Raw genomic sequence first — 47,858 nt, forward strand, 5'->3', positions numbered from 1 at the left:
GCAGGACGAGCGCGGCCGGGAGCAGCCCCAGCGCGAGCCAGAACCCGGCGGCGGGAAGCAGCCACGCGAGGGCGGCGACCGTCCCGGCGCCGACGGTCAGCGCGACGAGCGGCGGGGCGAACCCGCGCAGGTACAGATGCTGGACGGCTTCGACGTCGGCGACGAACCCGCTGAGCAGGTCGCCCGACCGGGCGCCCGGCAGACCGCCGGGGACGAGCGGCTCCAGCCGCCGGAACCACCGCACCCGCAGCTCCCGCAGCAGCCGCAGGGACGCGTCGTGCGAGACCAGGCGCTCGGCGTACCGGAACGCGGCCCGCGCCAGGCTGAACGCGCGCACCGCCGTGATCGCCACGGCCAGCGCGACGACCTGCGGGCGGAGCGCGGCCCGGGAGATGAGGTAACCGGAGGTCGCCATCAGGGCGACGCCCGACCCCAAGGCGAGGGCGCCGCACAGCGCGGCCCCGGCGAACCGGTGCGCGACCGGCCGCGCGGCCGCCACCGACTCCGCCAGCGGCCCCCGGCTCATGTGAGGGCCTCCGCGCGGGAGACGGGCAGGTCGATCACGTGGTCGGCGCTTGCGGCGAGCCGCGGGTCGTGGGTGGCGACCACGACCGTCCGGCCGCTCAGGGCCAGTACGGCGTCGGTCACCTGCCGGGCGGTGGCCCGGTCGAGGTGGGCGGTGGGCTCGTCCAGCAGGAGGAGCGGCGCGGGACGGGCCAGTGCCCGCGCCAGGGCGACGCGCCGCACCTCTCCGGCGGAGAGCCCGTCGCCCGCTTCGCCCACCGTGCGGTGCACCAGCGACCCGGCTCCGGCGAGTTCGGCCGCGGCGACCGGGCCCATCCCGCCCGGCCCGGCCGGGGCGATCTCCTCCAGTACCGGCCCGGGGCGCAGGCGCGGGCGCTGCGGAAGCCAGGCGATCAGGCGCCGCCATTCGTCCGGGTCGAAGCCGGCGAGGTCCGCGCCGTCCACGGTGATGAGCCCGGACGCCGGCTCGACGAAGCGCATGAGCAGCGCGAGCAGGGTGCTCTTGCCCGCGCCGCTCTCTCCGACGAGCGCGGTGAACCCGCCGGGGCGGATCTCCAGCGAGAGCCCGGACAGCACGGGCGGGCCGTCGTACGCGGCGGTGACGTCCTCCAGCCGGACGGTCCCGAACACGGCCGGGCGGGGGCGCGCCGGGGGCGGCACGGCGGGAGGCAGCGCGAGCAGCGCGGACAGCCGCCGCGACGCGGTCAGGCCGTCCGCGCCGGCGTGGAAGTCGGCCGCGAGCGCGCGCAGCGGCCCGTACAGCTCCGGCGCGAGGACGAGGACGGCGAGGCCCGCCTCCAGGCCGATGCCGCCGGTCGTCAGCCGGAGGCCGACGCCGACCGCGACCAGCGCAGTGCCGAGGGTGGCGGCCAGCTCCAGGACGAACGCCGACAGGAAGGCCGTGCGCAGGACGCGCATCGTCTCCCGCCGGTAGCGGTCGCCGGTAGCGGCGATCGCGGTCGCCTGGGCACGGCCCCGGCGGTGCGCGCGCAGGGTCGTCAGCCCGCTCACCACGTCCAGGAAGTGCCCGCTCATCAGGGCGAGGGCCCGCCACCGCTCCCGGGTCCGTGCCCTGGTCGACGCGCCGATCAACGCCCCGAACAGCGGCACGAGCGGCAGGGTGGCGGCCATGACCAGTGCCGACGGGGCGTCCCGGAAGGCGGTCCACGCGAGGATCGCGGGCGGCGCGAGCGCGGCGGTCGCCAGCGACGGCAGGACCCGGGCGACGTAGACCTCCAGCGCCTCGACGCCGTCCGTGGTGACGGTCACCGCCTCGCCGGACGGCACGCTCCCCGGGCGCGCCCGGACGATCCGGCGCAGCACCCGCCCGCGCAGCTCGCCGACCATCCGGGACGCGGCCGTGCGGGCGCCGGTCTCCGCCGCCCAGCCGAGAGCGGCGCGCGCCGCGCCCACCCCCGCGAAGCCGAGCAGGGCGGGCAGGACGTCCCGGGCGTCGCGGCCCCCGAGGAAACCGGCGACGACGAGGTGGGAGAACAGCGCGGCCTGCGCGACGGTGAGCGCCGCCGAGCACGCGGCTGCCGCCCCCGCCGCCGCCAGGAACCGGCGGACGCCGGGGACGTCCCGGGGCAGCCAGGGATCGAGCGCCCGCATCCGCGCCCTACTCCCCGCCCTCGGCGGGCGCGCCCCCCGACGACGACCCGGGCCCCTTCGCCCCCCGCGTGATCATGTGCAGCGGGGTCGGCGGGCGCGCGAAGTCCTCCCGCGAGAGCCGCGCCCGGAAGACCCACAGCGCCCAGACCTGGTAGACGAGCACGACGGGCACGAACACGCCGGCGATGATCGTCATCGCCACCAGCGAGTAGTGGTTGGACGCGGTGCCGTAGATCGTCAGGCTGGGCGAACCGGCCGTGGACGACACCATGACCCGCGGGTACAGCCGGGCGAACAGGGCGGCGACCAGCAGCACGGTCGCGGCGGACGTCCCGGCGAACGCGGCCAGCGGGCGCCTCACCAGGGCCAGCGGCCCGGACGCGGCGGCCGCGACCAGGCCCAGCCCGAGCAGCGCGTAGACCGGTACGGGATAGGGCGCCGACGACGACGCCTGCACCGCCGTCCACACCGTGAACCCGATCAGCAGCACCGCCGCGACCGGGTAGAGCGCCAGCGCGAAGCCGCGCGCCCGCTCCTCGAGGCCGCCGTGGGTGCGGACGGCGAGGAACAGCGCGCCGTGCAGCGCGAACGCCGCCACGAGCGCGCACCCGGCCAGCACCGGGTAGCCGCCGAACAGCACGCCCTGCCCGCCGGTGACCTCGCCGCGCGGGTCCATCGGCACGCCGCGCGTGATCGAGGCGAACACGACGCCGAGCAGGAACGGGATGGCCAGGCTGGAGACCGGCATCGCGACGTCCCAGCGCCGGCGCCAGGCAGGCGCGTCATGCTTGTTGCGGTACTCGATCGCGACGCCGCGCACGATGAGCGCGACGAGGATCCCGAAGAACACCAGGTAGAAGCCGGAGAACATGCTCGCGTACCAGCCGGGGAACGCCGCGAAGGTCGCGCCGCCCGCCACGATGATCCACACCTCGTAGCTGTCCCACACGGGCAGGATCGTGGCGAGCAGCGCGTGCCGCTCCGGGTCGTCGCGGCCGAGGAACGGGTAGAGCATCCCGACGCCGAAGTCGAAGCCGTCCAGCAGGAAGAACCCCATCCAGAGCACCGCGATCAGCACGAACCACAGCGTCTGGAGATCGAGATGCCCTGCGGTCTCCATGGTGAGTGCACCCTCCGGATGGCAGGTCAGTGGAGCATGGGCGGGAGCGCGTCCTCGCGGGTCACCTCCGGGGCGGGGCGTTCCGGGCCGGCGCGGACCGCCCGGACCATCAGCCAGCCCATGATCGCGGCGAGCACCCCGTAGAGGGCGGCGAAGCCGGCCAGCGTGGCGATCACGTGGCCGGTGCCGACCGTCGGGGAGATCGCGTCGTGCGTCCTCAGCAGCCCGTGGACGATCCACGGCTGGCGTCCCATCTCGGTGACCAGCCAGCCGGCCGTGTTGGCGAGGAACGGCAGCGCGAGGAACGCGTAGGCCGTCCACGCGAACCAGCGGGGCGACGCCCACCCGCGCCGATGGATGATCCACAGCCACGCGGCGCTGTACAGCAGCACGAGGAACCCGACGGTGAGCATCACCCGCCACGACCAGTAGACGCTGCCGATGACCGGCGTGTAGTCGCCGGGGCCGTACCGCCGCTCGTACTCGCGCTGGATGTCGTTGATCCCGCGGATCTCCCCGTTCCAGTCGTTGGTGGACAGCACCGACAGGCCGTGCGGGATGACGATGTCGACGTTGGTGCGATCGGGGTGCTTCTCCCAGGGCCCGATCGCCAGCAGGGACAGCGGCGCCGGCGCCTGCGTCTCGTACAGGGCCTCGGCCGCGGCCATCTTCATCGGCTGGTACCTGACCAGGAGCTGCGCCTGGAAGTGCCCCACGCCGATCACCACGACGGACGCCACCGCCGTCACCCAGAGCGCCCCGTGCGCGGCGGCCCGGAACAGCGTCACGTCCGGGTCGTCCGGCCCGGCGTCCTCCCGCCGGGCCTTGCGGAGCCGGTACGCGGCCACGGCGACGACCAGGAGCCCGGCCGTCACCAGCGAGGCGGCGATCGTGTGGAAGAAGTGGGTGATCTGCAGCGGCTGGAGGAGGACGTCGCCGAGCGACGTCATCTCGGCGCGCCCGCCCTTCATCGCGTAGCCGACAGGGTGCTGCATCCAGCTGTTCGCGGCCAGGATGAAGTACGCGGACGACGACGTGCCCGCCACCACGAGCCAGATCATCGCGAGGTGGACGCGCGGGGACAGCCGGTTCCAGCCGAACAGCCACAGCCCGATGAAGGTGGACTCCAGGAAGAACGCCACCAGGCCCTCGATCGCCAGCGGCGCCCCGAACACCGATCCGACGAACCTGGAGTAGACCGACCAGTTCATGCCGAACTGGAACTCCTGCACGATCCCGGTGACGACCCCCAGCGCGAAGTTGATCAGGAAGAGCTTCCCGAAGAACCGCGTCATCCGCAGGTGGTGCTCCCGGCCGGTGCGGTACCAGGCGGTCTGCATGCCCGCGATGAACCAGGCCAGGCCGATGGTGAGCGGCACGAACAGGAAGTGGTACACGATGGTGACCGCGAACTGCCACCGGTCGAGCACCGCTGTCGTCTCCACCCCGCTTCCTTCCCATCGTCGGAGATCTCGGCGGCGGAGCGCCGTCGGGAGGCGGCCCCCGGCGGGCGCGCACTGGGCAGGTTTCCCGGCCGTCCGGCCGGAGAAAGGCAGTCCGCGGTCAATCGTTGATCAAGTTGTCGCGTCGAGGCGCCGGGCCCGGAGCCTGCGGGTGCGCAGCGCGGCCTCGATGGCGAACCGGGTGCCGGGGTCGGCGAGCTCGTCGCCGAGAAGGTGTTCGAGCACGCGCATCCGGTACCGGACGGTCTGCACGTGCACACCGAGCTCCTCGCTGATCCGCGTCGCGGGCGCGCGGGTCCGCAGCCAGACGGCGAGCGTGTCGACGAGCGGCAGCCTGCGCCGCTCGCTGAGCGGGGCGAGGGGCGCCAGGCCGCGGCGCGTGATCTGCTCCATCAGCGCGCCGTCGGCCAGCAGCCACAGGCTCATCAGATGGTCCTCGCACAGGGTGAGGGTGCCGTCGTGCAGGACGTCCTTCAGGTCGAGGAGGCGCCTGGCCCAGCGGAGCGAGTCGGCGGCGCGGGCGCGCGGGACGGTCAGGCCCACCGCGGCGCGCTCCCCGGCCAGCGCCGCTTCGAGCATCGCCCGCCGGTCGCCGGTGAGCGGGCCGGGGACGAGGAGGTAGGGCGCCGGTTCCGCCGGGTCGAGCAGGACGTCGGCGTCCAGCAGGGGGCAGACGGGCAGCGTCCCGGAGGGCAGGGCGACGAGCGTGACCTCGTCCGGGAGCGGCCAGTCGGCGGCCGGGTCGGGCTCGACCGTCGACGCGGAGCCGGCGAGCGCGCGCAGGAGGGCCAGCCGGGCGTCGTCGCGCGCCTGGCACGCTTCCGCCTTGGCCCGCTCGTAGCCCTCCCGGGACAGGGCCGCCGCGTCGTCCATGTAGGCGATCACGGCCTCGGCGAGGGCCGAGACCGCCAGGACGGACGCGACCCGGTCGTCCAGCATCGCCCGGATCCGGGACCAGGCCACCTGCATCGCGGCACGGTAGGCCGACTGGAGCACCGTGAGCGGGCGCCCCTCCATCACCTCGAACGCGCCCATCTTGCGGCACAGCTCGTCGCGGCGGTCGAGCGGCTGCGCCGGGTCGGCCAGCCAGTCCAGGAAGCCCAGCACGTTGCGTTCGACGGCCATGCGGATGACGTGGTTGTACGCGCTTCCGGGCGGCCGGGCGTAGGCGGGGATCGCGGCACGGATCCTCTCCACGATCTCGTCGACCAGGCCCGGGACGACGGTCGTCCGGACGTCCGGCGACAGCGCCGCGACGAGCTCGCGCAGCTCGGCGGACTCCTGCGGCGACAAGCCGCCCGGAGAGAACGGCCTCGGCATCGCGCACGCTCCGTGGGGTGGGTGACGGGGGTGTCAGGAGGCGGGGTTCAGGAGGCAGGGCGGCCCGGCGGGGTCCGCCGGCGGGCCTTCAGGACCGCCTCCAGGACGAAGCGCGTCTCGGGGTCGTCGAGCCGGCCGCCGACCTCCTTCCTGATCTGGCGGAGCCGGTACCGGACGGTCTGGGGGTGCAGGTGCAGCCGGCGTCCGACGTCCGCCGCCGTGCTCCACTGCTCCAGCCAGACCCGCAGCGTCTCGGTGAGCGCGCGCCGCTTGCCCTCGGGCAGGCCGGCCAGGCCGCCGAGCCGGCGCCGCGCGATCTCCTCCACGAGGGGCGGGTCGCACGTCAGCCACAGGTCCAGCAGGTGGTCCTCGGCGCGGATCAGCGGCGCGGGGTCGATCACGCCGTCCTCGGCGAGGGCGAGCACGCCGCGCGCCCAGCGCAGCGCGTCGGGGATCTCGCCGAGCGGCACGGTCAGGCCGACCACGGCCGGCCCGCGGTCGAGCGCCGCGCCGAGGAGGGCGCGCCGGGCCTCGTCCACCCCGCCGGGCACGAGCAGCCAGGGCGCGGTCCCGCCGAGAGCCGACAGGACGTCGCGGCGCGCGGCGGCGGGCCGCCACCGCGTACCGCGGCGGACCACGACCGGCGTCGCGGTCTCCGGCACGTTCCAGCCGAGCTTCGCGGCGAGGTGCTCGATCGCCTCGCGGGAGGCGACCGGGCGCGTGGAAAGGCCCCGCATCAGCAGCCTGCGCGAATGGACGAGGTCGACCGGCGCCTTCAGTCCCTGGTCCAGATAAGCCTCGACTATCGGGTCGATTATCTGGTCCATGAAGGCCATTTGGAATTCCGCGACGCGGGCCAGGTCGGCGCCCGACACCTTGTTGCGGACGCACACCTCGGTGATCCGGTGCCAGGAGGTGTCGAAGGCGATGTGGATCGCGGCGTGCAGGGTCTCCAGGCTCCGGTTGCCCGTGACCTCCCTGCGGCCGAACGAGTGCAGCAGTTCCAGCAGCCCGTCCAGCGGCTCCGCGGGATCGGCGAAGCGCGCCACGTAGGTGCGCATGGCCTCCCGCACGACCCGTTCCGGGCTGGGCGGTCCGCCGTCGGCGACCGCGAAGTCGGGGACGGTGGCGCGGACGGCCGTGTAGATCTCCTCGGCCAGTCCGGGGAGCCCGGACCGCAGGACCTCCACGAGTTCGGGAGGCGCCGGCTCGGGTCGCACGAGCGCGCCCTCCCGCCCGAGCGCCGAAGCGGGCTGCCCCACCGGAAGCGACATGCCGTTCAAAATACCCATGGGCCCCTAGTCGGAAAAGGCCCCGGAACGGCGGCGTGAAAGGTCATAGGGTCACTCACAGGCATTTGTTGCGGAAAGTCAACGGCGTCGCCAGTATCGGTGAGGCTCCATGGCGTATTCCGGTCCGACCGCTTCGAGGTCCCCGGTGCCTCCTCATCGGCGCACAAACTCCGCGAAGCGATTTACTCATCCGTTGACAGACCTTGCCGGAATCGGCGTCGACCCCGCGTGCGAACCTTGTCCGCCGTGAAAATCTCCGCTTACCGTACCGGCTAGTAGGTGAATGGTGAGCTCACACCCACCCACGCAGGAAGGCCCGTGCCTCTCCCCAGGCACCCGGTCCCACCCCCAGGAAAGGTCATTCCCGTGCGCAAGATCACCTCTGCGGCCCTCGCCGCCACGAGCGCCTCCGCCCTCGCCCTGTTCCTCGCCGCCCCGGCCCACGCGGCCAACCTCACCGCGACCGTGACGAACGGCGGCTCGGTGACCGCCACGAACTCCGGCAACCTCGTCATCACCGACACCAGCACCGGCATCGCGGTGACCTGCACCACGTCCACCGGCTCCGGCAGCATCCCGAACGGGACCAAGAGCGGCGCCTCGCCGCTCCAGGTCGGAACGATCAGCGCGATCTCGTTCACCAACTGCAACGGCGGCGGGTTCTCCTTCACCGTGACGCCGAAGGCCCTTCCCTGGAAGGTGAACGTCACCGGCGCCACGTCGGGCGGCGTCACCCCGGGCAGCCTGAGCGGCATCTCCGCGCACGCCTCGGCGGCGGGCGGGCTCTGCCAGCTGGACATCGCCGGCACGGCCTCCGGCACCTACACCAACAGCACCGGCAAGCTGACGGCCACCGGCAGCGGGCTCACGGTCAGCAACGTCACCTCGGGCTGCCTCGGCATCGCGCACAACGGGGACTCCGCCTCGCTGAACGGCGCCTACATCGTCAAGAACAGCGGCGGCACCTTCCCGCAGATCAACGTCACCTCCCCGTGACGCCCTGATCCGCGCACGACCGCGGGGGTCGCCCACCCCCTAGGCCTCCGCACCGCACAGGCGAGCCGGAAACGCGTCGGCGTTTCCGGCTCGCCGCCTGTCCGGGGGGGACGCCTCCGAGCGCGGGCGTGGCCCGCGCCCGGCGGTGCGGCCGGGAACGTTCCGGTGGACCGGTTGGCCGGTAGCGGCCCGTTCCGACGATCTTGCTTGACTCTGGACACTCCAGCGTTTCTATTGGCCCCCGTGGTCGTTCACGATCACCGTGGTCCCTCGCGGCCACCGTGCTCCTTCGCGACCACCGCTACTCCTGTCGGCTTTCGGGGATGAGGAACCATGGGAGGCGATGGCATGCGCCATCGACGTACACGGGCGGGATCGCTCGCCCTCACCGCGGTGCTGGGCCTGAGCCCGCTCGCGGCGGTGCCGCCGGCGTCGGCCGACGGCCAGGTGACCGAGGTGGCGCTGCCGGTGCCCGACGTCGCGCCGGTCGGGCTCGCCGCCGGACCGTCCGGCACCCTCTGGTACGCCGCGAACGCCGGCGGCATCGGCCGCGTCGGCGCCGACGGCAAGGTCACCGAGTTCACGATCAGTGAGAACTCGCAGCACCAGGCCGGCGTCCCCGACGCGATGACGGCCGCGAGCGACGGCGCGCTCTGGTTCACCGACATGTCCTACAGCGTCCCGCGGGTGGGGCGCGTGAACCCGGCGAACGGCGCCGCGACGCTGTTCGAGCTGCCGGTGACGGGCGACGTGAACTTCGCCAACGCCCAGGTCAACGGCGTCGCGCCGGGCCCGGACGGATCGGTGTGGATCACCGGTGGGTACTCCGGCACGATCGGCCGGGTCGACCCGTCCGGGAACGTCACGGCGTACGCCACGGGCCTGTCCCCGTACGCGGTCACCGTGGGCCCGGACCAGGCGGTGTGGTTCACCGACACCAGCGGCCGGATCGGCCGGCTCGACCCCGCCACCGGCCAGGTCACCCCCTACGACACGCCGTTCACCTTCCAGGGCTACCCGGGCATGGGCGACATCGTGTCCGGCCCGGACGGCAAGCTGTGGTTCACGCAGCCCGGCGTCAGCCGGATCGGCAGCCTCGACCCGGCCACCGGCGAGGTCGCCGAGTACGCCACGCCCCGCCCCGACTCCGACCCGACCGGCATCGTCGCGCGGGACGGCAAGCTGTGGTTCACCGAGGCCGCCGCCAGCAACATCGGCAGCCTCGACCCCGCCACCGGCGAGATCGCCGAGTACCCGCTGCCGGCGACCCTCTCGGCGCCGACCCGCATCGTCAACGGCCCCGGCGGCCACCTGTGGTTCACCGAGCCGGGCCGCGGCCTGATCGGGCACTTCGACCCGGCCGCCCCGCCGTCCGGCACGTCCCACCCGGCGCTTCCGGCCGCGGCCCCGGGCAGCAGCCCCACCCCCGCCGCGCGCTTCCAGAACCAGTGCGCGGTGGAGTCCCTCTGCCAGACGCAGGTCACCACCGGCGGCGACGTCAAGATCGGCACCTTCCGGCAGAGCCTGCCGAGCGGCGCCATCCGCATCACCGGCTCCCTCGGGGCGCCCGACGAGACCGGCGACTTCGTCCTCGACCCGCCCGTGGTCGGCGAGCAGCTCATCTCCAAGCAGGTGGAGGTGCCGGGCGGCCTCATCGCGCAGCTGCCGCTGATCGGCCCGATCCTCGGCAAGTCGCCCGCCGCGATGTGGGACGTCAACCGCCTCACGATCAGCCAGACGCTGGCCGGCAAGGTGCACGCCTACCTCACCGACACCGGGCTCGGCGTCCGCGTGCCGCTCAACGTCCACCTGAACAACCAGCTGCTCGGCACGACCTGCGTCATCGGCCCGATCACCGCGAGCCTGCCGACCACCTTCCTGGCCGGCTCCCCGAACGGCGACCCGCACCTCGGCTTCGTCCCGGCGGCCGTCTCCCTGGAGGCGCCGATCGAGGTCCCCGCCGCGAAGGGCTGCGGCCCGTTCGGCATGCTCGACGGCGTCATCAACCAGCTCATGGGGCTGCCGTCGCCCGCCTCGCAGAACTCCATGAAGCTGACCGGCGTCCTCAACCTGGGCAACGGGATCAACGCGAGCAACACCCCGCAGAGCCTGGCGTCCGGCCCGGTCGCCGCCAAGCTCAAGCAGATCCTCAAGTCCGGCAAGACCCCGCGCAAGACGGCCAAGGCCCCGACCCCGGCCCCGAAGAAGGCCACCTACAGGATGAAGGCCCGCCGCTAGCGGCGGAGCACCGGGCGGAGGCGCCTCCGAAGGCCCGTCCTTCGGAGGCGCCTCCACACCGTCCACACCCTGTGGACAGAAAACCCGGCGCCGTCATCGCCGCCTGACGCGATCGCCCCACGGACTGGCGTTGGGCGGCGCGCTTCAGGGCGCGGTCGCGAGCTCCTTGGAGTTGGGACGGGACGGATGGCTGCGCGCGAGCGGTCCGGCGGCCATCGCCCGGACGAGCGTGTCGGTCACCCGCGTGACGAAGGCGCGGCCCGCCTCGTCGACGCCGTGGCCGCAGGCGCGTCCCCGCATCGCGCACACCCAGCGCATGGTGCCGGTGGCGAAGACCCCGGCCCCGCTGCGGGTCGTGTAGTAGGACGCGTGCGCGACGGCGCTCCCGGTCCCGCAGCTGATCGGGGACCGTCCGACGATCTCCAGTGTCGGCGGCGTCGGGCCGCCGGGGGCGATCGCGTCGGCCTCGGGGCCGACCATGCCGGGGAACCGGGTTCCCGCACGCACGCCGGTGCCGCGGAACAGCCAGAAATCGGGCCGGTAGACGGTGAACGCGCCTTCCGCCGGAAAGCACATGTACTGGATGCCGATGATGTCGCTCTCCGGGCGCGGCTTCGGCGGGAGCCGCCAGTCCTGCGTCGACTCGGCCGGGTTCGTCCGGGCGACGGGGTCGGCGGAGGAGTCCTTGTAGCAGACCACCAGCCGGTCGGCCCCCAGTGCCGTCGCCTCGAACCGGATGTGCCGGTTCACCGCGTTGGCGCCGAGGAACGCGATGTTGACGCCGTGGTCGCGAGCCTCCGTGGCGCGCTGGCGCATGGCCGACGACCAGTACTCGTCGTGCCCCAGCGTGAGCAGGCCGCGCGCCTTGCTCAGCAGAGCGGGATCGCTGTGCAGGTCGTTGTCGGTCGCGTACGCCAGCGGCACGCCCGCCTTCTCGGCCAGGGCGATCGCGGGCTGCTCGTAGGTCAGGAACTTGCCCGCGCCGGTCTTGTCGTAGGGGCGGTCGAAGCTGACCGCGTAGGACCGGTCGTCGTACCCGGACGGCCCCTCGTACAGGTCGTGGCCGCCCCACATGTTGTACGCCTGCCAGGTGGTGGTCGCGTTCAGCACCACGACCCGTCCGGCGGTGTCCGGCGAGCGGACGGTCACCGGCACGTACCGCTGGGCGCCCGACACGGCGGTCAGCCTGATCAGGTAGCTGCCCGCGGGCCAGCCGGACGTGGCGACCGTCATCGACGGCCGCCACGGCGCCGAGACGGTGCGCGTCTTCCGGTCGATCCGGGCCGCCGCCTGCCGCACCCCGGCGACCTGCCCCGACCGCCACACGCGGCGCGCGTTCGCGCCCCCGTACCAGCCCATCCGGAACGCCTCCGCGCTGAACCCGGAGGTCGTGGTCGAGACGAACAGCCGGAACGACTGGCCCGGCAGCACGCTCACGCGATCGGCGTACCCCTCGATCTCGTGCTCGGCCCCCCTGCGGCGGACCTGCCAGTCCGTCGTGCCGGGCTTGGCGTTCTCGGGCGTCTCCACGGTCGCCGCGCCCGCCTTGCCCGGCCGGTCGGCGGACGAGCGGCGGGACGTCGAGCACGCGCCGACCAGAACGAGCGCCGAGACCAGCGCCAGCACGACCGGACCCCGGAGTACGCGCGGAGACACGCGTCCGTCTAAGGGACGTCCCTCTTCTGCTTCCGTCACGGCGGACCACCCTCCCCTGAACTCCCCTGCGGGCAACCCGTCCACCGCCACGTACCAGAGATCGTCTTCCCGCCCCGCGCCCGCATAACCGCCGGCCCTGAACGAGTCCGGGGGACGCACCTGTTACATGACAGTTCGCGCCATTATGTCGCCGAGCCGGTCGCCCAGGAGGCCGGATACGGCGCCGACCCGGGCCGCCGCCCCCGCGCGCCGGTGCGGCTCGCCCAGGCGACCGGAGTCACCGTGGCCATGGGATGTGGCGGCTCCGCGGCCGTGGCGCCCGAGCGCCGTCCCCCTGGCCGACGGCCGCGGCCTTCTGCCGCGGGCCCTCATTCAGGGTCCGCGGCGCCGTACCGGACGGCCGCCCGCCTCTCGAAGGCGACCAGGCCGAGGAGCAGCCCGCTCACCAGGCCGAGTGCGGCGAGCGCGGGCAGGAGCCGGGCGGCGGGGATCAGCAGGAAGAACGCCGCGGCGACGACCAGCGGCGCCGCCGGAACGGAACGGACGGTGAGCCTGGCGAAGGCGGCCCGCCCCAGGAGGAACACGGCGGCCCCCGCGTACAAGGCGGTCACGACGGGCCACTCCAGGGCCCGACCGTGGTCGGCGGCGTCGCCGGACAACTCTGCCAGGACTTCGTGGGCGCCGAGGGCGATGTAGAGGGCGCCGGCGATGAGCGGGAAGTGGACCATGGTGTAGGCGTCGCGGGCGATCTGAGCACGGCGCAGGCCGGACGCGCGTTCCAGGACGCCCTCGGCGGCGTCCGCCAGGCCGCGGAAGTACAGCAGCCACAGGCACACGACGGCGACGAACCCGACCAGCGCCGCCAGGAGCACCATGGCACCGGCGATCGAGTCGCCCGCCCCCGCGCCGGCGGAGATCAGGGACTCGCCCAGCGCGATGATCAGCACCATGCGGTGCCGTTCGGCGAAGTGGCCGGCGCTGCGGACCGTCCAGCCGCCGAGGCCGGAGGCGATCCGGCCCCCACCGAAGTCGACGGCGAACGCGGCGGCCCACAGCACGGTCTGCCAGGTCCCGCCGAGCACCGCCCCCGCGATGAGGGCGGACAGGGAGATCGTCTGGGGGACCGCGTCGAGGAGCAGTTGGTCGCGCAGCCCGCGGTCGCCCGCCACCGACGACAGGTACAGCCCGAAGTAGACCACCCGGACGACGCAGAAGGCGCCCGCCAGGACGAGCGGGGCGTCGACCCCCGCGGCGTGGCGGCCGAAGGCGTCCGGCATGACCAGGGCCGCGACGAACAGGGCCGCCATCACCGCCAGCATCCCGGTCCGGACCACGCCGCGATCGGCGCGCACCCGGTTGCCCAGCCAGGCGTACGCCGCCCAGGACCACCAGAGCAGCAGGAGGAGGATCAGCCCGCGCACCAGGGACAGGGCGGACGGGGAGTGCGCCATGAACGAGACGACCCGGGTGATCGCGAACACGAAGACGAGGTCGAAGAAGATCTCGAAGGAGGTCGCCCGGTGGGTTTCGGGCGTGATCGCCGGGCGCTGCCACGGGAGGTCTGCCACCGGCACAGGTTACCCGCCTGGCGATCAACGTCGCCGCTGGTCAGCGGGCGCCGGAGCGTGTCGCCCCCGGTCCGGCGGCGTCGGGCTCGAGCGGCCCCTGCCGCCGGTCGCCGGCACCGGCTTCCGGTTCGACCCTCGTGAACCTGCCCCCTGCCGCGTGGCGGGTCGGCGCGGCCGGCCGCCTGGAGCAGGCCCGCCTGCACGCCGAAACCGCGCTCGGCGCGGGCCTGCCCGGCATCTCGCCGCGCCTCGCGCTGATCACCTACGGCGCGCTCGCGATGACCGCGTCCGGCGAGAAGGAGGCGGAGGACATGTACGCGCGGGCGGAGTCCGCTCCGGCGGCGGCGGGCTTCCCGTTCGAGCCGGCCCGCGTCCGCCTCGCCCGCGGCGTCCGGCTGAGGCACGTCCAGGGGCCGAGACGGGCGGCCCTGCGCGACGCCCTGGCGAGGGCCGGCGACAGCTGACCCCTAACGACTCACATCGGGTCTCACCATCAAATGACGGGTGTGGCCGCTCTCCCTTCGGGCGAGAGTCGATGACGACGCACGGAATCGGCACGGAGGGGCAACATGATCAACAGACGCGCGTCCGGCAAGGGATCGGCCAGGTCGCGGGCGGGGCCGCCGCCTCCCCGGCCGGCCTGCCGGACGCCGCGGCCTTCGCCCAGGCCGTCACCGGCGCACACCGCCTCTGACCGCGAACCGCACCCGACCGAACGGAGGAACCACTCATGGCAAGGACATGGCTGATCACCGGAGCGTCGCGAGGACTCGGACGCCACCTCACCGAGGCGGTCCTGGACGCCGGTGACCAGGTCGTCGCGACCGCCCGGCGTCCGCAGCAGTTGGACGACCTGGCGGCCAGGCACGACCAACGGATCCGGGCGGTCGCGCTGGACGTCACCGACCCCGCCGCGGCCGCCCGTGCCGTGGAGGAGGCCACCGTCGCCTTCGGCCGTCTCGACGTCGTCGTCAACAACGCCGGCTACGCCAACAGCGCGCCCATTGAGGAGATGGCCGAGGACGACTTCCGCGCCCAGATCGAGACCGACTTCTTCGGCGTCGTGAACGTGACGCGGGCCGCGCTGCCCGTCCTGCGCGCCCAGCGCTCGGGGACCTTCGTGCAGGTCTCCTCCATCGGCGGACGCGTGGGCGGCACCCCCGGGATGGGCGCCTACCAGGCCGCGAAGTTCGCCGTCGAAGGGTTCTCCGAGGTGCTCGCGGCCGAGGTGGCGCCGTTCGGCGTGAAGGTCCTCATCGTCGAGCCGGGCGCGTTCCGCACCGACTGGCAGGGCTCGTCCATGGAACTCCACCCGGTCGGCCCCGACTACGAGGAGACGGTCGGCGCCATCAACAGCTACCGGCAGGCCAACGACGGCACCCAGCAAGGCGACCCGGCCCGCGCCGCCAAGGCCGTCATCGACGTGGTCGCCGCCGACGATCCGCCCCGCCGCCTCATCCTCGGTGGCGACGCCCTCGCCCTGGCCCGCAGGTCCGCCGAGGCCCGCGCCGCCGAGGCCGAGCAGTGGGCCGCCGTGACGCGCTCGACCGACTTCCCCTCGGACGAGCCCTAGCCGCGGGCGATGTAGAGATTCATGCCGGTGAAGTCGAGGGTGACGGTGTACGGCTTGAAGAAGGGGTGGAAGAACGCCCCCAGCGAGTCGAACCCGGCGCGAGGGGGTCTACCGGAGGGATTCGCCAAGCAGTAGACCTCCCTGGCGACGGCGTCGCCAAGGCGGATCTCGTCCGGGTAGCAGGGATAGGTGACGACCGGGTGGCTGTGCGCGAAAGTCTCCAGCGGGCGGTCGTAGTCGGTACGGATCCGCAGACGCTTGGCCGTCTCCTCGGGCATGGCCACGGCGCTCTCGCTGGTTCCACCGATCGACAGTCCCACCAATCGCGATCCGGAACCGCCGATGCTGCCCCTGCTGTACAGGCCGTGCTCATCGGCCAGCCACAGCGGCAGGGGCCTGGCGCCCGCCCGCGCGGCGTCGCGCCGTACCCGGCGGACGGCTTCGGGAGTGGGACGGCGCAGGATCAGCGACCGGCCCGCGTAGTCGAAGGTGGTCAGCAGGTGGTAGAAGACCCACGTGCCGATGATGCCGTCGCTGGGCCCCCCGGGCGAAGCCTGGTCCGTCTCCGACCACTCCACGGGGATGTTGCGCAATTCGACGTCGCCCAGCCTGAAGGATTCCAGCACCCCGAAGTACTGCCACGCGGTGCCGTCCAGGTAGTCGATCTGCTGCTCGGCCACGGCGGTCAGCCCGGCCTCCCTCGCCACCTCCGCGGACATGCCCAGCCATGGGGCGCCGGTGTAGAGCATGAAGCGCTTGGGCGGTCCGCCGTTGACCGACCCCTCGACCTGTGGTGACGGGTCCATCTGCTGCCACGGCAGCCGGGCGGCGTCGCCGTGGACCTGGTACGGCTCGCCCTGAACCGCCCCGAACCACGTGGCGAAGACGTCCTTGCCGGCCGCTCGCCAGTGCGGCACGGACTGGGAGAGTTTGTCCTGACGGATGTAGCAATCGCCCAGAAGTCGATTGGTCTCCTTGTCGCTGGGCGCCAGTCTCAGAGCCATGGCGAGATAGTGCTCAGCGTCGGAGAACTGGTTGGTCAGTAGCGCTACCTGGCCGCGCCGACGGGCCGCGTGCACGTTGGCGGGGTCTCTTTTCAGGATCGCCTCGTAGGCGCGGCCGGCCTGTTCGAACTTCCCGGCCTTGAACAGCGCGTCCGCGTCACCACCGTCGGCGTGGGCCGCGACCGCGACGCCCGCCGGCGTCGCGGTCGCGGATGCGCCGGCCACCACGGCGGCGCCTCGCAGCAGCGAACGTCGATCCCACTTCCCGTCATCAGCCACGGCTTTCTCCTTTCGTGGCCCCTTCCGCCGCGATGTCGGACGGCGATGCCTGCCGCGATCGCTCAAAGGGAAAGGAGCATCGCGCACGGCCTCCCTCGTTCGGGGACCTTGCTCGGCGATCAGATTGGGCAGGCTCGAACGCTACGACTCGGCACCTATCGTCGGCGTATCGAAAACGCCCCCGGGTATGGGGAGGCGTGCCCAGGGCGTGATCGCTACGGTGCCTCGCCGTGCCGGGGCGGATGAGCGGCGTACGGCCGGTTCACCGGTCCTCCTCCGCCCCGAGAGCCGCCTTCACCAGGACGACGGCGTTGACGGGGCTGTCGGCCTCGCACATCCAGATACCGTCCTGGACGAACCACCAGCGATCGCCGTCGTTCGCGCGGCGCCGGCACTCGACCTCCACGCCGGACGCCTCCGGCTCCTTCGCCACGCGCAGGCGTAGAGCGCCGACGTTCTCGACCGCGAGCTTGTGGCCTCGCAGCAGATTCCCGAGCGTGGTCGTGAACTCCGCGCCCTTCGAGCCCTCGCCGACGCCGTCTGGAACCGATGGAGTCATGCCGCCGCCGCTTTCGATCCCGCGTTGCGGGATCACGCTCCGGGCGCCCGGCGGGAGCCGTCCGGGGAACGTCGGTTGTTCTTCATGATCGGCCTCTTCTGGTGCGGGGGGCTGGTTTTTCCTGTTGATATGGCGATGTGCGCAGAACGGGTGCCATGTCCGGCTCGCCGTGATCGCGGATTATCGCGTTTCACTCCCGTGCTGACTCCGAGTAGAGCACCATGAAAGCAAGGTCTGCAAGCGGTCGGATCGATTCTCCTGGCGAGAATTTTCGCAGGTCAGAGACCTGTTGCGGACCGGGCGAGGGGATGCTTTCATTCCGGGTGAAAGGCGGCCCCGAGATGCGAGAGGGAGGTGATGTGAGTGTCGGAGGCGACCACGGGTTCGACCGTCCCCCGGCGGCAACTCGGCCGGTATCTCCGAGAACTTCGGATAAATGCGCGCTTAACCGTACAAGCTGCGGCGAAAGCGCTTGAATGGTCCGAAGCAAAGATGTGGAGGATCGAGACCGGCCAAACGTCCCTGCGATCTCACGACGTGGAGACCATGTGCCGCGTGTACGGCGCAACCGAGGAACTGAAGACCGCCCTGATGGGCTTGGCCAAGGAGACCAAGGGAAAGGGATGGTGGCACGCCTACGGCGACGTGATCCCTGAGGGATTCGATCTCTTCATCGGCCTGGAGGAGGCTGCGAGCAGCCGAGAGGAGTACTCGCCGGAGCTGGTCCCGGGCCTCTTCCAGACCCCCGACTACCTCTACGCGCTCTTCAAGAAGAACCGACCAGATCTGCAAGCCGAAGAGGTCGAACGACGGGTCCGGCTGCGAATGCAACGGCAGGCGCTGGTCACGCGCGTCACGGCCCCGCCTGACCTGAAGGTCGTCCTGAGCGAGGCGGTGGTCCGCCGGGTCATCGGCGGGCCCGCGGTCATGGCGGCCCAGCTCGACCGGCTGGCACAACTGAACGACTGCCCCAACGTGGCCATCCGCCTCGTGCCGTTCGCGGCGGGCTCGCACCGCGGCCTCGACACGGGGGCGTTCATCATCCTGCGGTTCCCGACCAAGGAGGACGGGCGCGATCACGAACCGCCGACGGTGTTTGTACAAGGCTTCACCGGCGCTCTATATCTGGATAAACCCCGCGAGATCGACCGCTACGCCGGGGCGTTCACGGTCATCTGGGACAACGCTCTGCCCCAGGAGGACAGTTCGGCGTTGTTCCGGCAGGTAGCAAGGGAGATGAACGGACGATGAGCACCGACGTCGCCGCTGCGGCCATCTGGCGCAAGAGCAGCCGCAGCAACACCGAACAAGAGTGCGTGGAGGTCGCGATGCTTCCGACCTCCATCGGTATCCGGGACAGCAAGAACCCCGAAGGCGGTCACCTCCCCCTCGACCACACCACGTTCACCGGTCTCCTCGCTCGGGTGAAGGCCGGGACGTTCGACCTCTAGGCATGAGAAAGGGCCCCGGTGGAGACAAGCCGCCGGGGCCCTTCTTGCGATCGGCGGGAGAAGGCGACCGTCCACTCCAGAACATTCACCGCAACAGAAGAAGCGGGTCTTCCTCAGCGGCCCCTCCGCCCCGCTCCAACGTGCTGTAATCGTCCAATGACTTACGGTGTTCTTCAAATCTCGGGGTGCCGGCGCCCCGTCCTCACATTCGCGCTGATCCTTGCGGCGGGGATGGCTGCGGGCTGTGGCGACGGGGGCAAGAAGCCCGGCATCCGCGTACCGAAGACGGACAGCTTCGCAGTGCCGCAACCCCTTACCTCCGCCCCGCCTGTCGGTGCCCCGCGCATGGAACGGCTCATGCACGAGATGGAAAAGGCCACCGTCAGAGCCGGGGGCGTGGCCGCAGAGACCAAGGCCCGTTGCGACACCAACATGGGCCGAATCGGCACGCGCCCGGAAACCTTCGCGTGCACGGTGTCCTACAGAGGCAAGAACGCCGAGTTCCGCACCAGTGTCTCCATCGTGTCGAAGCGGCTGACGGCCAAGCCCGGGGAGGACTTCCCGAGCGGTACCGAATACCGGTACAGGCTGTCGGCCGTCGCGACGAAGCTCGTACTCACCCGGGAAGGCGTCCACCGTCAGTGGGGCTACCACCCGTCCGGCGGCGACGACGAGTACCGCTGCGACGCCGACATCCCTGAGGTGGCCGTCATGCCCCCGGGGCCTACGCCCTACCGCTGCTACAGCCTCTACCGCCCGGGCTTCAAAACCAGAGTCGCCTCCTACCGCGTGGTCCTATCCGCAGAAGACGGGGAACACCCCGACGGAAGCCTCTCCTTCAAGCCGGCCAATTCCCAATCCTCCGCCTGAAAACCCAACGCCGCGGCAGGCCGTGCCGCCCGTCAGGACGTCGTGGGCGTCGCGCTCATGCGCGACCTGGTCCCTGCCCCGCCCGTGCGCATTGATCATTGACGCTATGCCGCACCTCGCATGCGCCCACTGCACCCGAAGGCTCACCACCGAGATCGAACTGACCGAAGCCGCCCGCGGAGACGTTCCCGGGCAGCCCTATCTTCCGCGAGGTGCTTACGTCTCCAGTTGGGAAGGCGGTTTCGTGGTCAACTGCGACGACATCGTCGGAGCGGTCCGTCACCCCGACCAAGCGCGTTCGGCCGGCTGTTGCGGGCCCACCGGACTCGACGGACCGAACCTCGTCTGCTCAGGATGCGGACGGGAGGTCGGGACCGAAGAGTCGGACTGCTGGAAGCCCCACCTGGTCGTCACTCGACCTGGCGCCACGAGCCTGATCGTGAGCGCGCACGAGCGATCCGCGTAGTTCAACGAATGCGCCAGAGCGCCGGTCAGATGAACGGCCTGATCCAGGTCTCGAAGCGTGCCCCGAATTCGTCTCGGGCCGCTTTGATCAGGTCGTTGGGGTCGTTCACCGGGTCCAGGCCGAAGTGCTGCTTCAGCCATGCGACATAAGCCGCGTGCGCCTCGGGGGCGCCGTCGCGTTCGCGGTGGTAGCCCTCGTACTCGGCGAAGTAGGCGTCGCCCCAGTCGACGGACAGCGGCCGGTCGCTCGCGAGCTGGTGGAACAGGTCCCGAAGGTCGCGTGCGGTGAGATGGATCCCCCCTTCGTCGCCGAACGCCGCGATGGGCAAGGCGGCGAGGTCCGCGCGGTCGTCCACCCGCCACAAGGCATAGAACGAGCCCGAGCCGGTGGCGGCCGCGAACGGGAGGAACGCCTCGACGAACTCTGGGGCGTCCGACCACGAATCGTGCTGCGGCTCTCCGAATTCGAGCATCTCGAAACCGTCCGAGATGAACTCTCCGCCGAGGCTCTTCTCAAGTTCGCTGAGCAGGTTCAGCTCCGGCACGGGGGAGTAGGCACTGTCCATCGGGCGTCCGATCGGCTGGAAGCGAAAGGCGAGATCGTCCGCGAGAACATACCTGCTCCCGCCCATTGGCCGCACCAGCGCATCAGCACGAGTCGTCATAGCGCGCGGCGATGGCGGCGGCGCGGTCGCGCAGCGAGGTGCGCAACCACTGCGGGGCGAGAACCTCCGCGTTGTCGGCGACCTGCCACAGCGCCCAGACGGCGTGCCTCGAATCCTGGAAGGTCACCTCCAGCCGCAGCCAGCCGTCCGCGTCGTCCTCCTCGGCGAGGACGGCCAGCGCGGTGCCGACCAGATCCTTGCGCCGCGCCGGGTGAACCCGTGCGAGGACGGCGACCTGGTCGCCGCCCGTCCGGAACCGCGTGCTGCGCTCCTGCCACGCCCGGTCCAGATCGACCCGTTCCCTCCGCTCTGCGGGTTCGTCCAGTTCCTCGGCGGCCCCGATCCGCGACAGCCGGTACGTCCGGTCCTCGCCGGACCTCGTGGCCAGCAGGTAGCCCAGGCCGCGGACGGTGACGAGGCCGACCGGGTCCACCGTGCGCCACTTCGGGCTCTGATCCACCGCCGCGTAGTGGATGCGCAGCTTGTGCCCGGCGAACACCGCGCGCCTGACCTCGGCCACCACCGCCTCAGGCACTTCCTCGGCGACCAGCCGCCGCGCGAGAAGGTCGGCGTCGGGTTCGATGAGCAGCCGCTGGGCCGCGTCGGCCGCGGTGTCCCGATAGCTCTCGGGCAGCGCGTCCACCACCTTGAGCATGGCCGATGCGAGCGCCGAGCCGAGGCCGAACGCCTCCGCCCCGCGCCGCGATCCGGCGACCAGCAGAGCGAGCGCCTCCTCATGGTTCAGCCCGGTGAGCTCGGTCCGAAAACCGGGCAGCAACGCGAAACCGCCGTGCCGACCGCGTTCGGCGTAGACCGGGACCCCCGCCGCGGACAACGCCTCGATGTCGCGCAGCACCGTACGCGTCGACACCTCCAACTCCTGGGCCAGTGCCGTCGCAGACAGCCGACCATGCTGACGCAGCAACAACACCAGCGAGACCAACCGGTCAGCACGCACACCAAGAACCTACTCAAATACATGACACAGGATGTCGTGATTCGTTGGAAGGCTCTTCCCAACGCCAGAGGGCGGCCATCGAGCCGTCCGATGATGCACTTCCAACGAATCGAATGGAGCTAAAAGGCAATGGAGCGTACGACGGTCAACCCGTGGACGTGGTCGGTGGACCTGGGCTACAACCAGGGCGAGGTCGTCTCCGGACACACCCGAACCCTGTACTGCTCAGGCCAGACCGCGATGAGCGGCGAGGGCAAGCCCCAGCATGCCGGCGACATGGCGGCCCAGCTCGCACTGAGCATCGACAACCTGGAGGCCGTACTCGCCGAGGCCGGCATGTCGCTGGCGAACCTCGTCCGCCTCAACGTCTACACCACCGACGTCGACCTCCTCTTCCAGCACTACGGCATCCTGGCCTCCCGCTTGGCCGCCGCCAACGCAGCCACGAGCACCACAATGCTGGGCGTAACCCGCCTAGCAATCCCCACCCTGACAGTAGAACTAGAAGCCACCGCCGCAGCCTGACCCACCCCCCGGCTGCTCGTGCCATCCCACCCCGGCACGAGCAGCACACGACGGGCGAACTGCCGTACCCCACCTCGCCGAACCCAGGTCCGTCAGAGTCCTGGAGTGCCGCAGCCATCGATGCCCGGCTGTGGTTTTCGGAAATGTTGGAGCGCCGGTCGGGAAGGGCGGCCCCCAGGTCAGCGTGGAAGCGGGCCCACGCGGTCGGCCTTCCTCCGGCGCTCCTGGATGATCCATCGCTTGCCTTCGGCTGCGACGCCCTCCAGGACATGAAGGGTGTGACTGAGACCTGCGGAGTCCAGGGTCATCTCCGAGACCACGCCGGGGGTCTCGTCCACCAGCAGCTCTTCCGTTCCGGAGGCCAGCACGTCGACCGCGATTCGCTCTCCGTTGACGAGCGCGAGCTCGAACTTGCGCTCATCGCGCTCCGCTTGGTGCACCTGCATTGCCGCGACCGACTCGTAGCGGTAGTTGGTGCGTACATAGCCGCGGAAGGTGCCCTGCTCGAAGTCGAGGTCGGCCCTGAATTGGCGGATCCCATCAGCTGTGAGGAGGAAAAGCGTGAGGCGGTAGCGTGTGTAACGCCATGGTCCGTGCTTCACGCGTGCGCGTCGATTCGGCGTGCCGGGCGCTTCGATGAAGGCATGGGCGATCAGGTCGCTTACGGAGAGTCCATAGTGGCGTAGCGCTTCGCCCAGCAGGACTTTTCGGTCGCAGTCCAGCCATGCGGCCATCTCCACATCCGTGGGCTTGCAGGCTAGCTTGTCCTTCCAGCGCCGGAAAGCGGCATTGCATGCGGCACGCATCTGCGCGACCTCGGCCTCGTCGGCGGCGTGCCGTCTGCGTTCGAGAGCGATGCGCAGCCAGGCGCGGGCGGCCACGATTCCCGCAGCGATTGCGAAAGCCGTCGACCGCGTCGCCGCGACGGGAGCGACCTGTGTCGCCGTCACTATCGCCTGGCAGGCTCCGATGACGCATGCGGCAAGCCCGATCAGTGTCACGGCCCTTATGGACGGGGGTATCGCGAGTTCCCGGCGGTAGTCCCACAGCGTGTCGTTCTCCCACCGCTTCCTGACATCGCCCACCCGGAACCGGATAAGCCAGGCGATGCGTTCGGCTCCGGCCCGCTGCTCCCGGTAGGCATAGACGATCTCGTCCCGGATTTTCCGACGAATTCCTGCCGTACCGTCCAGCCAAGCTGAGCGGTTCGCGTTGCGCGGAACGTACGTGGCGAAGTAGTGGTCGAAACGCTGGTCGACTTTGCTGGCGAACCCGCCAGAAGGTGGGCTGCCCGTACGGGCGCGAGGCGGTGCGAGCTCCGCGTCTTTCGCTCGGAGCCGCTCAACACGGAAGCGCCACTCCAGGCCACCGCGCGCGGCGAAGAAGCCGCCTCCGACGCTCAGCAGGTAGACGAGCATCGCGAGCACCTGGAACTCTCGGGCCAGTAGGTAGCCGATTTGAAGCGCCGCTGCGGCCAGGACTGTCGTGCCCGACACCGCCTGTAGCCAGAGGCTCCCGGGAGTGTGGGGAGGGGATGGATCAGGTACCCGCGGAGCCAGAGGTTCCGGCTCGAAGAATTTCCAGACGCGAGCGGTCCGGTCCTTCGCCAACTGGTTATCTTCGGCGCTCTCCAGCGAGCGCTTCCACATCTCGTCTTGGAGCGGACCTTCCAGGAACAGTTCCATGTGGCGCAGGATCATCATGCGCTGCGGCTCGGCGAGCCCGTCGATGTCCTTGAGGAGGGGACGCATGTCCATGTCCGGCAGCCGTGCCGCCTCCAGCAGGCGCTCGATGGTCTTCACCCCGTCGGCCCAGGCATCTCCGCCGGAGAAGGGGCAGAGGAGCCGCGCCTGCCGTAGCATTCTGGCGTCGTCGGGAGGCATCTCGTGCCGGGTCCGGCCACTGACCAAGGCGAGCTGTAAGTGGAAGCAGGCCTTGCTCCCGCTGTAGCCGTTGAGAACGGCTTCGTGCATGAGTTGCCGCGCCTTGCTTGGCATGCCGCCGTCGAGCAGTCTGACACCGGTATCGAACCGTTCCGCGGCCGAGGCCTCCGCAGGAAGCGTGTAGGAATAGATGTCGCCGTGCACGATCGCAGCCTGGACGCCGATCTGAGCGCGGTCCGCCGCATAGTTCGTCGCAGGGGCGTGCGGTTCGGTCATGTCAGGCCCTGGACCAGGGCGATGACCGTCCCGACCTCGGCCGCCAGGATCGCGACGTCCGCGACGAGTCCGCGCACCTTCTTCAGGGCCAGCGTCACCGCGCCCATGTTCTGCGGCGTGGTCGTCAGCAGGGTCTCGCTGGCGGCGGCGAGCTCCGCTTGTGCCGCCTGGTAGGTGTCCTCGTCCAGTTGGCCCGCCGTTCGAGCCTGCTGGAGCCGAGCGGCCAGGCCGACGATCGCTTCGGCCGGGTCGGCCGGTGCGCTTCGCTCACTGGAAACGTGGATACCGCCGTAGACCTGACCTGCCTGCACGCCCACTCGTGCGTTGTCCTTGGCCACGTTGCGGGTCGTCCCGGCCATATTCGTGCTCCCCTTCGTTCCGTTCGCCTCGGATCGAGCGCGGTCCCGTTCCTCGCTTGCGAGGTTTTCGGCCAGGGCCACGGTGAACGCTGCCGCGTTCGCCACCGCCCGTGCCTGCCACTGTTCGCGGTCGGTGGTCTCCTTGGTGCCGTCGGCCCGGTCGCTGACCCCCCGGACCACGACCACCGGCAGCGATTTGTTCAGGTGGGCGGCCTGAGCGACGCCGGCCCCTTCCATCTCGATCGCGAGCGCGTCGTTGTAGTGCTGCCTGATCCAGCGGGCGTACGCCGAGACCGTGGAGTCGAGAACGACCTCACCCGCCGCGATCGGCCCGAAATGCACCTTGGACGTGCGGGCGTCGTCGGTCCAGGCACGGTCGCGCGCGACATGCCGTGCGAGTTGTTCGGCGCCATGGGACGCCTCCCACACGCGGGGCCGGCTCTTGAAGCCGTCGTCCTCGCTCGTACCACCGTGGAACGCGTACACGTGGGTGGCGACGACCAGATCTCCGAGGGCGATATGGGAGTGCAGAGCCCCCGCCACACCGACGAAGAGAAGCGCGGCGGGGGAGAACTCGGCGATGGCGCGTTCGGCCAGCACCGCCGCGGACTGATTGCCCTTGCCGACGAGGCCTAAGGCGATCCGGCACCTTCCACCTGCGAGCCTGCCCACCTCGAAGCGAGTGCCCTGCGGATGGCGGTGAACTCGTGGAGCGTCCAGCTTCTGGCGGACGGCCTCGTACTCGACGTCGAGTGCGGTGAGGACGACGATCGGGCTGTCGTTCATTCCTCCGGTCCCTTCGTTCTCGATGGTTCGCTGGGCCGGACCATCGGCGGGTACAGGACTTTGCGCGGGCCGGCCTTGAACAGCCGGGCCGGTCTTCCGGGCGTCACCTTCCGCTCCGGCCCCGCAGCGACGATGAACCCGCCGGTCTTTTGAACCTTCCGGTAGAAGTTGCGCGGATCGAGGGAGATCCCCCATACCGCTTCGTAGACCCGCTGGAGGTCGGTGATCGTGAAGGTCGGAGCGCAGAACGCCGTGGCGAGGGCGGAATGCTCAAGCTTGGCGCGGGCGTTCTCGACTCCGTCCTCGACGATCCGCCGGTGATCGAAGGCGAGCTCCAGTTCCCCGGACAGCACCTGCTCGACCGGCTGCCACCGGGCGCCGGCCGCGTCCGTGCCCGCGGTCGGTTCCGGGAGTCCTGGCGCGATCGCCAGATAAGCGACGGACACCACGCGGCCGCGCGGGTCGCGCCCGGGAGTGCCGTAGACGCCCAGGTGCTCCAGATGCAGCGTGGCGGCGTCCATCGCCGCCTCTTCCGCCAGCTCGCGCCGAGCCGCCGAGGTGAGGTCCTCCTCGACGTCCTGCAAGAACCCTCCAGGAAGTGCCCACGCGCCTTCGTAAGGCTCGACACCGCGCTCGATGAGCAGCACGTTCAGGCGCGACTCGCGCAGCGTCAAGATCACCAGGTCGACCGCGAGCATGACGGCGGGCGGCGTCCAGTGGTCATCGGTCACGCAGCGAGAATAGCTTTTTGTCGCTCTGACAAAAAGTGCGCTCACGTTGGCTTCTCGGCCACTTCCGCGTTACTGGTCGGATAGCTGCGGCCCCACCGGCCGCGGGGCCGGTGCTAGGGCGTACAGGCGCCTGTGTTCGAGGTGGGGACGTGGCCGCAGGGGTGCGGGGGCCGAGGTGTCGACCGCGCTTCAGTGGGCGGGGCGCGCGAGGGTCAGGGGCGCGGTGGGGTGGAGCGGGGCTGCTGGGGGATGGGTGGCCGTTTGAGGTCAGGGGGTGGTGGGGGGTGATCTTGCCAGCGAATACTGGCGTTGTTGGTCGGTTGTTCGAGGAGGCGTTGTGGATCGAAGCGCGCTTAATCCGCTGATGTCGCGTCGGGTGTTCGGGGTGGGGGGTGCTGCGCTGGTCGGGGCCGCCTTTGCCGGGCCGCTGGGTGGGGTCGCGCGGGCCGTGGCGCCGGCGGCGGGGGAGTGGGTGGATGTGCCCGCGCCGCCGCTGGCTGGGCGGAGCCATCTGCTCGGGATCGCCGCGCCGGACCCGTGGCACGTCTTCGCCGGGGGCGCCGAGAACGTGTACCAGCCGGACTCGCGGGCCGTCATGCTGCATCGGAACCCGCGCGGCTGGACGCGCGTCGCGATGCCTGAGGGGTTGGCTGTCGTCAACGATGTCCGCGCGCACCACGCCGCGGACGTGTGGGCCCTTGCCGCAGGTCAGAATGCCAAGGAGCGCACCGACCTGCTGCACTGGAACGGGCGCCGCTGGACGACGGTGGCAGGTCCCGTCGGCGAGCAGCTCCAGGCCATCGACGTCGACCGGACGGGCGGACTGTGGGCGACCGGGATCCACGGGGACGCCACGACGGTGTCGGTGCGGCGGCACGGCCAGTGGACGAGGGGGCTCACCCTTCCGCAACCCTCGGGCCTCAACGCCATCGCCGCCGGAAGCGCCTCGGACGTCTGGGCCGGGGGATTCGGCGAGTCGCAGATCGGCCCGACCCCGCTGTGGCACTTCGACGGCACGGACTGGACGCGCACACCGTGGGGATCGGAATGGGCCCACTGGATCCTGCAGATCGAGTACGTCGCTCCGGACGACGTCTGGTTCTACGCCCTTGAGCAGAGCCCGTTGTTCCCGCCGCCGACGCTGCACCACTGGGACGGCTCCGCGTTCACCGTGCATCGGCTTCCGAATCCGTCCGATCCGCTCGGCGAGGTGCGGCCGAAGTCCGTGGTGGGGTTCCTCGGCTCGATCGCCTCCGATGGACGGGGCGGCGTCTGGGTGTCCAGCCCGTTCGATCCCGCGCGTCTGCTGCACTTCGACGGTGCTTCCTGGACCAGTGCCACCCCGCCTATCGCGGTGACCGCGTACTCGATGACGCGGGTGCCGCACACCAGGGCCGTCTGGGCCGGTACTCAGGTGGGCACCGTCTGGCGTTGTTCCTGAGGGCGGGTCGTTCGCGCCTGGCCGGGCTGGTTTGCTTGATCGATGATCTCTGACGACGGTGCGGTCGACTACGCGGACCTGGCCCGCGAGCTCGCCAACATGGCTCATGGCTACCCCTACTGCGATCCTTTCGCGCTGCTCGGTTCGATCGCCGCGGAGGTGAGGTCCGACCCCGGCTCGCGGCACGGGCGGGCGATGACCGCGGCGCTCTGGGCGAGCCGCTGGTACGCCAGGTGGAAGGTCACCGACCCCGCGCTCGTCGACGACCTGATCGAGGCGGCCGGACGTGCCGGGGCGGTGCTGGAGGCCGCGGGCTGCGCGGCGCCCGGCGAGCACGAGCACCCGCTGGTCGCCGACGATCCCGAGGCGGCGGGCGACGTCGTGGCGCGCATCGGGGATCCGGAGGGGTGGCTCGCAAGCCACCCGGACGACGAGGACATCGAGGCGTACGCGTGTCCCGGTTACCTCGCGGGGCTGGCCGCCGAGGCGGAACAGGTCTTCAAGGACGCGCGGGCGGAGCGCTTCGACGCCCCGGACACGGGGCACCTGGACGAGCGCTTCCTGACGGGGGACGGCCGGCTCGACATCGACGCGCTGATGACCGACATCGAGCGGCAGAAGGGCAGCAGGGCCGATCCCACGGCCGAGGCCGCGGCGCTGTGGGCGGCACGCCGGCTGCTCGGCGACGCGCGTCCCGGGGAGCGGGCGTCGCTGGCACTGGCCGTGAGCCACCTGGCACAGCACTGCGCCTGGGGCGTCGCAGCCCCCGGCGTGGTCGCGCTCTACCGCGACGGCCTCCAGACGTTCGATCTCTCGGTCCTCGACCGGCCGTGCCCGCACCCGGAGGGGCACCGTGGGATCAGTCTCCGCGACGTGCCGCCTCTTGCCCGGGCGGTGGCGCCGGACGCCGCGGAGGTGGACGACCGCGAGGGATGTCCCCACCGCATCGCCGCGCATGTCCGGAAGATGATCGACTACACCGGCGGATACCTGGGCGTCGAGGGCTGACGCGCTCCGCCGCCGCGGGCGCGGAAGGCTCGGCGGTAGGCGTGGGGGCTGACGCCGGTGGTGCGCTTGAAGCGGTCGCGGAAGGCGGTCGGCGAGCCGAAGCCGACCTGGGCGGCGATCCGTTCGACGGTGTGCTCGGTGGTCTCCAGCAGGTGCTGCGCCTGGTGGACGCGGGCCCGGTGGAGCCACTGGAGAGGCGTGGTGCCGGTCTGCTCGCGGAAGTGGCGCGTGAGGGAGCGGGCGCTCATGCCGGCGCGCGCGGCCATGTCGGCGACGGTGAGGGGACGGGACAGGTCGTCCTGGAGCCAGGCGAGCAGGGGTTCGAGGACGGAGCCGCGGGGCGTGGCCGGGCACGGCTGCGCGATGAACTGGGCCTGCCCGCCCTCCCGTTCGAGCGGCATGACCGACAGCCGGGCCGCGTCGGCGGCGACCGCCGAGCCGTGGTCCCGGCGGATCATGTGCAGGCACAGGTCGAGCCCGGCGGCGGCCCCGGCCGAGGTGAGGATCCGCCCGTTGTCGACGTAGAGGACGTCCGGATCCACCTCGATCCCGGGATGGGCGGAGGCCAGCAGGGCGGCGGCTGACCAGTGCGTCGTCGCCCGCAGGCCGTCGAGCAGCCCGGTCGCGGCGAGGGGGAACGCGCCGGTGCAGATGGAGGCGATCCGGGTGCCGCGGGCGGCGGCCGCCGTCAGCGCGTCGTGCACGGCGGGCGGCAGGGGCGCCGTCGGGTCCGCGGCGCCGGGGACGATGACGGTGTCGGCGTCCCGGAGCCCGTCCAGTCCCCAGGGCGCGCGGAGCGTGAACGCCCCGGCGTCGACCTCGGGCGTCTCGGCGCAGACGCGGACCCGGTAGGCGGGGCGGCCGTCCGGCAGGCGGGTCCGGGTGAAGACCTCGATCGGGGTCGACAGGTCGAACGGGATCACGCCGGGGAACGCGAGGACGGCGACGGTGTGCATGGCGAGAACGTAGCCGACCACAGCGCCGCCGCCACGGGTGTCTCCGGCCGTTCGGCTCTGTCAGTGGGGTTCTGGGTCGCTTGGCGGTATTCCGTTGGGAGGTGGCATTTCCGCCACTGGGCGTTGTGATCGCGGACGGTTAGCTTCGGTCCCGCATGACCGGGCCCACCGAGGAGAGCCGATGCTGATGACCGTCCTGGCGCCGATCCTGATCGGCGCCGCCTACGCCGCCGGGATGTCGTTGATCAGGGAGCCGCACCGGCGCCGGTTCAACGCGGTCATGGTCGCCGGAGCGGGCGCCGCCTACCTCAGCGGCGGCGGTCTCGGCGGCTGGGAGTTCCTCTTCACCGCCGCCGTGACCTACTGCGCCTACCGCGGGCTCGAATCGTGGACGTTCATCGGCGTCGGATGGCTGCTCCACACGGCCTGGGACGTGGTGCACCACGTGAAGGGCAACCCGATCGTCCCGTTCGCGCACGGATCCTCGCTCGGCTGCGCCATCTGCGACCCGGTCATCGCCCTCTGGTGCCTGGCGGGCGGGCCGTCCCTCATCGCGCCGTCCGTCCGCCGGCTGCGGCGGCGGCGGACGACGGCTGGCGAGGCCTGAGCGCCCCGGGTCAGCTGTTGAGCGAGGACGTGCGCCGTCGCGGCCTGCGAGAGGGGGCGGCCGTGTGGGAGTTCCCGCGCTGGGAGCCGGCGGCGGGACGCGGCTTGCGGGGCGGGGCGGCGTTCGGAGCGGCGGCGGCGCGGGCCGGCGGGCGGGCGCCGGTGATGCGGGCCAGGTCGGCGTCGCCGGGGCGGACGCGGGAGACGCGGGGGGTGATGCCCGCCTTGGCCATCATGGCGTCCATCTCGCGGCGCTGCTCGGGCAGGACGAGGGTGACCACGGTCCCCGCGTTCCCGGCGCGGGCGGTGCGGCCGCCGCGGTGGAGGTAGTCCTTGTGGTCGGCGGGCGGATCGACGTTGACGACGAGATCGAGCTCGTCGATGTGGATGCCGCGGGCGGCGACGTTGGTGGCGACCAGCACGGTGACGTCCTTGCTGTGGAAGCCGTTCAGCGCGCGGTTGCGCTGCGACTGCGTCTTCCCGCCGTGCATCGCCGCGGCGCTGATCCCGCGGGCGGTCAGCTTGCGGACGAGGCGGTCCGCCTGGTGCTTCTTGCCGACGAACATGATGACGCGGCTCTCGCGGGCCGCGATGTGCACGGTCGTCTCGTGCTTGTCCTCGTCGGCGACGTGCAGCAGGTGGTGCTCCATGGCGGTGACCGCTCCGGCCGGAGGGTCGACCGAGTGGGTGACCGGGTCGCTGAGGAACCGGCGGACGAGCCGGTCGACGCCGCCGTCGAGCGTGGCGGAGAACAGCATCCGCTGCCCGTCCTGCGGGGTCTGCTCCATGAGCCGGGTGACCTGCGGCAGGAAGCCGAGGTCGGTCATCTGGTCGGCCTCGTCCAGCACGGTGGTCCGCACGGCGTCGAGCCGGCAGTCGCCGCGCTCGATCAGGTCGGCGAGGCGCCCGGGCGTGGCGATCAGGACGTCGGCGCCCCGCGCGAGCGCGTTCGCCTGCCGCGCGATCGGCAGGCCGCCGACCACGGTGGTCGTCCGCAGGTCCACGGCGTCCGCGTACGGTTCGAGCGCGGCGGTGACCTGCTGGGCGAGCTCCCGGGTGGGGACCAGGACCAGGGCGAGGGGACGGCGGGGCTGGGCGCGGAGGCCGGCGGTGCGGGCCAGCAGCGCGAGGCCGAACGTGAGCGTCTTGCCCGAGCCGGTGCGTCCCCGGCCGAGGACGTCGCGTCCGGCGAGGGCGTTCGGGAGGGCCGCGGCCTGGATGGGGAACGGCGCGGTCACGCCCTGGCGGACCAGCGTCTCCTGGATCGGGGCGGGCAGCGCCAGCTCGGCGAACGACGCCACGGCGGGGGCCGGGGGCGTGGACTTGGCGGCGGGGGCGGAGGCGGGCTCGGATGCGGGCCTTCGCTGCCCGTCCGCCGGACGGCGGGCGGGACGAGACCGGGAGCCTCGGGCGCTCGATCGAGGGGTGCGGGGCATGGTGAAGCCTTCCTTGGGAGCGGTGCGTGTCAGGGAAGTGCTCCGTCATGCAAGACCCCGGACTCGACGCGAGCCCGGGGGGAGGATTCTCAAGAACGAACCGGGAGCGGCCCAGCGGGGGGTTCCGCCGCGGGCCGGGAGAGAGAGGGCGCGGACCAGGGGCCCGACGCAGAGCGGTGCGCGACCCTCGGGGCCGCGCACCGCCGATACCGCTATCAGGCGGGGACGATGTTCTCCGCCTGCAGGCCCTTCTGGCCCTGCGTGATGTCGAAGGACACCTTCTGGCCCTCCTGGAGCTCACGGAAGCCCTGGGCCGCGATGTTGGAGTAGTGGGCGAAGACGTCGGCGCCGCCGCCGTCCTGCTCGATGAAGCCGAAGCCCTTTTCCGCGTTGAACCACTTGACGGTGCCGGTGGCCATGGTCGTCTCCTTCAGGGTGTGCCCCGTCCGCACACCGTGTGCGGGCGAGGACGCCGCGATGGCCCATCCGGAAGATCCAGAAAAAACAAAAGTGCGCCTGAGGTCACTTCCAACAGGCGCACGCACATGTCTATGGGAACCGCAACTGCCATCTACTGTACCACACGATTTCGGGCGGCCGATCGAGGCGGTGTCCGGCGCGATAATTTACCAGCCTGGTCTGCGAGAAGGCTTCAGGGAACCGCCCGGTACGCGCATAATGAGGTAATGAAACCCACCGGTCCCGCCAGACGGCGACACCTGCCCACCAGCCCCTTCGCGCCTCCGCCCGCCGCCCCGCCGGCCAAGGAGTTCACCCTCGACGACCAGGTCACGCACGACAAGTACGGGCTCGGGCGCGTCCTGGAGGTCGAGCCGGGCAACGCCGTTCTGGTCGACTTCGGGACGCGGAAAGTAAAGATCCTCTCCCCGTTCACGAAGCTTTTCCGGCTCTAGGAAGACCGCCGGAGCCCCCGGCGCGCCAGGGCCCGAAACCACGGGACGGGCGCCGTCGGCCGGGCCCGGACAGGCCTGCGGAGGCCGTTCCCCAGGCGGCGAAGGCGCCGCCGCCGCGTCGGACTCAGCCGGACGACCGCGGTTGCAGGGGCGGCTCGGTGACTCCCGGCGGGGCGCCCGGGAGGCGCGCCCCCGCCACCTCGATCAGCCGGGCGGCCATGTCGGAGAACAGGAGCATCTGGCGCGCGGTCGCCGGGCTGAAGGGCTCCGCGCCGACCCGTCCGAGGACGGCGAGCACTCCCCGCGTGGCCTCCCCCGTCTCCAGCGGCAGGATCAGGATGGGGCCGGCCGGAAGGCCGGTGAGCGTCTGATCGGCGGCGATCCGCGCGGACACGGCCCGGCGGGACGTGAACGCCCGGCCGAGCATCGACCGGCCCCGCCGCACCGTCAACCCGCGGATCCGTTCGCCGCCGGGTCCGTCCGCGACCTCGACCCGCAGCGTGTTGCCGTCCTCGCCCGGAAGGGCGACGAACGCCAGCGGCACGCGCGCCAGTTCCCGGGCCTGCGCCGCCACGAGGGCCAGCATGCCCGGCACGCCGGTTCCGTCCAGGACCACCGCGCTCATCAGCTCGAACGTGGCCGCCAGGCGCCGGCGGTCCGTCTCGCTGGGTGCGGTGCCGGCGGCGCCCCACCCGATCGATCCCGGGTCGCCCGTCATGTCGTCCTCCCGTCCGCCCGCTACGCCCGGGCCTGGCCGCGCGTTCAGGCCGCGGCCGATCGAAGGCGCGCGGCGTCGACGGTGGGGCGGACGGCGAAGACCCGGGCCAGGCCGCTGACCCGCAGGAGCCTGGCCATGTGCGGGCGGGGCGCGGCGAGGACGAGCGCGACGCCCCCCGGTTCCGTGAGGCGGCGGGCGCCGGTGAGCAGAGCCAGCCCGGCGGCGTCGCAGAACGTCACCTCGGACAGGTCGATGACCACGTGGGGTCCCGCGTCGCGCAGTGCGATCTCCAGGGGCTCGCGCAGGGACGGCGCGGAGGAGACGTCGAGGTCGCCGGTGATGGTGATGACGGTGTGTTCCGCGAGCGTCTCGCGGCGCAGCCCGGCCTCAGGGAAGGCGGTGCCTGCGGTATCCATCTGGGGCTCCGATCAGGAGTGTGCGTGTGGCCGGGACCGCTCAGAGACCCGCGGTCGCCGCTCCGCGGCCCGGCCGGGCGGCGGATCCGGCGCCGGAAACGGGCGTCCGTGTTCGAGAGGGACGGTGGAGCGGCGTCATGCGCGCCGGCCTGTCTGGCCTCGGGGAGACCGATCGTCGGAACCAGGGGGACGCCGGCTTGGCCGCCCGCATCGGGAACCTCTGGCTCAACCAGAGTCTACGCCTTCCGGCCCGAGCCCGCCGGAGTCCGCCGCCCGGCCGCCTCGCCGGACGGTCCTTGCGGCGGCACAAGCGAACGGCGCCGCGCTGACCAGCGCCGACGCCGGTGAGCCGCACCCGCGCGCCTGGACGAGCGCGCGGAACGCGCGGCAGGGGAGACAGGGCGTGCGGGCACGGGACACAGGGCGTACGAGGCCCTCGATCCGGGCAGGGGACGCACATGAGCGAAGTGTGGATCTCCGCCGCCGAAGGTGACGACCTGATCCGTGCCGACGCGATCGTGATCATGCGTATGGACAGGACGGGCCGGCTGACCGCGCAGCTCCGCGACGAGGCGAAGGTCAGCGTGACGCTCCTGGAAGGCTCGCCGGGCGGCACCCGCCCGCCCGCGGACTTCCACCGCCAGTTGATCCGGCTGATCGCCGAACTCGCGGACGCCAGCGGTACGCAACTGGTCCGCGCGCGGCACGAGAACGGCGCGTGGCGCTGGACGAGCGAGAGCCTGTAGCCCCGGCGCGGACCCGTCCGGAGGCCATCGGCCGGTGGAGAGAAACCAGGAATGTGATCTACGAAACTCTGTAGCAGCCGATGTAGATTTTCGAGCCGGGTCCGGGTAGTGTTCCTTCCATCGAAGAGAGACGGGTCCATGAGAAGCGGCAGAGGACGAACTGCCGGTACGGATGGATGACACCGGCCGGGCGTGCCGGGGCCAGCGCAGTGGAAGGGGCCTCGGCAGCCGGTCGGACCGGTGGCGGACGAGCCGTCGGCTGTAGTGGTGAACAGCAAGAACGCAGTACCGCAACACAAGGAAGTACCGCAACACAACGAAGTACCCGAACACGCAGTACAGGTAGTGATGTCGAGGAAAGGAGGGATCGGCGCCATCGGGATCGCCCGCAGCAGGCTCCAGTCACGCCGCGCGGGTACCGCAGTTCCCCGGATTGGACGGTGGTCTACGGTCACGCATACGCGATCCCCGCGTCCCCGCCTCTTGTGCGGCCGACGCGGAAGACCGGCTCAGCAAGGCCGGTAGATGGTGTTGTACCTCTGGGCCCCGGCGCCGCAGTCTGGCGTCGGGGCCCCTTGCCGTCGCCGCCTTCCGGTTTCCCAGCAGTACGGAAGGTTTTGTGAAAGCACTCCACATGACTCAGACCGGCGACCAGCCCGGCGGCCCCGACCGGCCCGACGACTCAGCGGCGCTTGAGGACAAGTTCGACGACGAGGACTACCCCGCCTACAGCATGGGCCGCGCCGCCGAGATGCTGGGCGTGACCCCGGCGTTCCTCCGCAGCCTCGACACCGCCCGGTTGATCGTCCCGCAGCGCTCGTCCGGCGGGCACCGCCGCTACTCCCGCTACCAGCTGCGCCTGGCGCAGCGCGCCCGCGACCTGATCGACCAGGGCACCCCCCTGGAGGCGGCCTGCCGCATCATCATCCTCGAAGACCAGCTCGCCGAGGCTCAGCGCATCAACGCCCGGTTGCGGGAGGGTCGGCCCGAGGGCGGGACGCCGCGCCCGCCGGCCTAGGGACGGACGACCCCCCGAGCCGCGGGGACGTGATCGCAGGCGCTCTCGCCGCGACGTGACGCAGACCGGACGCATGCGCGAGATGCGCCCTGTTTCGGAGGTGTGCCGGTCGGAGGGCTTCCCCCTCCGGCCCGCCCCGGATCGTCCGTATGCCCATGCATTGGCATTCGCAATTTGTGATGCACAAATCTGCTATCTCGACGTACTTCAGATTCGTCACCCGGTATGCGTCACCTGACACGATTGAACAAATCTGAACGCGTGCGAACTTGTTTGTTTTCGCAGGTCATTCGGGTGTGATGTTTAGTTTGGTGTAGGCGTTCCGACATGCACCACTTCGTCCGAGTTGAGATGCGGGTGAGATGTGCTGCTTGTCGGTCGCGCGGTCTATGCTCCCGATACCGAGGCGGATCAATGCCCGTGGTGAACCGGATGTCGGCGCCACCGGCCCGCTCTTCGGAAATCACGCTCGGCCACCGACGAAGACAAGGATGTGTAATGGAGCTCATCCAGCCAACGCTCGCGAGTTCGGCACGGGCCCCGCGGAATCCGGCAGGGGCAAGGCCGGCGGGAGGTCGATGACGGACGCGCCGGTTCACACCCGACCTGCTCATGAGCCGCTTGCTACGGGCGCCGGGCAAGAGCCCTCGCGATGTCGAGGCGTTCCTGGCGGAGACCCATCCCGGCGCGGACGCCCACACCCGGCTGCACGCTCTGATCTGCTGCGTCTACCACGCTCCCCTCTTCGAGGGGCGGGGCAGCAGGCAGACGGTCGCCGGCAAGGCGGCGGCGCGAGGCGTCACCTCCGCCAAGCTCCGCCAGATCGTCGCCGGTGACCTCACCGGCATCACGTGGTCGGCGCTGGAGGCCGTCCTGACGGCGTGCGGTGCCTTCCAGGCCGACATCGCGGTCGCCCAGGAGTTGTTCAACCAGGTCCAGACCGCCGATCCGCACACGATCCCGCCGGCCAAGGCCGCGCCCCTGGTCGATCCGCTGGACGACTGGGCCCCCGTCCAGCCTCCTCGCCGGCCCCGTTCCTCCCGCACCGAACCGGTCGGCCCGCCACCGTGGGCCTGGCCGGAGGAGAACCCCCGGCCGGACACCCCGGCCGAAGCGGTGCCGAGCGGACCGGCCCCCGCCGGGACATCCGTCCCCACGTCCGATCCAGCGCAGGACACGGCGCCCGACGCAGAGAGCACAGGTACCGGGAGCACGGGCTCCGCAGGCGCGAGTGCCGGGTCGTCGGTGCGATGCGGTCCGGACGTGCCGGGGTGCATCGCCGCCGCCGGAGGCACGACCGCAGGCGGCGCGGACGTCGAATGCCAGGACGCGACCGAGGCGGCGACCCCGGCGGCGCAGGCCCCCGTCTCTTCGGCGGGAACCGCGAAGGCCGATCACGCAGAGATAGAGGTCGACCCGTGGACGGCCGGTGACCCCGGCGGGTTCGTGGCGTTGATGCGGAAGTTCCGCCTGCTCAAGGGCGAGCGGCCCTACCGCGAGATGGCCAAGGTCTGCGCCCGGCATCCGGCGGTGCCGCGGCCCTACGCGTTCGCCAGCTTCTGCACCATCGGCAAGAACGGGAAGCTGCCGCGTCACGACCTGGTCCGCGCCTACATCGCCGGGGCCGGAGGCACCGACGCCGAGATCGACCAATGGCTCAAGGCCCACGCCCGGCTGGCGATCCGGCCGGGCGGCGCCTCCTCCGCGGACGAGGCGTGACCGGCCGTTCGCCAGTCCCGAGATAGACGGGAGCCTTCTCGCGCCCACAAGCGCAGCGAGAAGGCCCCGCCCGGATCGCCGCCTCGTCGCACCGAGGCGACGGCTCCTTTTCATCGAGAAACCCACCGCATGCCAGAAAGGCAGGTTCTCTTCATGCCCACCCTAATCCCGCGACTCCGCGAACCAATGACCACCGTCGGACACTTCGCTCCACCGCCGGTCTGGCGTAAGAGCAGCCGCTCGTTGGGCGGCACCGACTGCGTCGAGACCGCGCGTCTGGACTCGATCGGCCACACGGTCGGGATCCGCGACAGCAAGGACCCGTCCGGCCCGCACATCGCCATCACCTCTGCCCGGTGGCGGCTTCTGGCCGAGCAGATCAAGCAAGGCCGGCACGACATTCCCTAGAACGACACCACCTGGCTTTCCACCGGGTCCCTACGCCCGGCCCCGGTGGAAAGCCGTCGGGCGAAGCGCGCACCGCGGCTCGCCCGCCGGAAAGGGAGGTCAGGGGAGGCGGGTGAAGCGGTGGGCGGCGTGGAGGAGGGCCGCGGTCGTCAGGGCGGCCATCAGGGCGCATTCGAGGACGAGCGGCGGATGCCAGGAGCCCAGGGCCAGGGGGCGGAACAGGTGGTGCGGGGCGTCCGGCAGGTAGGCGGTGATGGTGCGGCGCATCACGTCGACGGCGTAGGTGAGCGGGTTCGCGAGCGCCAGGCCCTTCATCCAGACGGGCATCGCGCTCAGCGGGAAGAACGCGCCGGACAGGAACACCATCGGGGCCATGATCACGGTCAGGACGGTCCCGAAGGTCTGCGGTCGGCGGAGGATGGTGGACAGCAGGACGCTCAGGACGGTCATGGCCAGCGAGACCAGGACCAGTTCGCCCAGCAGGAGGGCGATCAGGACGCCGTCGAGCGGGACGCCGACCGGGGCGGCGGCGGCCAGGAGGATGGCGGCCTGGCAGGTGGCCACCGTGGTCCCTCCCAGGCACTTGCCGACCAGGAGCGACGCGCGGCTGACCGGGCCCGCGAGCATCTCGCGCAGGAAGCCGCCCTGCCGGTCCCACATGATCGAGGTGCCGGTGGCGAGCGCGGGCCCCTGCGCGGCCGTCACCAGCGCGCCCGAGAAGAGGAAGAGCTGGTAGGCGTCGCCGCTCGGGCCGGGCATCAGGTTCGACAGGCCGGTGCCGAGGACGAACAGGAAGATCAGCGGCTGGACCAGGGAGAGGGCGGCTCCGACGCGGTCGCGCCGGAAGTGCAGCATCTCGCGCCGCCACACCATCCCCAGGGCGCGCAGCTCGGCGCGGAGCCCGCCCCTGCCCGGCTCGGCCGCCGACGGGACCCGCATCGGGCGGGCGGACGGCTCCGGCGGGGCCTCGTCGCGGATCCGGTGCCCGGTGTGGTGCAGGAAGACGTCGTCCAGGCTGGGCGGGGTGACCCGCGCCTCGTACACGGGGACGTCGAGCTCGGTGAGCAGCCGCGGCAGCACCCGGGCGCCGTCGGGGACCTGGAGGCGCAGCCCGTGGCGGTCGCGGGTCACGTCCAGGCCGAGGCGCTCGGCGATCAGCGCCGCCGCGGCCGCGTCGTCGCCGGTGCGCAGCTGCACCCGGTCGGCGCCCAGCACCGACTTCAGCTCGGCGGGGCTGCCCTGCGCGACGATCCGGCCCGCGTCGATGATCGCGATGCGGTCGCACTGCTCGGCCTCTTCGAGGTGGTGGGTCGTCAGGAAGAGGGTGACGGACTCGGTCTCGCACACGTGCCGCAGGTGGCGCCAGACCTGGGCGCGGGCGTTCGGGTCCAGCCCGATCGTCGGCTCGTCCAGGAAGAGGATCTGCGGGCGGTGCAGCAGCGCGCGGGCGATCTCCAGGCGGCGGCGCATGCCGCCGGAGAAGGTGTGCACGGCGCGGTCGCGGCAGTCGGTCAGCCCGACCAGGGCGAGCGTTTCCTCGATGCGCGCCGCCACCTGCCCGGGCGGGACGTTGTACAGGTCGGCGTGGAACCGCAGGTTCTCGGCCGCGGTCAGCTGGACGTCCAGGGTCGACTCCTGGAAGATCAGCCCGATCCGGCGGCGCGCCGCGGCGGCGTCCGTCCGCGTGTCGTGGCCGGCGATCTCGATCCGGCCGGACGTGGGCACCGCCAGCGTGCACAGCATCGCGATCGTGGTGGTCTTGCCCGCCCCGTTGGGTCCGAGGAAGCCGAAGCTCTCGCCGGGAGGGATCGTCAGGTCGAGCCCGGCCACCGCCTCGACGCCGGGGTACCGCTTGCGCAGCCCGACCGCCCGGATCGCGGGCGTCGCCGCGGCGGGTGCGGCCGCGCCGGGCGCGGCGGTGGCGGGACGCGCCGTCACGACCGGCCCGCGATGGCGTCGAGCCAGGTGTCGGGGACGTGGCAGCCGAAGCTCCACCGGTGCCGGGGCGTCGGGTTGACGATGCAGTGCCAGAACAGGCGCTCCGGGTCCTGCTCCACCTTGAAGAACCGCGCCAGCCGGGGACGTTCCCGCAGGGTGACCAGCTCGGCGGTCTCCGGGTGCTGGTAGCGGAAGAACGAGGTGTGCTCGGCGTCGGGGAAGGGCTCGTCGAAGTCGATCAGGTACATGCGCCAGCCCGGCTGGTCCTCGTTGGTGTGCCACAGCCGGTAGCTGGACGGCGGGTACCACAGGTTGCCGGACAGCCTGACCTCGCCGCCGAAGACCTTCTCCAGCGCGTCCACCAGCCGGATCTTGGCCGCGTAGTAGTCCTCGTAGTCCGCGTGGTCGGTGTGGGAGTCCAGGTTGACGAGGTGGAAGTCGCGCCGGCGCCGGGTGTCCAGCGCGGCGCGCCACCGCCGGTACTCCGGGCTGTTCGGGGCCAGGGAGGTGGAGCGCAGGTCGTCCGCGCTGAACTCGGCGTCGAACTCCGCGAGGTCGACCGTGGACGGCTTGATCTTCAGCGCGGGCAGCACGTCGAGCACGGCGTCGAACCCGGGAAGGTCGGCCATGTCGTACTCGTAGTGGTAGAACGCGGTCGCTTCCGCGATGGGCGCCGCCGTGGCGGGCGCCGCCTCCGATCCGGCCGCGCCGGGCTTCGGGCCGGCCGTCTTCTCGGACGCCGCCTCGGGCGCGGCCTCGGAGAAGTCCGGCGAGGACGACGCCGCCGCGAGGTCCCGGGCGTCGAACAGGTAGCCGTGCGCCCGGCCGAGGCGGACCATCTCCGCGACCGCGGTCATGGCCTTCATCTGCTGCCTGATCCCGGTGTCGTGGACGGCGAACCGCAGGAACGCCGCGCAGGATTCGACGGACATAGGTCAGTTCACTCCTCAGATCGACGCGGGCGGGGGGTCCAGCAGGAGCGCCGAGGGGACCCGCTCCGGATGGGCCAGCCGCAGGAAGTGCATTCCGAACCCGGACATGCCGAGCATCAGCCCGGGGAAGAACCCGGTGGCGGACGCGGGCGGGGCGTCCTCCAGGTTGCGCCACTGCGCCTGCACCTGGACGTTGGCCTCCAGGCGGAACGCGGGCTCGTCCGCCAGCAGGGCGAACCGCAGGAACAGCTCGGCGTTGCCGGACCGGCCATGGCACAGCGAGTCGTTCATGAGGCGGGGGAAGTTGCGCATCGTCGCCGTCAGCGCGCTCCTCGCCTCGGTGAGCACCGCGTCGTCGTCCTTGCCGAGCGCCGCCCAGCTCTGGATGCGGCTCAGCCCGATGCCCGCCGCGCCGTTGCACCAGGCGTTGGCGTAGTGGCGTCCCTCCCAGAGCATTCCGCCGGGGAACTCGCGCAGGTCGTACCAGTCCTGCGCGCTCTGGTCGAAGTGGAGCGCCTCGTAGGCGAAGGCGCGCCGCCCCGCCGAGACGTACTCGGCCCGGTCCGTGAGCCGGCCCAGCGTGATCAGCGCCCAGCCGACACCGCCGGCGCCGTGGGACAGCCCGGTCAGGTTGGCCCCGGCGGCGCCGAGGTCGGAGCCGGGCCAGGACAGGGTGTCGCCCTCGGCCTCCGCGCGGCGCAGCAGATGCGCGGCGCAGTGGTGCGCCTGCTCCAGGCCCCGCCCGTCCGCCACGCCGGCCAGGCCGATCAGCACCGGGATGAGTCCGGCCGCGCCGTGGAAGACGTCCAGGTGGTGGTCCCCGTCGATGCGCCCGGCCAGCTCGTCGCTGAGTTCGAGGGCGTGGTCGAGCAGGGGGCGCTCGCCCCACAGGCGGTACAGGTGCGTGAGGACGTAGATCATGCCGCCGAGGCCGGTGAAGGCCCCGATGCGCCGCCGCTCCCAGGCGGCGACGGCGTGGTCGAGCGCCCGCCGCGCCGCCGCGCGGAACTCGGGCCGCGGGTCGAGGGCGTCGAGGTAGGCGAGGAACAGCGCGATGCCGCCCGAGCCGTTGTAGAGGTCGCCCTCGATGTCGACCTCGTCCCGCCCGTCGGGAGTGATCACGAAGGACGTCCAGGGGGCGGGGGCGCCCGGCTCGCGGAGCATCGCGCAGAGCTGCTCCCCGAGCGCGGCCGCGCGCCCGACGCACGTCTCGGCGAAGTCGGCGCTGGTGACGTCGCCACCGGACAGCCCGGCGGCGATGTACTGGCGCTGCTGGGCGCGGTTCCGCGTGGACAGGCCCCTGATCCGCGAAGCGGCGTGGTCGAGCGGGCTCGTCTCCAGGTCCGCGCCGACCGCGGACGCGTGGTCGTGGACGAGCCCGGTGCTCCCCGCCTCGACGCTGAACAGCGGGACGTCCCGGCGCCACATCGACGCGACCTCCCAGTCGGGGAGGGCCGCGTCCTGGTCCCACTTGCGCGGGAAGGTGCGCACGGTCTCGATCAGCAGGTCGGCCTCCAGCGGCTCCAGCAGGCAGCGGGGGTGCAGGGCGGCCGCGAGCAGCTGCGAGTAGACCTGGGTGCTCCAGTTGACGAAGCGCACGCCCGAGCCGGAGAAGAGCTCGCGGACGCAGTCGGTCGCCTCGTCGGGCCGCCGCCGGAACCACTCGTAGACCTGGTCGAACCCGGACCCGATGGCGTCGACGAAGTCCTCGGCGTGCGTCAGCTCGTCCCCGACGAAGATCCGGTTCGAGGCCCCCGGGTCGACCCGCACCCCTTCGCGGTAGCTGACGGACGAGGCGAACGACACGGCGCGGTCGACCTGCGGCACCGGCATCGGCATCTCGTAACCGCCGCCGCCGGTGTACCCGCTGATCCGCATCTCGCCCTCGGGCGCCGCGCCGCTCCTCGGCCACTCGATCAGGCCGGTCCTGAAGACCGAGTCCATCAGGGTCCCGGACGGGCGCGGCCACCCCTTGGGCAGCGCCCCGAGCACCGTCTCGCAGTCGCAGATGAAGGCGTGGCCGTCCGCGACGAGGACGTTCTCGAAGTGCAGGTCGCCGCCGCCCAGCACGTAGAAGATCGCCAGGTAGCCGCCGAGTTCGGCGTAGACGCGCTCGGCCTCCTCCCGGGTGGCGACCCGGTTGCGCCCCGGCGGGATCAGCGCCTCGAAGCCGTAGCCGTCCTTCGGGAGCACGGGCCGCTCGGCGTAGTCGAGGACGCCGTCGTCGCGCAGCCGCGCCAGCAGCCCCTGGAACCCGGCCTCGCCCTCAAGGCCGCGGGGCTTGTAGACCACGGACTCGTGCGCGCCGTCCGCGAGCTCGACCTCGACGATCGCGACGCTGCGGCCCCCGGCGTGGTGGTCGGAGCGGCCGAGCCGCGCGGTGCGCACGGCCGCGACGGGCCGCCCGAAGAACGCCTCGGACAGCTCGGCGGCGCCGTCGCGAAGCCTGCCGATCATCTGGGCGCCGTGCTCGGCGAGCTGCCCGGTCGTCTGGGCGAGCCAGCGGCCCAGCAGGGGGAACTCCAGGTAGAAGCGGTGGTAGGCGGCGGCGTCGGCGAACGTCTTGTCGAGGTAGGCGAGGTAGTCGTCGCGGGTGGCGGTCGCCGGGTCGATCCCGTGCAGCCGGCAGTGCACCTTCGCGTCGGTCTCGACCGCCCAGGCCAGCGCCAGCTCGAACCGGTCGAGCAGGTAACCCTGGAAGTCGGCCACCAGCCGGGAGTCGACGCGGACCGCGGACGGGCCGGCGTCGATCGCCCGGGTCAGGCGGTGGCCGAGCTCCACCAGGAAGGGCTCGCAGGCGGTGGCGAGCCGGCCGTGGTAGACGTCGTCCGCGCGCCAGTCCGCCGCCGCGAACGCCTCGTCGCCGGGGTCGAACCCCTCCAGCGTCTCCCGGTAGACGGGGAGCCAGCCCTGGTGCAGGTCGGCCAGCATCCGGCCCAGCGGGCTCCCGGGGTCGGCGAGACCGAGTTCGTGCGCGCGGTAGGCCCGCAGGTTCTCGCGCAGCGACTCCTCGGTGTGGCGCTCCGGTCGCGGGCTGGTCTCGGCGCCGAACTTGGCGGCCAGCTTGGCGGCCAGCCGGTCGATCCTCCAGGCGTCGAAGGCCTCCAGCGGCTCCGCGCCGGACGGCGGGCCGAGGGCGGACACGATCCGGATCCGCTCGGACAGGTTCGCGGCCCGGGCCGCGAGGTCCACGGGAAAGGTCGGCTTCACTCGGGCGGGCTCCTCGCCTGGGAAAGTTCGGGGTGATGGGCCGATGGCTTCGGCCCATCGGTGCTTCCGCGAGCCCGGCGCTACGGCCGGGCGCTAACGCCGAGGCGTTACTTGGTGCTTCCGTCGCACGCGAAGGTGAACGGCCCCGAGCTGCACGTGGACGCGCAGGCGTAGGCGTCGACGGCGGCGACGCCCTCGGTCCAGTAGCCCAGCGAGGCGGTGTCCGGCTGCGCGACGGCGGCGGGGACGGCGGCGGCGGGCACCCCGAACCGTCCCGCTCCGGCGAGCAGTTCCGTGCGGATGTCGGCGTCGGCGGCGGCGTGCCGCAGAATCGTGCTGGGTGACATTTCTTCCTCCTGGTTCGTTGCTGTTCACTCGACCGTTCGAGGCGCCAGCCTGATGCCGAGTCGGCGCTCGGCCTCCTGGAACTCCTCGACGGCGATGTCCATGCTCGGCTTGTCGTTCTGCCAGTCGATCAACTCCCTTTCCTCGGGGGAAATGCCGACCCGAGTCCAGAAGAACTCGAGCCAGGTCTTGGTGGCCTGCGGGTGGAGGTCGCGGATCGGCTCGACACCGTCCGGGAACTCCTCGTTGCGGACGTCGAGCGCGAGCCTGAGCATCTCGCGCGCCTTTCCGTCCGGGGGCAGCACCGAGCACAGGACCATCAGGAACTGGATCTGGCGGACGGTCTCGATGCCCTTGTGCTTCGTCAGGTCGCTGGGCGGCTTCGGGCTAGACCTCACGGCTCACCCTCCTTGCGTTCTCGGCCGCCGGACGCGCAATTCTTCGGTGCCATTCGGGCGGCCCGCGGGACGGACATCAGGAAAACTCTGTGTGCGCATTCCTTTACGCAGAGTGACCATAACAAGGGGGTGCGGGACAGGTCAATGGCGAGAAAGTCGGCCGCGCCGATCCGCCGATACCGGGAGAACGGGCCAATTCGACGGCCGTTTAGAGGCTTCCAGCCCGCTATGCGAGTACTTCACCTGACCGCCGCGGTCAGGTTTCAGTTCCCCGGGGAGACCCTTCCACTTCCCGGCCTCGGCCCGCCGGGGGAGTCTCGCGGCGACCCTCCGCCGCCGGGCCGCGCCCCCGGACGGCGGGCGGCGCATCGCCCGAATGGTGCGCGCCTAGTTGCTCGGATCCGGTGTGCATCCGCGCTTTCGAGGAAGAAAACCCTGTTCGTCCCGGCCGATATCCCGAGCTTCCGAAAAGGCCTGGAACGGTCCCTATGAAAACCTTCTGAAAGATCCGGTGAAGGTAGTGGTGCGACCACCCCTCGGATACGGTCGGCCGATCAACAGTTACCCGAAAGGCTGACCGTGCCGGACACCATCTGGGGCCTGCCCGTCCACCCGCTCATCGTCCATCTTGTGGTCTTTCTGGTTCCGCTGACCGTGTTGGCCGCCCTGGCGGTGGCGCTTTGGCCCAAGGCGCGGCGACCGGGGGCTCCCTGGGTTCTCGGCCTGGCCACCATCGCCCTGATAACGATCCCCATGGCCACCGACAGCGGCGAACACCTGGAGGAGCAAGTCCCCCGCTCTTCCCTGGTGGAAGAGCACGCGGAACTGGGAGACACCCTGCTGCCGCTGGTGGCCACGCTCTGGGTGGCGCTCGCCGTCATCGTCGCCATCGGTTTCCACGTCCGGCGGAAGACGGAACGACCGCCGAACTGGACCAAGGCGGTGACCCTTGTGGCCGTGGTCATCGCGGTCGGCGCGGCGGTCGTCTCGGGCGTGCAGGTGGTCCGGATCGGGCACAGCGGCGCGAAGGCCGTCTGGAGCGATGTGGGCAAGGGTCAGGGCGACTGATACGCCTTGGGCAGCCGCATGCCGCGCTCGGCCATGATCCGGCGTACGCGGTCGGGGTAGTCGGTGATGACGCCGTCCACGCCCATGTCCATCAGGGCCTCGACGGTGGCGGGGTCGTCGCAGGTCCACGGGATGACCTTCAGGCCCCGGGCGTGGGCCCGCGACACCATCGCGCGGTCGGGGTAGAAGCGGAACCCGGGGTCGCCGACCTGGCCGTTCTGCGGGAACCCGTAGTTGGGCGACAGGGCGGTGACCCCCCTGACGGCGGCGGCGGCCCTCACGAAGTCGCCCCCGTAGTCGTCGACGTCGAGGCCGCCCAGCCAGGGAGAGGCGCCGGGCCGGCCGACCTGGAGGAAGTCGTAGTTCGTCAGCGCCACCAGCGGCCATCTCGGCGCGAGCCGGTGCATGCGCTCCAAAGCGCCCCAGTCGAAGGACTGGATGGTGACCTGCCGCTCGATCCCTGACGCGCGGATCTCCTCGAAGACCCGGCGGACGAACAACTCGCGCGGCGCGGTCTGGTCGGGCGCCCCCGCCTCGACCTTGGTCTCGATGTTGAGCTTGACCTGCTTGGCGCGGTAGCGCTTGACCAGGTCCAGCACGTCCTTGAGCTCGACCATCCGGAAGCCGTGGACGACCTCCTGCTCGGGGAAGCCGGGCAACTGCCGGTATCCGCAGTCCATCGTCCTTATCTGGGCCAGTGTCAGATCCTTGATGTACTTGCCGACGTAGGGGTACATCGGGTCGCCGGGGGCGACCGGACCGGTGTCGCGGCATTTCTGGGCGCTGATCTGCCGGTCGTGGTTGACGACGACCTTCTGGTCCTTCGTGACGTGGGTGTCGAGCTCCAAGGTGCTGACCCCCAGGCGCATCGCCTTGCCGAACCCTTCCAGCGACTCCTCCGTCGTCATGCCGAGGCCGCCACGGTGGGCCTGTAGATCGAACTGGGTCTTCTGAGGAAGTACCCCGGGGCCTCCGGCGGTCGCCGCGCGGGCGGGCGCCGGCGCGGCGACCGCGGACGCGAGGGCCAGGCTCGTCAGGACAAGGCGCACGGACATCGAGACCTCCGCTCCGTCGTGCTCCGATCAACTCCCGCGACGCTAGACCGGGGCCCGGCACCCGTGGTTGACGTGGCGTGATGGCCTCATGAACTCGCGAAGGACACGAGCCGGATCACCCTCCATGCCGAACGCGTCGCCCGCCCGACCGGACGCCCCGGCCGGAAGGAATCCGCTCGGCGTGCCGTAGGGGCGTCGCTCAGCGAAACCGCGAAGCCCACCTCTGCGATTTGGATAGGTTTGCCTTTTGCCCGAGACGTGATCGTCAGTACCCAGAAAGGTGCGCCCTGTGCAGGAGCAGCCGAGGCGGACGCGACTGCCCAGCGGTGGCGAGCCGCTCCGGCCCGGCGACCCGCCGGCCATCGGGGAGTACGAGGTGGTCGGACGGCTGGGGGAGGGCGGCATGGGTGCCGTCTACCTGGCCCGGGACGGCGGCGGGCGACACGTCGCGATCAAGGTGATCCGCGCGGAGCTGGCGGCCGACGAGGGATTCCGGGCCCGGTTCCGCGACGAGGTGCGCAACGCCCGCCGGGTGGCCTCGTTCTGCACGGCGAAGGTGCTGGACCACGGTGAGGAGGCCGGGCGGCCCTACCTGGTCACCGAGTACGTGGACGGCACCCCGCTGGACGCCTACATGGAGACCGGAGGGGCGCTGCCGGACGGCACCCTGAACGGCGTCGCGGTGGGGGTGGCCGCGGCGCTGACCGCGATCCACGCCGCCGGGCTGATCCACCGTGACCTCAAGCCGCCCAACGTGATCCTGTCGGTGTCGGGCCCGCGGGTGATCGACTTCGGTATCGCCAAGGCCGCCGACGCGCCCTCAGGGCACACGCTGGCGGGGTTCGTCGTCGGCACGCCGGGGTGGATGGCGCCCGAGCAGGTGATGCTCGGCGAGGTGTCCACGGCCGCCGACGTCTTCGCGTGGGGCTGCCTGGTGGCCTTCGCCGGGACCGGACGCCACCCGCACGGCACGGGCACGGTCATGACGATGGCGGCCCGCGCCGAGAACGGCGAGCACGACCTGACCGGCCTGGCCGAGCCGCTGCGGACGCTCGTCGAGCGGGCCCTGAACCCCGACCCGGCGCGCCGTCCGGAGGCGCAGGAGCTGCTGCTCGAACTGGTCTCCGGCGCTTCGCCCGGGGCGGCCTCGCCCAGCGCGGCCCAGGCCGCGGTCGACGCCGCGCTGACCCGGAACTGGCAGGCCGACGCGCTGCCCCCGCCCTGGATCCCGCCGTCCCCGCCGCAGGGCGTGCAGCCCCGGACCCGGGTCTACGAGCCCGCCCCGCCGCCGCCGGTTCCGGCGCAGCCGGGGCCGATGCCGCCGCCGCCCGCGGCGCCGTGGACGCAGCCTCC

Annotated in this window: 44 protein-coding genes and 1 pseudogene; 19 read left to right on the plus strand and 26 right to left on the minus strand. The window is 71.7% G+C overall.

What is annotated here, in order from left to right; genetic code table 11:
• The 6 genes and pseudogenes from ABWI04_RS19030 to ABWI04_RS19055 all read right to left on the minus strand — a co-directional run.
• Positions 1-526: pseudogene (locus ABWI04_RS19030) on the minus strand (thiol reductant ABC exporter subunit CydC); the annotation flags it as partial.
• Positions 523-2,136, minus strand: a complete 1,614-nt coding sequence (cydD, locus tag ABWI04_RS19035; protein WP_353833252.1) for a thiol reductant ABC exporter subunit CydD — start codon at positions 2,134-2,136, stop codon at positions 523-525. The gene cydD and the pseudogene ABWI04_RS19030, both read right to left, overlap by 4 nt.
• A 7-nt stretch (positions 2,137-2,143) precedes the next feature.
• Entirely contained in the window at positions 2,144-3,256 is a 1,113-nt protein-coding gene (cydB, locus tag ABWI04_RS19040) for a cytochrome d ubiquinol oxidase subunit II (protein WP_353833253.1), read from the minus strand.
• Between the two features lie 26 nt (positions 3,257-3,282).
• Entirely contained in the window at positions 3,283-4,701 is a 1,419-nt protein-coding gene (locus ABWI04_RS19045) for a cytochrome ubiquinol oxidase subunit I (protein WP_353833254.1), read from the minus strand.
• Between the two features lie 129 nt (positions 4,702-4,830).
• On the minus strand, positions 4,831-6,039 hold the full coding sequence (locus tag ABWI04_RS19050; protein WP_353833255.1) for a PucR family transcriptional regulator: 1,209 nt from the start codon (positions 6,037-6,039) through the stop codon (positions 4,831-4,833).
• Between the two features lie 47 nt (positions 6,040-6,086).
• A complete protein-coding gene (locus ABWI04_RS19055; protein ID WP_353833256.1) occupies positions 6,087-7,313 on the minus strand; it encodes a PucR family transcriptional regulator in 1,227 nt (408 codons plus the stop codon).
• 384 nt (positions 7,314-7,697) lie between these two features.
• On the opposite strand from ABWI04_RS19055, the gene ABWI04_RS19060 reads away from it, so the two are divergent.
• A complete protein-coding gene (locus ABWI04_RS19060) occupies positions 7,698-8,327 on the plus strand; it encodes a hypothetical protein (RefSeq protein ID WP_345183467.1) in 630 nt (209 codons plus the stop codon).
• A 348-nt stretch (positions 8,328-8,675) separates the two neighbouring features.
• A complete protein-coding gene (locus tag ABWI04_RS19065) occupies positions 8,676-10,565 on the plus strand; it encodes a Vgb family protein (protein WP_353833257.1) in 1,890 nt (629 codons plus the stop codon).
• A gap of 144 nt (positions 10,566-10,709) precedes the next feature.
• Here ABWI04_RS19065 and ABWI04_RS19070 read toward each other — a convergent pair whose 3' ends face one another.
• The gene (locus ABWI04_RS19070; RefSeq protein ID WP_353833258.1) at positions 10,710-12,191 is read right to left on the minus strand and encodes a N,N-dimethylformamidase beta subunit family domain-containing protein; all 1,482 of its coding nucleotides are present in this window, start codon (positions 12,189-12,191) and stop codon (positions 10,710-10,712) included.
• A gap of 398 nt (positions 12,192-12,589) precedes the next feature.
• Positions 12,590-13,789, minus strand: a complete 1,200-nt coding sequence (locus ABWI04_RS19075; protein WP_353833259.1) for a low temperature requirement protein A — start codon at positions 13,787-13,789, stop codon at positions 12,590-12,592.
• Positions 13,790-13,926: 137 nt separating this feature from the next.
• Between ABWI04_RS19075 and ABWI04_RS19080 the strand changes: the two genes are divergently transcribed.
• The 3 genes from ABWI04_RS19080 (at position 13,927) to ABWI04_RS19090 (ending at position 15,362) form a co-directional block, all read left to right on the plus strand.
• A complete protein-coding gene (locus tag ABWI04_RS19080) occupies positions 13,927-14,253 on the plus strand; it encodes a hypothetical protein (protein WP_345183457.1) in 327 nt (108 codons plus the stop codon).
• Positions 14,254-14,324: 71 nt separating this feature from the next.
• Positions 14,325-14,483, plus strand: a complete 159-nt coding sequence (locus ABWI04_RS19085) for a hypothetical protein (RefSeq protein ID WP_345183454.1) — start codon at positions 14,325-14,327, stop codon at positions 14,481-14,483.
• 36 nt (positions 14,484-14,519) lie between these two features.
• Complete coding sequence (locus ABWI04_RS19090; protein ID WP_353833260.1) at positions 14,520-15,362, plus strand: oxidoreductase; 843 nt, start codon at positions 14,520-14,522, stop codon at positions 15,360-15,362.
• Here the strand turns inward: ABWI04_RS19090 and ABWI04_RS19095 are convergent.
• Together ABWI04_RS19095 and ABWI04_RS19100 are read right to left on the minus strand one after the other, a co-directional pair.
• The gene (locus ABWI04_RS19095) at positions 15,359-16,645 is read right to left on the minus strand and encodes an aspartyl protease family protein (protein ID WP_353833261.1); all 1,287 of its coding nucleotides are present in this window, start codon (positions 16,643-16,645) and stop codon (positions 15,359-15,361) included. The two genes, ABWI04_RS19090 and ABWI04_RS19095, sit on opposite strands and share 4 nt — an antisense overlap.
• A 262-nt stretch (positions 16,646-16,907) precedes the next feature.
• Positions 16,908-17,204 (minus strand): hypothetical protein, encoded by a 297-nt coding sequence (locus ABWI04_RS19100; RefSeq protein ID WP_353833262.1) that lies wholly within the window; start codon positions 17,202-17,204, stop codon positions 16,908-16,910.
• A gap of 363 nt (positions 17,205-17,567) precedes the next feature.
• Between ABWI04_RS19100 and ABWI04_RS19105 the strand changes: the two genes are divergently transcribed.
• The 3 genes from ABWI04_RS19105 (at position 17,568) to ABWI04_RS19115 (ending at position 19,525) form a co-directional block, all read left to right on the plus strand.
• Complete coding sequence (locus ABWI04_RS19105; protein WP_353833263.1) at positions 17,568-18,455, plus strand: helix-turn-helix domain-containing protein; 888 nt, start codon at positions 17,568-17,570, stop codon at positions 18,453-18,455.
• Positions 18,452-18,655, plus strand: a complete 204-nt coding sequence (locus tag ABWI04_RS19110) for a DUF397 domain-containing protein (protein ID WP_353833264.1) — start codon at positions 18,452-18,454, stop codon at positions 18,653-18,655. The genes ABWI04_RS19105 and ABWI04_RS19110 overlap by 4 nt, the downstream gene beginning before the upstream one ends.
• A 357-nt stretch (positions 18,656-19,012) precedes the next feature.
• Positions 19,013-19,525, plus strand: a complete 513-nt coding sequence (locus ABWI04_RS19115; protein WP_353833265.1) for a hypothetical protein — start codon at positions 19,013-19,015, stop codon at positions 19,523-19,525.
• A 491-nt stretch (positions 19,526-20,016) separates the two neighbouring features.
• Here ABWI04_RS19115 and ABWI04_RS19120 read toward each other — a convergent pair whose 3' ends face one another.
• The gene (locus ABWI04_RS19120; RefSeq protein ID WP_353833267.1) at positions 20,017-20,535 is read right to left on the minus strand and encodes a hypothetical protein; all 519 of its coding nucleotides are present in this window, start codon (positions 20,533-20,535) and stop codon (positions 20,017-20,019) included.
• 103 nt (positions 20,536-20,638) lie between these two features.
• Entirely contained in the window at positions 20,639-21,613 is a 975-nt protein-coding gene (locus tag ABWI04_RS19125; protein ID WP_353833268.1) for a helix-turn-helix transcriptional regulator, read from the minus strand.
• Between the two features lie 129 nt (positions 21,614-21,742).
• Between ABWI04_RS19125 and ABWI04_RS19130 the strand changes: the two genes are divergently transcribed.
• Positions 21,743-22,138, plus strand: coding sequence for a RidA family protein (locus ABWI04_RS19130; RefSeq protein WP_353833269.1), 396 nt, complete (start codon positions 21,743-21,745; stop codon positions 22,136-22,138).
• Positions 22,139-22,317: 179 nt separating this feature from the next.
• Here ABWI04_RS19130 and ABWI04_RS19135 read toward each other — a convergent pair whose 3' ends face one another.
• The 3 genes from ABWI04_RS19135 to ABWI04_RS19145 are packed head-to-tail and all read right to left on the minus strand — an operon-like array spanning position 22,318 to position 26,218.
• The gene (locus tag ABWI04_RS19135; protein WP_353833270.1) at positions 22,318-24,297 is read right to left on the minus strand and encodes a hypothetical protein; all 1,980 of its coding nucleotides are present in this window, start codon (positions 24,295-24,297) and stop codon (positions 22,318-22,320) included.
• Positions 24,294-25,442 (minus strand): 5'-methylthioadenosine/S-adenosylhomocysteine nucleosidase, encoded by a 1,149-nt coding sequence (locus ABWI04_RS19140; RefSeq protein WP_353833271.1) that lies wholly within the window; start codon positions 25,440-25,442, stop codon positions 24,294-24,296. Before ABWI04_RS19140 ends, ABWI04_RS19135 begins: the two co-directional genes overlap by 4 nt.
• Positions 25,439-26,218, minus strand: coding sequence for an NUDIX hydrolase (locus tag ABWI04_RS19145; RefSeq protein ID WP_502913137.1), 780 nt, complete (start codon positions 26,216-26,218; stop codon positions 25,439-25,441). The genes ABWI04_RS19140 and ABWI04_RS19145 overlap by 4 nt, the downstream gene beginning before the upstream one ends.
• 319 nt (positions 26,219-26,537) lie before the next feature.
• Between ABWI04_RS19145 and ABWI04_RS19150 the strand changes: the two genes are divergently transcribed.
• Both ABWI04_RS19150 and ABWI04_RS19155 read left to right on the plus strand, forming a co-directional pair.
• Positions 26,538-27,614: an NHL repeat-containing protein gene (locus tag ABWI04_RS19150; protein WP_353833272.1), complete on the plus strand. Its 1,077-nt coding sequence runs from the start codon at positions 26,538-26,540 to the stop codon at positions 27,612-27,614.
• A gap of 42 nt (positions 27,615-27,656) precedes the next feature.
• On the plus strand, positions 27,657-28,622 hold the full coding sequence (locus ABWI04_RS19155; protein ID WP_353833273.1) for a hypothetical protein: 966 nt from the start codon (positions 27,657-27,659) through the stop codon (positions 28,620-28,622).
• On the opposite strand, the gene ABWI04_RS19160 is transcribed toward ABWI04_RS19155, so the two are convergent.
• Complete coding sequence (locus tag ABWI04_RS19160; protein WP_353833274.1) at positions 28,589-29,578, minus strand: GlxA family transcriptional regulator; 990 nt, start codon at positions 29,576-29,578, stop codon at positions 28,589-28,591. The two genes, ABWI04_RS19155 and ABWI04_RS19160, sit on opposite strands and share 34 nt — an antisense overlap.
• Before the next feature lie 181 nt (positions 29,579-29,759).
• On the opposite strand from ABWI04_RS19160, the gene ABWI04_RS19165 reads away from it, so the two are divergent.
• Entirely contained in the window at positions 29,760-30,185 is a 426-nt protein-coding gene (locus tag ABWI04_RS19165) for a DUF6010 family protein (RefSeq protein WP_353833275.1), read from the plus strand.
• A gap of 10 nt (positions 30,186-30,195) precedes the next feature.
• Here ABWI04_RS19165 and ABWI04_RS19170 read toward each other — a convergent pair whose 3' ends face one another.
• Entirely contained in the window at positions 30,196-31,620 is a 1,425-nt protein-coding gene (locus ABWI04_RS19170) for a DEAD/DEAH box helicase (RefSeq protein ID WP_353833276.1), read from the minus strand.
• A 215-nt stretch (positions 31,621-31,835) separates the two neighbouring features.
• Positions 31,836-32,039, minus strand: coding sequence for a cold-shock protein (locus ABWI04_RS19175; protein WP_024936225.1), 204 nt, complete (start codon positions 32,037-32,039; stop codon positions 31,836-31,838).
• 267 nt (positions 32,040-32,306) lie between these two features.
• Here ABWI04_RS19175 and ABWI04_RS19180 point away from each other — a divergent pair, with 267 nt between their 5' ends.
• Positions 32,307-32,534 (plus strand): hypothetical protein, encoded by a 228-nt coding sequence (locus tag ABWI04_RS19180; protein ID WP_345183416.1) that lies wholly within the window; start codon positions 32,307-32,309, stop codon positions 32,532-32,534.
• 124 nt (positions 32,535-32,658) lie between these two features.
• On the opposite strand, the gene ABWI04_RS19185 is transcribed toward ABWI04_RS19180, so the two are convergent.
• Both ABWI04_RS19185 and ABWI04_RS19190 read right to left on the minus strand, forming a co-directional pair.
• Positions 32,659-33,252, minus strand: a complete 594-nt coding sequence (locus ABWI04_RS19185; protein WP_345183413.1) for a GAF domain-containing protein — start codon at positions 33,250-33,252, stop codon at positions 32,659-32,661.
• 44 nt (positions 33,253-33,296) lie between these two features.
• A complete protein-coding gene (locus tag ABWI04_RS19190; protein WP_345183411.1) occupies positions 33,297-33,668 on the minus strand; it encodes an STAS domain-containing protein in 372 nt (123 codons plus the stop codon).
• Positions 33,669-34,126: 458 nt separating this feature from the next.
• Between ABWI04_RS19190 and ABWI04_RS19195 the strand changes: the two genes are divergently transcribed.
• From ABWI04_RS19195 to ABWI04_RS19210, 4 genes are all read left to right on the plus strand, one after another.
• Complete coding sequence (locus tag ABWI04_RS19195) at positions 34,127-34,414, plus strand: hypothetical protein (protein WP_345183408.1); 288 nt, start codon at positions 34,127-34,129, stop codon at positions 34,412-34,414.
• A 634-nt stretch (positions 34,415-35,048) separates the two neighbouring features.
• Complete coding sequence (locus tag ABWI04_RS19200; RefSeq protein WP_345183405.1) at positions 35,049-35,432, plus strand: MerR family transcriptional regulator; 384 nt, start codon at positions 35,049-35,051, stop codon at positions 35,430-35,432.
• Between the two features lie 612 nt (positions 35,433-36,044).
• Positions 36,045-37,151, plus strand: coding sequence for a hypothetical protein (locus ABWI04_RS19205; RefSeq protein WP_353833280.1), 1,107 nt, complete (start codon positions 36,045-36,047; stop codon positions 37,149-37,151).
• 186 nt (positions 37,152-37,337) lie between these two features.
• Positions 37,338-37,559, plus strand: a complete 222-nt coding sequence (locus ABWI04_RS19210; protein ID WP_345183399.1) for a DUF397 domain-containing protein — start codon at positions 37,338-37,340, stop codon at positions 37,557-37,559.
• Positions 37,560-37,658: 99 nt separating this feature from the next.
• On the opposite strand, the gene ABWI04_RS19215 is transcribed toward ABWI04_RS19210, so the two are convergent.
• The 5 genes from ABWI04_RS19215 to ABWI04_RS19235 form a co-directional block, all read right to left on the minus strand.
• Complete coding sequence (locus ABWI04_RS19215) at positions 37,659-39,497, minus strand: ATP-binding cassette domain-containing protein (RefSeq protein WP_353833281.1); 1,839 nt, start codon at positions 39,495-39,497, stop codon at positions 37,659-37,661.
• Positions 39,494-40,429: a Nif11-like leader peptide family natural product precursor gene (locus ABWI04_RS19220; RefSeq protein WP_353833282.1), complete on the minus strand. Its 936-nt coding sequence runs from the start codon at positions 40,427-40,429 to the stop codon at positions 39,494-39,496. Before ABWI04_RS19220 ends, ABWI04_RS19215 begins: the two co-directional genes overlap by 4 nt.
• Before the next feature lie 15 nt (positions 40,430-40,444).
• Positions 40,445-43,639 carry a type 2 lanthipeptide synthetase LanM family protein gene (locus ABWI04_RS19225; RefSeq protein ID WP_353833283.1) on the minus strand — a complete coding sequence of 1,065 codons (3,195 nt, stop codon included), beginning with the start codon at positions 43,637-43,639 and terminating at the stop codon, positions 40,445-40,447.
• Positions 43,640-43,746: 107 nt separating this feature from the next.
• On the minus strand, positions 43,747-43,986 hold the full coding sequence (locus ABWI04_RS19230) for a cinnamycin family lantibiotic (protein WP_185028960.1): 240 nt from the start codon (positions 43,984-43,986) through the stop codon (positions 43,747-43,749).
• 24 nt (positions 43,987-44,010) lie between these two features.
• Positions 44,011-44,382: a DurN family substrate-assisted peptide maturase gene (locus ABWI04_RS19235; RefSeq protein WP_353833284.1), complete on the minus strand. Its 372-nt coding sequence runs from the start codon at positions 44,380-44,382 to the stop codon at positions 44,011-44,013.
• A gap of 579 nt (positions 44,383-44,961) precedes the next feature.
• Between ABWI04_RS19235 and ABWI04_RS19240 the strand changes: the two genes are divergently transcribed.
• Entirely contained in the window at positions 44,962-45,450 is a 489-nt protein-coding gene (locus ABWI04_RS19240) for a DUF2231 domain-containing protein (protein WP_353833285.1), read from the plus strand.
• Here the strand turns inward: ABWI04_RS19240 and ABWI04_RS19245 are convergent.
• Positions 45,438-46,505 carry a glycerophosphodiester phosphodiesterase family protein gene (locus ABWI04_RS19245; protein WP_345183380.1) on the minus strand — a complete coding sequence of 356 codons (1,068 nt, stop codon included), beginning with the start codon at positions 46,503-46,505 and terminating at the stop codon, positions 45,438-45,440. The genes ABWI04_RS19240 and ABWI04_RS19245 overlap by 13 nt on opposite strands.
• A 289-nt stretch (positions 46,506-46,794) precedes the next feature.
• Between ABWI04_RS19245 and ABWI04_RS19250 the strand changes: the two genes are divergently transcribed.
• A partial coding sequence (locus ABWI04_RS19250) for a serine/threonine-protein kinase (RefSeq protein WP_353833286.1) occupies positions 46,795-47,858 on the plus strand: 1,064 nt, incomplete at its 3' end.

Source organism: Actinomadura sp. NPDC000929 (assembly GCF_040492065.1).
In the GTDB taxonomy this organism is placed as follows: domain Bacteria; phylum Actinomycetota; class Actinomycetes; order Streptosporangiales; family Streptosporangiaceae; genus Spirillospora; species Spirillospora verrucosospora.

Coding starts and splice junctions, on each gene's coding strand:
- cydD (WP_353833252.1), bottom strand. CDS start 2,136: ATGCGGGCGCTCGATCCCTGGCTGCCCCGGGACGTCCCCGGCGTCCGC.
- cydB (WP_353833253.1), bottom strand. CDS start 3,256: ATGGAGACCGCAGGGCATCTCGATCTCCAGACGCTGTGGTTCGTGCTG.
- ABWI04_RS19050 (WP_353833255.1), bottom strand. CDS start 6,039: ATGCCGAGGCCGTTCTCTCCGGGCGGCTTGTCGCCGCAGGAGTCCGCC.
- ABWI04_RS19055 (WP_353833256.1), bottom strand. CDS start 7,313: ATGTCGCTTCCGGTGGGGCAGCCCGCTTCGGCGCTCGGGCGGGAGGGC.
- ABWI04_RS19065 (WP_353833257.1), top strand. CDS start 8,676: ATGCGCCATCGACGTACACGGGCGGGATCGCTCGCCCTCACCGCGGTG.
- ABWI04_RS19085 (WP_345183454.1), top strand. CDS start 14,325: ATGACGACGCACGGAATCGGCACGGAGGGGCAACATGATCAACAGACG.
- ABWI04_RS19090 (WP_353833260.1), top strand. CDS start 14,520: ATGGCAAGGACATGGCTGATCACCGGAGCGTCGCGAGGACTCGGACGC.
- ABWI04_RS19100 (WP_353833262.1), bottom strand. CDS start 17,204: ATGACTCCATCGGTTCCAGACGGCGTCGGCGAGGGCTCGAAGGGCGCG.
- ABWI04_RS19110 (WP_353833264.1), top strand. CDS start 18,452: ATGAGCACCGACGTCGCCGCTGCGGCCATCTGGCGCAAGAGCAGCCGC.
- ABWI04_RS19115 (WP_353833265.1), top strand. CDS start 19,013: ATGCACGAGATGGAAAAGGCCACCGTCAGAGCCGGGGGCGTGGCCGCA.
- ABWI04_RS19130 (WP_353833269.1), top strand. CDS start 21,743: ATGGAGCGTACGACGGTCAACCCGTGGACGTGGTCGGTGGACCTGGGC.
- ABWI04_RS19135 (WP_353833270.1), bottom strand. CDS start 24,297: ATGACCGAACCGCACGCCCCTGCGACGAACTATGCGGCGGACCGCGCT.
- ABWI04_RS19140 (WP_353833271.1), bottom strand. CDS start 25,442: ATGAACGACAGCCCGATCGTCGTCCTCACCGCACTCGACGTCGAGTAC.
- ABWI04_RS19150 (WP_353833272.1), top strand. CDS start 26,538: ATGTCGCGTCGGGTGTTCGGGGTGGGGGGTGCTGCGCTGGTCGGGGCC.
- ABWI04_RS19155 (WP_353833273.1), top strand. CDS start 27,657: ATGATCTCTGACGACGGTGCGGTCGACTACGCGGACCTGGCCCGCGAG.
- ABWI04_RS19160 (WP_353833274.1), bottom strand. CDS start 29,578: ATGCACACCGTCGCCGTCCTCGCGTTCCCCGGCGTGATCCCGTTCGAC.
- ABWI04_RS19165 (WP_353833275.1), top strand. CDS start 29,760: ATGCTGATGACCGTCCTGGCGCCGATCCTGATCGGCGCCGCCTACGCC.
- ABWI04_RS19170 (WP_353833276.1), bottom strand. CDS start 31,620: ATGCCCCGCACCCCTCGATCGAGCGCCCGAGGCTCCCGGTCTCGTCCC.
- ABWI04_RS19175 (WP_024936225.1), bottom strand. CDS start 32,039: ATGGCCACCGGCACCGTCAAGTGGTTCAACGCGGAAAAGGGCTTCGGC.
- ABWI04_RS19180 (WP_345183416.1), top strand. CDS start 32,307: ATGAAACCCACCGGTCCCGCCAGACGGCGACACCTGCCCACCAGCCCC.
- ABWI04_RS19185 (WP_345183413.1), bottom strand. CDS start 33,252: ATGACGGGCGACCCGGGATCGATCGGGTGGGGCGCCGCCGGCACCGCA.
- ABWI04_RS19190 (WP_345183411.1), bottom strand. CDS start 33,668: ATGGATACCGCAGGCACCGCCTTCCCTGAGGCCGGGCTGCGCCGCGAG.
- ABWI04_RS19195 (WP_345183408.1), top strand. CDS start 34,127: ATGAGCGAAGTGTGGATCTCCGCCGCCGAAGGTGACGACCTGATCCGT.
- ABWI04_RS19200 (WP_345183405.1), top strand. CDS start 35,049: ATGACTCAGACCGGCGACCAGCCCGGCGGCCCCGACCGGCCCGACGAC.
- ABWI04_RS19205 (WP_353833280.1), top strand. CDS start 36,045: ATGAGCCGCTTGCTACGGGCGCCGGGCAAGAGCCCTCGCGATGTCGAG.
- ABWI04_RS19210 (WP_345183399.1), top strand. CDS start 37,338: ATGACCACCGTCGGACACTTCGCTCCACCGCCGGTCTGGCGTAAGAGC.
- ABWI04_RS19220 (WP_353833282.1), bottom strand. CDS start 40,429: ATGTCCGTCGAATCCTGCGCGGCGTTCCTGCGGTTCGCCGTCCACGAC.
- ABWI04_RS19230 (WP_185028960.1), bottom strand. CDS start 43,986: ATGTCACCCAGCACGATTCTGCGGCACGCCGCCGCCGACGCCGACATC.
- ABWI04_RS19245 (WP_345183380.1), bottom strand. CDS start 46,505: ATGTCCGTGCGCCTTGTCCTGACGAGCCTGGCCCTCGCGTCCGCGGTC.